53 protein-coding genes (2 of these 53 cut by a window edge) are annotated in these 57,671 nt (G+C 43.6%); 21 read left to right on the forward strand and 32 right to left on the reverse strand.

What is annotated here, in order from left to right; genetic code table 11:
• Positions 1-2,479, forward strand: partial view of an excinuclease ABC subunit UvrA gene (gene uvrA / locus LWP20_RS16035; RefSeq protein WP_242929190.1) — the 3' portion only. The gene continues 56 nt to the left of window position 1, outside the view; only the last 2,479 of its 2,535 coding nucleotides appear in the window; its start codon lies beyond the left edge, outside the window; the stop codon is at positions 2,477-2,479.
• Between the two features lie 51 nt (positions 2,480-2,530).
• Here the strand turns inward: uvrA and LWP20_RS16040 are convergent, their stop codons facing one another.
• From LWP20_RS16040 to LWP20_RS16080, 9 genes are all read right to left on the reverse strand, one after another.
• Positions 2,531-3,307 carry a hypothetical protein gene (locus LWP20_RS16040; RefSeq protein WP_242929191.1) on the reverse strand — a complete coding sequence of 259 codons (777 nt, stop codon included), beginning with the start codon at positions 3,305-3,307 and terminating at the stop codon, positions 2,531-2,533.
• 178 nt (positions 3,308-3,485) lie between these two features.
• Positions 3,486-3,980, reverse strand: a complete 495-nt coding sequence (locus tag LWP20_RS16045) for a hypothetical protein (protein ID WP_242929192.1) — start codon at positions 3,978-3,980, stop codon at positions 3,486-3,488.
• A gap of 11 nt (positions 3,981-3,991) precedes the next feature.
• Positions 3,992-5,146, reverse strand: coding sequence for a zinc-dependent alcohol dehydrogenase (locus LWP20_RS16050; RefSeq protein ID WP_242929193.1), 1,155 nt, complete (start codon positions 5,144-5,146; stop codon positions 3,992-3,994).
• Between the two features lie 317 nt (positions 5,147-5,463).
• Complete coding sequence (locus tag LWP20_RS16055) at positions 5,464-6,333, reverse strand: aldo/keto reductase (RefSeq protein ID WP_242929194.1); 870 nt, start codon at positions 6,331-6,333, stop codon at positions 5,464-5,466.
• Positions 6,334-6,565: 232 nt separating this feature from the next.
• The gene (locus LWP20_RS16060) at positions 6,566-6,976 is read right to left on the reverse strand and encodes a DoxX family protein (protein WP_242929195.1); all 411 of its coding nucleotides are present in this window, start codon (positions 6,974-6,976) and stop codon (positions 6,566-6,568) included.
• A 402-nt stretch (positions 6,977-7,378) separates the two neighbouring features.
• A complete protein-coding gene (locus tag LWP20_RS16065; RefSeq protein ID WP_242929196.1) occupies positions 7,379-8,266 on the reverse strand; it encodes a hypothetical protein in 888 nt (295 codons plus the stop codon).
• A 142-nt stretch (positions 8,267-8,408) separates the two neighbouring features.
• Complete coding sequence (locus tag LWP20_RS16070) at positions 8,409-9,944, reverse strand: porin family protein (protein ID WP_242929197.1); 1,536 nt, start codon at positions 9,942-9,944, stop codon at positions 8,409-8,411.
• Complete coding sequence (locus LWP20_RS16075) at positions 9,934-10,479, reverse strand: RNA polymerase sigma factor (protein WP_242929388.1); 546 nt, start codon at positions 10,477-10,479, stop codon at positions 9,934-9,936. The genes LWP20_RS16070 and LWP20_RS16075 overlap by 11 nt, the downstream gene beginning before the upstream one ends.
• Before the next feature lie 125 nt (positions 10,480-10,604).
• The gene (locus LWP20_RS16080; RefSeq protein WP_242929198.1) at positions 10,605-11,297 is read right to left on the reverse strand and encodes an Ig-like domain-containing protein; all 693 of its coding nucleotides are present in this window, start codon (positions 11,295-11,297) and stop codon (positions 10,605-10,607) included.
• A 346-nt stretch (positions 11,298-11,643) separates the two neighbouring features.
• Here LWP20_RS16080 and LWP20_RS16085 point away from each other — a divergent pair, with 346 nt between their 5' ends.
• Positions 11,644-11,961, forward strand: a complete 318-nt coding sequence (locus tag LWP20_RS16085; protein ID WP_242929199.1) for a hypothetical protein — start codon at positions 11,644-11,646, stop codon at positions 11,959-11,961.
• Between the two features lie 148 nt (positions 11,962-12,109).
• Here the strand turns inward: LWP20_RS16085 and LWP20_RS16090 are convergent, their stop codons facing one another.
• From LWP20_RS16090 to tcmP, 3 genes are all read right to left on the reverse strand, one after another.
• Complete coding sequence (locus LWP20_RS16090) at positions 12,110-12,784, reverse strand: hypothetical protein (RefSeq protein ID WP_242929200.1); 675 nt, start codon at positions 12,782-12,784, stop codon at positions 12,110-12,112.
• A gap of 332 nt (positions 12,785-13,116) precedes the next feature.
• Entirely contained in the window at positions 13,117-13,683 is a 567-nt protein-coding gene (locus LWP20_RS16095; protein WP_242929201.1) for a DUF1543 domain-containing protein, read from the reverse strand.
• 17 nt (positions 13,684-13,700) lie between these two features.
• Positions 13,701-14,825 (reverse strand): three-Cys-motif partner protein TcmP, encoded by a 1,125-nt coding sequence (tcmP, locus tag LWP20_RS16100; RefSeq protein ID WP_242929202.1) that lies wholly within the window; start codon positions 14,823-14,825, stop codon positions 13,701-13,703.
• A gap of 217 nt (positions 14,826-15,042) precedes the next feature.
• Here tcmP and LWP20_RS16105 point away from each other — a divergent pair, with 217 nt between their 5' ends.
• Complete coding sequence (locus tag LWP20_RS16105) at positions 15,043-15,465, forward strand: hypothetical protein (protein WP_242929203.1); 423 nt, start codon at positions 15,043-15,045, stop codon at positions 15,463-15,465.
• A 10-nt stretch (positions 15,466-15,475) separates the two neighbouring features.
• Here the strand turns inward: LWP20_RS16105 and LWP20_RS16110 are convergent, their stop codons facing one another.
• The 3 genes from LWP20_RS16110 to LWP20_RS16120 form a co-directional block, all read right to left on the reverse strand.
• A complete protein-coding gene (locus LWP20_RS16110) occupies positions 15,476-15,889 on the reverse strand; it encodes a VOC family protein (RefSeq protein WP_242929204.1) in 414 nt (137 codons plus the stop codon).
• 1 nt (position 15,890) lies between these two features.
• Positions 15,891-16,820, reverse strand: coding sequence for a 2-hydroxyacid dehydrogenase (locus LWP20_RS16115; protein ID WP_242929205.1), 930 nt, complete (start codon positions 16,818-16,820; stop codon positions 15,891-15,893).
• Positions 16,821-17,055: 235 nt separating this feature from the next.
• A complete protein-coding gene (locus LWP20_RS16120; protein WP_242929206.1) occupies positions 17,056-17,256 on the reverse strand; it encodes a hypothetical protein in 201 nt (66 codons plus the stop codon).
• Between the two features lie 324 nt (positions 17,257-17,580).
• On the opposite strand from LWP20_RS16120, the gene LWP20_RS16125 reads away from it, so the two are divergent.
• The 3 genes from LWP20_RS16125 to LWP20_RS16135 all read left to right on the forward strand — a co-directional run bounded on the left by LWP20_RS16125 (position 17,581) and on the right by LWP20_RS16135 (position 20,271).
• On the forward strand, positions 17,581-19,137 hold the full coding sequence (locus tag LWP20_RS16125; protein WP_242929207.1) for a protein adenylyltransferase SelO: 1,557 nt from the start codon (positions 17,581-17,583) through the stop codon (positions 19,135-19,137).
• 112 nt (positions 19,138-19,249) lie between these two features.
• Positions 19,250-19,855, forward strand: a complete 606-nt coding sequence (locus LWP20_RS16130; protein WP_242929208.1) for a pseudouridine synthase — start codon at positions 19,250-19,252, stop codon at positions 19,853-19,855.
• A 134-nt stretch (positions 19,856-19,989) separates the two neighbouring features.
• Entirely contained in the window at positions 19,990-20,271 is a 282-nt protein-coding gene (locus LWP20_RS16135) for a hypothetical protein (RefSeq protein WP_242929209.1), read from the forward strand.
• A 162-nt stretch (positions 20,272-20,433) separates the two neighbouring features.
• Here LWP20_RS16135 and LWP20_RS16140 read toward each other — a convergent pair whose 3' ends face one another.
• The 4 genes from LWP20_RS16140 to LWP20_RS16155 all read right to left on the reverse strand — a co-directional run bounded on the left by LWP20_RS16140 (position 20,434) and on the right by LWP20_RS16155 (position 27,627).
• Positions 20,434-20,889 (reverse strand): YybH family protein, encoded by a 456-nt coding sequence (locus LWP20_RS16140; protein WP_242929210.1) that lies wholly within the window; start codon positions 20,887-20,889, stop codon positions 20,434-20,436.
• A 133-nt stretch (positions 20,890-21,022) separates the two neighbouring features.
• Positions 21,023-21,562 (reverse strand): YMGG-like glycine zipper-containing protein, encoded by a 540-nt coding sequence (locus LWP20_RS16145; RefSeq protein WP_242929211.1) that lies wholly within the window; start codon positions 21,560-21,562, stop codon positions 21,023-21,025.
• 375 nt (positions 21,563-21,937) lie between these two features.
• On the reverse strand, positions 21,938-26,047 hold the full coding sequence (locus tag LWP20_RS16150) for a chemotaxis protein CheB (protein ID WP_242929212.1): 4,110 nt from the start codon (positions 26,045-26,047) through the stop codon (positions 21,938-21,940).
• Between the two features lie 35 nt (positions 26,048-26,082).
• Positions 26,083-27,627 carry a GAF domain-containing protein gene (locus tag LWP20_RS16155; RefSeq protein WP_242929213.1) on the reverse strand — a complete coding sequence of 515 codons (1,545 nt, stop codon included), beginning with the start codon at positions 27,625-27,627 and terminating at the stop codon, positions 26,083-26,085.
• Positions 27,628-28,337: 710 nt separating this feature from the next.
• On the opposite strand from LWP20_RS16155, the gene LWP20_RS16160 reads away from it, so the two are divergent.
• Positions 28,338-28,634, forward strand: a complete 297-nt coding sequence (locus LWP20_RS16160) for an antibiotic biosynthesis monooxygenase family protein (RefSeq protein WP_242929214.1) — start codon at positions 28,338-28,340, stop codon at positions 28,632-28,634.
• A gap of 107 nt (positions 28,635-28,741) precedes the next feature.
• Here the strand turns inward: LWP20_RS16160 and hemA are convergent, their stop codons facing one another.
• The 5 genes from hemA to LWP20_RS16185 all read right to left on the reverse strand — a co-directional run bounded on the left by hemA (position 28,742) and on the right by LWP20_RS16185 (position 34,515).
• A complete protein-coding gene (gene hemA / locus LWP20_RS16165) occupies positions 28,742-30,013 on the reverse strand; it encodes a glutamyl-tRNA reductase (RefSeq protein WP_242929215.1) in 1,272 nt (423 codons plus the stop codon).
• Between the two features lie 200 nt (positions 30,014-30,213).
• Positions 30,214-31,275: a response regulator gene (locus LWP20_RS16170; RefSeq protein ID WP_242929216.1), complete on the reverse strand. Its 1,062-nt coding sequence runs from the start codon at positions 31,273-31,275 to the stop codon at positions 30,214-30,216.
• Positions 31,272-32,504 carry a hybrid sensor histidine kinase/response regulator gene (locus tag LWP20_RS16175; RefSeq protein ID WP_242929217.1) on the reverse strand — a complete coding sequence of 411 codons (1,233 nt, stop codon included), beginning with the start codon at positions 32,502-32,504 and terminating at the stop codon, positions 31,272-31,274. Before LWP20_RS16175 ends, LWP20_RS16170 begins: the two co-directional genes overlap by 4 nt.
• Positions 32,505-32,530: 26 nt before the next feature.
• A complete protein-coding gene (locus LWP20_RS16180; RefSeq protein WP_242929218.1) occupies positions 32,531-32,977 on the reverse strand; it encodes a response regulator in 447 nt (148 codons plus the stop codon).
• 11 nt (positions 32,978-32,988) lie between these two features.
• A complete protein-coding gene (locus tag LWP20_RS16185; RefSeq protein WP_242929219.1) occupies positions 32,989-34,515 on the reverse strand; it encodes a sensor histidine kinase in 1,527 nt (508 codons plus the stop codon).
• Between the two features lie 248 nt (positions 34,516-34,763).
• Here LWP20_RS16185 and LWP20_RS16190 point away from each other — a divergent pair, with 248 nt between their 5' ends.
• Entirely contained in the window at positions 34,764-35,528 is a 765-nt protein-coding gene (locus LWP20_RS16190) for a universal stress protein (RefSeq protein ID WP_242929220.1), read from the forward strand.
• A 98-nt stretch (positions 35,529-35,626) separates the two neighbouring features.
• Here LWP20_RS16190 and LWP20_RS16195 read toward each other — a convergent pair whose 3' ends face one another.
• Positions 35,627-36,265, reverse strand: coding sequence for a thioredoxin family protein (locus LWP20_RS16195; RefSeq protein WP_242929221.1), 639 nt, complete (start codon positions 36,263-36,265; stop codon positions 35,627-35,629).
• A 137-nt stretch (positions 36,266-36,402) separates the two neighbouring features.
• Here LWP20_RS16195 and LWP20_RS16200 point away from each other — a divergent pair, with 137 nt between their 5' ends.
• The 4 genes from LWP20_RS16200 (at position 36,403) to LWP20_RS16215 (ending at position 39,867) form a co-directional block, all read left to right on the forward strand.
• Positions 36,403-36,858 carry a c-type cytochrome gene (locus tag LWP20_RS16200; RefSeq protein ID WP_242929222.1) on the forward strand — a complete coding sequence of 152 codons (456 nt, stop codon included), beginning with the start codon at positions 36,403-36,405 and terminating at the stop codon, positions 36,856-36,858.
• Positions 36,855-38,216, forward strand: coding sequence for a cbb3-type cytochrome c oxidase subunit I (locus LWP20_RS16205; RefSeq protein WP_242929223.1), 1,362 nt, complete (start codon positions 36,855-36,857; stop codon positions 38,214-38,216). The genes LWP20_RS16200 and LWP20_RS16205 overlap by 4 nt, the downstream gene beginning before the upstream one ends.
• 2 nt (positions 38,217-38,218) lie before the next feature.
• Positions 38,219-39,415, forward strand: coding sequence for a proline dehydrogenase family protein (locus LWP20_RS16210; RefSeq protein ID WP_242929224.1), 1,197 nt, complete (start codon positions 38,219-38,221; stop codon positions 39,413-39,415).
• Positions 39,416-39,600: 185 nt separating this feature from the next.
• On the forward strand, positions 39,601-39,867 hold the full coding sequence (locus LWP20_RS16215) for a hypothetical protein (RefSeq protein WP_242929225.1): 267 nt from the start codon (positions 39,601-39,603) through the stop codon (positions 39,865-39,867).
• Between the two features lie 108 nt (positions 39,868-39,975).
• Here LWP20_RS16215 and LWP20_RS16220 read toward each other — a convergent pair whose 3' ends face one another.
• Complete coding sequence (locus tag LWP20_RS16220) at positions 39,976-40,257, reverse strand: hypothetical protein (RefSeq protein WP_242929226.1); 282 nt, start codon at positions 40,255-40,257, stop codon at positions 39,976-39,978.
• 152 nt (positions 40,258-40,409) lie between these two features.
• Between LWP20_RS16220 and LWP20_RS16225 the strand changes: the two genes are divergently transcribed.
• Complete coding sequence (locus tag LWP20_RS16225) at positions 40,410-40,889, forward strand: hypothetical protein (RefSeq protein WP_242929227.1); 480 nt, start codon at positions 40,410-40,412, stop codon at positions 40,887-40,889.
• A 57-nt stretch (positions 40,890-40,946) separates the two neighbouring features.
• Here the strand turns inward: LWP20_RS16225 and LWP20_RS16230 are convergent, their stop codons facing one another.
• The 4 genes from LWP20_RS16230 to LWP20_RS16245 form a co-directional block, all read right to left on the reverse strand.
• Entirely contained in the window at positions 40,947-42,155 is a 1,209-nt protein-coding gene (locus LWP20_RS16230; RefSeq protein ID WP_242929228.1) for a DUF3570 domain-containing protein, read from the reverse strand.
• Positions 42,146-42,355 (reverse strand): DUF4266 domain-containing protein, encoded by a 210-nt coding sequence (locus LWP20_RS16235; protein ID WP_302467601.1) that lies wholly within the window; start codon positions 42,353-42,355, stop codon positions 42,146-42,148. Before LWP20_RS16235 ends, LWP20_RS16230 begins: the two co-directional genes overlap by 10 nt.
• Before the next feature lie 30 nt (positions 42,356-42,385).
• Positions 42,386-43,438, reverse strand: a complete 1,053-nt coding sequence (locus tag LWP20_RS16240) for an FAD:protein FMN transferase (RefSeq protein ID WP_242929230.1) — start codon at positions 43,436-43,438, stop codon at positions 42,386-42,388.
• A 75-nt stretch (positions 43,439-43,513) separates the two neighbouring features.
• Positions 43,514-43,987: a thioredoxin family protein gene (locus LWP20_RS16245; RefSeq protein WP_242929231.1), complete on the reverse strand. Its 474-nt coding sequence runs from the start codon at positions 43,985-43,987 to the stop codon at positions 43,514-43,516.
• Between the two features lie 275 nt (positions 43,988-44,262).
• Here LWP20_RS16245 and LWP20_RS16250 point away from each other — a divergent pair, with 275 nt between their 5' ends.
• Both LWP20_RS16250 and LWP20_RS16255 read left to right on the forward strand, forming a co-directional pair.
• Positions 44,263-45,381, forward strand: a complete 1,119-nt coding sequence (locus tag LWP20_RS16250; protein WP_242929232.1) for a hypothetical protein — start codon at positions 44,263-44,265, stop codon at positions 45,379-45,381.
• A gap of 178 nt (positions 45,382-45,559) precedes the next feature.
• On the forward strand, positions 45,560-47,494 hold the full coding sequence (locus tag LWP20_RS16255; RefSeq protein ID WP_242929389.1) for a KUP/HAK/KT family potassium transporter: 1,935 nt from the start codon (positions 45,560-45,562) through the stop codon (positions 47,492-47,494).
• 84 nt (positions 47,495-47,578) lie between these two features.
• Here LWP20_RS16255 and LWP20_RS16260 read toward each other — a convergent pair whose 3' ends face one another.
• Positions 47,579-48,466 carry a hypothetical protein gene (locus LWP20_RS16260; RefSeq protein WP_242929233.1) on the reverse strand — a complete coding sequence of 296 codons (888 nt, stop codon included), beginning with the start codon at positions 48,464-48,466 and terminating at the stop codon, positions 47,579-47,581.
• 177 nt (positions 48,467-48,643) lie between these two features.
• Between LWP20_RS16260 and LWP20_RS16265 the strand changes: the two genes are divergently transcribed.
• The 5 genes from LWP20_RS16265 to LWP20_RS16285 all read left to right on the forward strand — a co-directional run bounded on the left by LWP20_RS16265 (position 48,644) and on the right by LWP20_RS16285 (position 55,382).
• On the forward strand, positions 48,644-49,105 hold the full coding sequence (locus LWP20_RS16265) for a GbsR/MarR family transcriptional regulator (protein ID WP_242929234.1): 462 nt from the start codon (positions 48,644-48,646) through the stop codon (positions 49,103-49,105).
• 69 nt (positions 49,106-49,174) lie between these two features.
• Positions 49,175-50,533: a TolC family protein gene (locus tag LWP20_RS16270; protein ID WP_242929235.1), complete on the forward strand. Its 1,359-nt coding sequence runs from the start codon at positions 49,175-49,177 to the stop codon at positions 50,531-50,533.
• Between the two features lie 20 nt (positions 50,534-50,553).
• Positions 50,554-51,606: an efflux RND transporter periplasmic adaptor subunit gene (locus tag LWP20_RS16275; RefSeq protein ID WP_242929236.1), complete on the forward strand. Its 1,053-nt coding sequence runs from the start codon at positions 50,554-50,556 to the stop codon at positions 51,604-51,606.
• Positions 51,607-51,817: 211 nt separating this feature from the next.
• Positions 51,818-54,997 carry an efflux RND transporter permease subunit gene (locus LWP20_RS16280; RefSeq protein ID WP_242929237.1) on the forward strand — a complete coding sequence of 1,060 codons (3,180 nt, stop codon included), beginning with the start codon at positions 51,818-51,820 and terminating at the stop codon, positions 54,995-54,997.
• A 67-nt stretch (positions 54,998-55,064) separates the two neighbouring features.
• On the forward strand, positions 55,065-55,382 hold the full coding sequence (locus LWP20_RS16285) for an acyl carrier protein (protein ID WP_242929238.1): 318 nt from the start codon (positions 55,065-55,067) through the stop codon (positions 55,380-55,382).
• 155 nt (positions 55,383-55,537) lie between these two features.
• Here the strand turns inward: LWP20_RS16285 and LWP20_RS16290 are convergent, their stop codons facing one another.
• On the reverse strand, positions 55,538-55,999 hold the full coding sequence (locus LWP20_RS16290; RefSeq protein WP_242929239.1) for a DUF4268 domain-containing protein: 462 nt from the start codon (positions 55,997-55,999) through the stop codon (positions 55,538-55,540).
• A gap of 281 nt (positions 56,000-56,280) precedes the next feature.
• Here LWP20_RS16290 and LWP20_RS16295 point away from each other — a divergent pair, with 281 nt between their 5' ends.
• A protein-coding gene (locus tag LWP20_RS16295) for a serine/threonine protein kinase (protein WP_242929240.1) crosses the window boundary here: on the forward strand, positions 56,281-57,671 show its 5' portion. 178 nt of this gene lie beyond the right edge of the window; the window shows 1,391 of its 1,569 coding nt (coding positions 1-1,391); its start codon is at positions 56,281-56,283; the stop codon falls past the right edge of the window.

The raw sequence follows: 57,671 nt of genomic DNA on the forward strand, positions 1-57,671 counted from the left end.
GCGTGGCGCGCGCGAAAACAACCTGAAAAACGTAAACCTGACCATTCCGCGCGATGCGCTTGTGGTTTTTACAGGCGTTTCGGGATCGGGTAAATCTTCGCTGGCTTTTGGTACGCTTTATGCCGAGGCCCAACGCCGTTACCTCGAGTCTGTGTCGCCTTACGCAAGAAGGTTATTTCACCAGATGGCTGTTCCGGAAGTAGATACGATTGAAGGTTTGCCGCCGGCTGTAGCCTTGCAGCAGCAACGCGGTACGCCAACTACGCGCTCATCGGTGGGCAGTGTAACCACGCTCTCCAACCTGCTGCGCATGTTATACTCCCGAGCCGGCGATTACCCGCGCGGGCAAAGTATAATTTATGCCGAGGCTTTCTCGCCAAACACAGCAGAGGGGGCCTGCCCTACCTGCCATGGCCTGGGCCGGATCTATGAAGTAACGGAAAAATCGATGGTGCCCGACGACTCGCTGACGATACGGGAAAGAGCTATTGCAGCCTGGCCAACAGCCTGGGGCGGACAGAACCAGCGCGATATACTGGTTACCCTTGGTTACGACGTAGACCGGCCATGGCGCGAATTGCCCCAGAAAGACCGCGACTGGATCCTGTTCACCGATGAGCAACCTGTTGTACCAGTTTACCCCGGCTATACCCCCGAACAAACCCAACGCGCTTTAAAACGCAAGGAAGAACCGAACTATATGGGTACGTTTACCAGTGCCCGCCGCCACGTGTTTCATACGTTTGCCAATACCAACAGCCCGCTCATGAAAAAGCGGGTAATGCAGTACATGCTGAGCACCGATTGCCCCATGTGCCAGGGCAAACGCCTGCGTCCTGAATCATTATCTGTTAAGTTTGCCGGATACGATATTACAGAACTATCCAGGCTGCCACTAAAACGGATAGAAAGTATACTTCGCCCTTTTGCCGAAGGAAAAGCCAGAGGCCATAAAAAGCAGGAAGCCGAGCACCCGGAACAAACTATTGTGGCCCAACGCATAGCAGAAGATCTTTGTGCCCGCGTTAAAGTGTTACTTGATCTTGGTTTAGGATACCTTTCTTTAGAGCGGAGCACGCCTACTTTATCGCCTGGCGAACTGCAAAGATTAAGATTAGCTACCCAATTATACTCTCATTTATTTGGGGTAGTGTATGTGCTTGATGAGCCCTCAGCCGGCTTGCATCCTGCGGATACTGTTTCTTTACTAAAAGCACTTGACGGACTGAAGAAAGCCGGGAATTCGTTGTTTGTGGTGGAGCATGAAACTGAAGTGATAAGGTATGCTGACTGGATAGTAGATGTGGGGCCGGCTGCCGGAGAAAAAGGAGGAGAAATTTTATACAGCGGTCCGCCAGAAGGGTTAAAACAGATAAAACAATCTAAAACAAGCGCTTACCTATTTGGCAGCTCGGAAGGGCTAAACAGAGAGCCGCGCAAACCTACAGGCTGGCTTCGGCTGAGTGGCGTAACGCGTAACAACCTGCACAACCTGGATGCTGCATTCCCGCTGGGTGTGTTTACAGCAGTTACCGGCGTTTCAGGTTCAGGAAAATCGAGTTTGGTAAGCCAGGTGTTAGTAGAGTTGGTAGCTCAATATTTGGGCCATGAACTTCCTGCGGAAGAAGAGGAAGGAGATGAACTGGAACGCGCTGCACCACTGCAAACTGGTGGACGGATAACTGAAGGTTTAGAAAGTATAAAACGATTGGTGCGCGTAGATCAGAAGCCAATCGGCCGAACTCCACGCTCAAATATGGCCACTTATACCGGCCTTTTCGACCATGTTCGTAAATTGTTCGCAGCTACGCCAATGGCAAAAAAACGCAGGTATGATGCCGGACGGTTCTCATTTAACGTAGCCAAAGGGCGCTGCGAAAACTGCCAGGGCGAAGGTTTTGTGATGGTAGAATTACTCTTTTTACCAAGTGTATATGCCCCCTGCCCTGTTTGCCACAGCACGCGCTATAACGCTAAAACTCTTGAAGTAACTTACCGCGACAAAAATATAGCCGAAGTGCTAAGTATGACAGTAGACGCTGCCTGGGAGTTTTTTGATGAAGAACCGGCTGTATATCGTGCTCTCACGGTGCTTCGGGAAGTAGGTTTGGGTTATTTAAGGCTGGGCCAGCCGGCTACCGAGCTTTCAGGGGGTGAGGCGCAGCGCATTAAACTGGCAACAGAACTGCAACGGGCGCAGCGCGGCAACACACTTTATATACTCGATGAGCCAACCACCGGCCTGCACCCATCTGATACAGACAAACTAATGACACAGCTGGATAGCCTGGTAGAAGCCGGTAATACGGTTATAGTTGTTGAACACGACATGCGCGTTATAGCAGCCAGCGACTGGGTGATAGACATAGGCCCGGGAGCCGGTGAAGATGGTGGAAAAGTGGTGGTTGCCGGAACGCCCCAGCAAGTTGCCCGATCAAAACAAAGCAAAACAGCACCGTTTTTAAAGCAGCTTATCTGATTCAGGTAGGTATGCTTTAAAAACAGTGCTGGCTTATACTTGTAAAATAATTTATAGGTTAATCAGCAGGTTGGCCTGAAGTATAGATTCATCCAGGCCCTCTATCCCTACCACATTTTTCCAGTAGCGCCACTCAGAACCTAAGTATACTTTACCGGGTTTCTCCCAAAGATTACCCATATCCAGTAAAAGCTGAGGCTGGGTAAGGTATTGCGTAGTGCCTGGTCCGCGGTCGCCGATAAAGTCCATGAAACCACGGAACCGAAGATTCACTTTATTTGATACCGGTAACGGGATATCCCAGCTTGGAGTAATCTGGTAAGTGCCATCATACTCTTCACCATGCTGTTTGTAGTAAGAGGTTTCGAGCTGCATCAGGCCTGAACCCGGTATCCTGAATTTAAAAGCCGGCCCTGCCAGGTATACAAAGAAATCCTCAGTACCACCAAATAACACGTTAATACCACCACCTACTAATACATCGCTTAATGGACCACGTTCTAAGGCCAAACCTGTAGCTCTTGTCAAGCTAAGCTTAGGATACCACTCCGTGTATAAATTAGGAGCAGCCAAGCTTGCATCGTTAAACAAATCAGCAAATCCAAAGTGTTCGAATTTTCCCACAGACCCAAAATGCTCCAGTGTTATGGTAGCCAACTGACCCGACTGCTTTAGGTTACGGCCATAAAGAAACTGCACATTAGAACCTCCCTGGTAAAGAATCTGGGCATCAGCCTCTTTATGCTGAATAAAAAGGCAAGCAAACAGCAGCAGCAACCACGTTTTACCGCCTTTCAAAAAACCTGTACTTTTAAAGTGTAGGCTCATGGATTATAGAGTTGTATAAAATGAAAGAATGAATCGTAAAGTTATATGTTTTGCTGTGATTGAAACACGTTCAGCAGGTATAAAACAGCAGCATGAGCAATTTTTAATATACTAGGTAGCCTGTATAAAAAGAAAGGCAGCCTTGTGTAAAGCTGCCTTTCTTTTTAAGTAATTGGCTTTAATCGTCATCTTCATTTTTACGAGCAAGAAGCATAACACCGGCAGCCGTAATAGCGGCAACCACAGCCATTTTTGTTAACAGGCTGGTTCGGTTATACTTCCATTCGGCTACATAGCCTTTTTCCTCAAAAATGTTAGGCACCTTGCCATGCGCGAAGTCTTCTACTATGCCTTCCACCACATTTACACGATCAGCCAGCAGCAACGGAAGCCAGTGCAGGTAACTGTTCTCACTGTGTTTGAAAGCAAATCTCCTGATCATGCCGCTAAGCCCTGACGGCGGAACAGATTCCCCGAAAACTGCCGTTACATTTGGTCTTTCATTTGAGTGCAGCACCTCTATATCGATAGGTTGCTGGGTTGGCCGTTGCCACGAATAGCCTTTGTGCTCCTCGTTGGTGCGGCGCTTCATTGGGTAGGTCGGGTCATTCTTCGGATCCGCGTCTATTCCCCACCCTTTTATATGCTTAAATTTTTCTGGTGTATTTTCCATGGTTTTATACTTTACATTCTGGCTGATGGTGGAATAAGAACGGTCTTGATACAGTTATCCAGTTTACCTGAGAACATACGGTAACCATCTGCTACTTCTTCTAAAGGTATACGGTGCGTGATCAGGCCTTTCGGGTTAAGTACACCGTTCTGCACATGTTCTATTAAGCGTGGGAGCAAACGTTTTACCGATGCCTGGTTTGCCCGTATCGTTAGCCCTTTGTTCAGCACATTACCAATTGGTACCAGGTTATCCGTAGGGCCATATACCCCCACAATAGAAATAATACCACCTTTTTTAACCGAGTTTATAGCCCAATGTAATGCAGTAGCCGAGCCAGCCTGCAACAACAGCTTACGGCCGGTTATCGTCTGCATTACGTTACCAGCGGCTTCTGCTCCTACGGCATCTATACAAACATCGGCACCCATCCAGTCCGTCTGCTTTTTAGCCCATAAAACCGGGTCATCCATCTCCTCAAAATTGTAGGCTTCGCAATCGGCATAATTGCGGGCAAATTCCAGTCTGTACTCTTCTTTGTCTAATACAATAACACGACCGGCCCCAAAAAGCCACGAACATTTCGCGGCCATAATACCTATAGGTCCGGCGCCAAAAATCAGAACGGTGTCGCCTTTTTGAATGCCTGCCATCTCAGCGGCCTGGTAGCCGGTCGGCACCACGTCTGTCAGCAAAACGGCATCGTCCGGATCCATACCTTCTGGTATTACAGTTGGCCCTACATTGGCATACGGTACACGCACATATTCAGCCTGCCCACCATTGTAACCACCCGCCGTATGCGAGTAACCATAAATCGCTCCCACAGCAGTTGCTTCCGGGTTCGATTCATGGCAGTTACCATAAAGTTCCTGTTTACAGAAAGCGCATTGTCCGCAGGAGATGTTGAAAGGAACGAGCACATGGTCGCCGACTTTAAGCTTTGTAACTTCAGAGCCAATTTCCTCCACTATACCCGTAAATTCGTGGCCAAAAGTTGAGCCTACGCGTGTATCAGGTACGTTGCCGTTGTACAAATGGAGGTCGGACCCGCAGATACAGGAGCGTGTAACACGCACAATCGCATCCTGGGGGTGTTTTATTTCTGGCATCGGCTTTTCATCGATGCGGACCCGCTTAGGCCCCCGGTAGTTCATTGCCAGCATAAGTTTGTTTTCAGTTAATGTTAGACATATAGTATTGTATAATTTCTATGTTGCCCAGTAAATTCTTCAAAGGGCTAAATCCCTGAAATACATAAAAATTACGTCTCAATTAATACTAATCTATTACATCAAAGTTGCTTAAATTGTATTTTTAAGGTATAACTCTATATTCAGATGAAGTTATCTTAATTTACTTTTAGCGCTGATCAGCAATACAGGAAGCGTTAAAGTTGCCCCCATTACGGAAGTATAAATACAGAAAAGCCCCTGCAGTAATTTACCACAGAGGCCTTCAATTTATACTTAAGCGTTACCCGCTATTTCTCGGACTGTTTTATACTATTCAGTTCGTTCATGTCTTCTTCCGAAAGGGCAATAGTAGCAGCTCTGTAGTTTTCTTCGAGGTGCTTAACTTTTGATGTGCCCGGTATAAGCAGGATATTTGGTGAATGATGTAACAGCCAGCTTAGTGCTATTTGATGCGCGCTGGCATCATACTTATCCCCGATTTGCTGCAGCTTATTTATTGCGCCCACATTGCCAGCGTTTATCGGGTTCCAGGGTATAAATGCCATGTTCTGTTTTTCACAGAATTTCAGTTCTTCTTCCCATTTCGTTCTGAAGTCTACGCTATACTTGTTCTGTACCGAAACTACTTCAAAGTACTCCTGCGCTTTTTGTATCTGATCGATCGAAACTTCAGAAAGGCCGATATGTTTTACCAAACCTTCTTCCTGTGCACGTTGCAGAAACTCAAGGGTTTTCTCGTAAGACACATTAGGATCTACACGGTGCAATTGATACAAGTCAATGCTGTCCTGCTTCAATCGTTTCAGACTTCCTTCCAAAGCACGTTCGAGGTAAGCAGGATCTGCGTTAATAGGCCATACATTCGGTCCGGTTCGTGTAAGTCCGCCTTTAGTAGCAATCACTAAATCTTTAGGGTATGGATATAAGGCCTCTGCAATAAGTTCTTCCGAAATATTGGGGCCGTAACTATCTGCCGTATCAATGAAGTTTATACCTAATTCTATTGTTTTTTCCAGTACGCGAATGGCTTCGTCCCTATCTTTCGGTGGCCCCCAAATGCCTTCTCCTGTAATACGCATGGCACCAAATCCCATCCTGTTCACGGTAAGGTCGCCCCCAATTGCAAATGTCTTGTTAAATGAAGTTGTCTCAGCCATCTTTCAAGTATAAAATGAATAAATCAGGTTTGAGTGTACGGTGTAATAAAAGGCTTGTTAAAAAAGAACCAGGTATAACAGGGCAGTTTAACAAGTTAACGGATGCCCGAAATTTATAGGAAGTATAAGCAGTTATGCGGAGCATTATTTCCAGGCTGGTAAAAAGAATAATATAGCAGGTGCTAAAAACCAGCTACTTTAATAAGTATAAATCTTTGTCGGTATTCAAATTTCAGGAGTAATTATCCGACCTAATTCCTCTTCTTGAGGCAGCATCAATACTCCAGATTCCGGAGCCTCTGGAAGCAATGTATAGAAACAGAAAACAGTATAAAACCGCTACTTCGCCTTTATTAATCAGCGGGTTCCACCCTTGCGGAAAATGAGCTATAAAGAAAGCGAAAGCCATCTCGCCGCTGGCTATAAATGCCGCCCAACTGGCCAGAAAACCGAAGGCGATCATCAGCCCGCCTACTAACTCAATAAACCCAGCCAAGCCCATCAGCGATGCTATCTCTACAGGTTCGCCGCCACCGGGCCAGCCAAAAAATTTCATAGCACCGTGCATGGCAAACATTAGCCCAGCAACAATACGAAGTATCGCATAAAACTGTGGGCTGTAACTACCTAAAATTCTATCCATGATTTGTAAAAGCTTCTGTAATGGGATACTTGATAAATATGTATAATATACTCATCTCCTAGCGTTTAAATACACCTATAAACGAAAGCGCACTAGCTAAAGTTAAAACTACTGGAAGGGAATATCCTGCTAATCTTTATAACGCTATCCATGTTTTCAAAACCAGGGAGGTATAAGCTTGTCATGTAAACATCCTCTTACCCCTTTACCTTTATTCCGCCAACAGGGCTGTTATAAGCATTAACATGCTTGATAAGTTTTAGGGCAGTAGTAACGACCTGTTCAAACAATTAAAGCAAAGACAATAGCGTTGAGGAAGTTGCTGTAGCCGCACCTTCAAAAAAGCAAAAACCCGCCTTTTGCTCAAGAAAGTGCGGGCTTTTGCTTGCACTACCAGCCTGGTTATTTGTACAAATATTGCTCCCTTACAGCTTGAGCATTTGGATAAAGCTCTAAGGTAATGGTGCGCTGCGCAGGCATTCCGGATTCGTGGTAAGTATGACTATATCGCTCCTTGCCGTAACCCGGATCGCGGTAACCCGGGTTGTTTTCAAATAACTTTACGCCGGGCAGGTAAAAATCTGAATAAGCAAAAGGCAATGGGTTAGGCTTGTTATCGTAGTTGCCCCAGTAAATGTAAGAAGGAGCGCTTAGTTCTTCCGCGCGGTTATTAGGCGACCATTGCACTGCCGACTCAACCAGGTTGCCGTTTGCATCATACTTATAGTTGGTAACACCTAACTGCCCCTCATTGGAGCGGGTGTAGCTCATACTTGATTGTTTCATCAGCTTATCGCCTTCATAATCAAAAGTATAAATGTAGTTTACCTTGTTTTCGCCATAGTACCTTTTGGCCTCAACTACCTTGTCACCGCTGTAAGTATAGATCAGCCAGTTACCGGTGTTATAGTTTATCCGTGAAGGTCGGTTGCCTTCATACACAATTGTATAGCCGAGCCAGCTCTGGTCAGTATAACCAACTTCTATTAGTCTGCCCTGCACATCATATTTAAATTGCCGCGTACCTACCTGTGTTAGCAGGCTGCTCTGGGTAACCGGGGCAGGTGGTGGCGGTGTGGGGGCAGGTTGCGTAACAGGTGGTGGTGAAGGAGCAGGCTGTGTTACAGGCGGCGTGTTAGCAGGTGGCGGTGTAGTTGGGTTTGGCTGCGTAACAGGCGGAGGCGTTGTACCTGGCCTTTCTATTACAGGATCAAAATCCTCTTTGTCGCAAGAGGTTAAGGTGGCTGATAGACTGATACCAGCCAGAAGCAGGAGTTGGTGTAATTTCATAGTTTTATTTGGTTAGCATTTACAGGTAAGACAAGACAGCTGAAAGGACCGTTGCCTGCGTTGTAAAATATTTTTACAAATGCTGTAAAACAAAAGAGCCTCGGTAAAACCAAGGCTCTGTAATACATAATGATAGGACAGGTTATTTTATAAAACGTCGCTTAACCTGAATGTTCAACCCCAGTGTGTAAGGCTTTAACCCAAACGGTTCGCGCTTGCTAAAAGTAGACCCCAGGAAGTAGTTCAGGCTTGGCATCAGCATCAATTCGTAGTTGCCACCAAGGCTTGTATTATATCCGGCTCCCAGCAACAGGTTATAGTTTGTCTGCTCAAACAGGTCTTTCTCCGAAGGGAAATCTATAGTTTCTTTAAGCTCGCCATTGATATATTCTTTCGTGCGACCCTTCAATAACAAGTTAGCTCCCCCGGCAAAGGTTAAGTTCAGGCGGCTGCGAGTAGATTGCAGAAAGTAGTAGTTTACTCCCACTCTTATACCTCCGTAAGTAAACGTGCTTTCGAGTTGGCGTTCACCTTTCACATAAACCGGTATAACTCTTATGCTACCATCATCGCCTCTGCTCTTTAGTAACGTATCAACTTTACCAGTCGTGAAAGCATAAGAAACGTTCTCCTGCAACTGCATCACATTCAGGCTGCTTTCCAGGTATAGTTGCTTACTTAGTTGTTTACCTGCACTCAGGCCAAACTCATAGCCCATTCGTTTCGGGTCCAGTTTTTCGTAGTTGTTCAGATTTGTAATGTAGATGTCGTCTGTTGCAGCAGGCGTAAACGAGCGGAAAGTATAGCGTGGTGCAAACGTTACTCCCACATACCATTCCCTACTTTTCGCTACTGAATCAACTGTCGGAATGCTGACAACTTTAACTGCACTATCGGGAACCAAGGCTATACTTACAGAGTCAGGTACACTTAATTTGTGGAGGCTATCAAGTTGCGTCACCCGTCCTTTCAGTAATTCAAATGAGTTGGTATTGTCAGTTTCAGCATTTTCTGCCTTAGTACCTTTGTTTTTATCAGGCTGGCTGGCTATAGTTGGTTCAGTACTTTCTCTCTTCTCTGTTTTAGCTATCTTATTGGTTATTTCAATCTCCTTCGTTGTTACTCCTGTTTCAGATTTATACCTGTTGCGAGGCTTCTTGCCTTCTGCTATAAGTGGTAGTGGTAATTTTACTGGTTCTTCAGCATTTGGTAGTGTAGCCACAGGTATTCGCCCTGTAACAGGTTGCTTCTCTGGATTCTTTGGCTGTGCTTCCTGAGATTCTTCTGATGCTTTATCTGTACCTACTTCTGGATCTTTTCCAGCTACTTCACTAAAATTGGAGCCAGACTTCTTTAGTTGTTGTATAGACTGATCAGATCTTTCAACTTTACCTGTTTTCTGCGTTGCTGCTGTCTCTCCACTTTTGCTTTCTGAGTTCGGTTCAGAACTGTTAACTGTGGTTGCTATTACCGGAGTTTGTGGTTTTTTCACGAAGTATAGCACCCCAACTGACCCAACCAGTAACAGTAAGGCTGCAATCAGTACCCACCACAACCGGTATGGCCTGCGCGGTGGTTGTATCTCAGCTGCAATTTTATTCCAGCCATTGGCAGGCGGCTCTTCCTCGAGCCCCAGCAACTTGCGCCGTATTTCTTCTTGTTCTTTGTCAGTCAGCATTTTCTGAGATTGAATATTTCTGGAGCAATTTCTTTAACTGCGCTTTTGCTTTAGCCAGCTGCGATTTAGAAGTTCCTTCTGCTATACTTAGCATCTCTCCTATTTCGCGGTGGTTATAGCCTTCTACCACATACAGGTTAAAAACCAGCCGATACCCTTCCGGCAACTGGTTTACAAGCTCCATCAGCTCCTGCCCCGATATGGTACTGATAATGTCTTCATCTGTAGGAGTCACTTCTTCTATTGTACTATAATCCAGCTGTTCCTGAAGTCTGCGGTTTTTGTGGTAATGGTTAATGGCAGTGTTTACAAAGATCCGTCTTACCCATCCTTCAAAAGAGCCACCGCTGTATGTATCTATGTTTTTGAAAACTTTCACAAATGCTTCATGAAAGATGTCTTCCGCCTCAAACCTTGACTGCGTATAGCGTACACACACTGCCATCATCCGCCTCGAGTAAAGCTGATACAACTTCTCCTGGAAAGAAGCTTTCCCCTGCCGGCAACCTGCTATTATCTCCTCCTCTGCGTACACGTCCTCCAAATAACTATATAGCCTTGTTTACAACAGGTTGATCTTGTAGCAGAAACAGGAAAAGCCCCAGGTTAAAACCTGCGGCTCTTGTAACACTTCGTGGTGTTTTTTGACTGCTATACATGTTACCTTACAGTTACAGGAACCACAATCTCTTGGTAAGTGGTGTAGTCGCGGGTAGTATACACACGGTATCTGAAGGAGTCTTCGCCTACAAAGTCTTTGGGCGGAATGTATACATAGATGGTATTCTTATAGCTGCCGGCATATTGTATCTCCTCAAATGTTCCTTTCTCAGGCTTATAAACCGCTATGCCACCAATTGTACTGTAGCAAATTACATCGTTCAGGAATATCCTTAGCTGCTTGGATGTATTCTTTGTGGTTTCCAGTGTCTCACCATTAAGCTGCGTCTGGCAGGTAGCTGGGTCGTAAGGTTGTTCTACTATCAGTTTGATCTTTTCCGTCTGGCAGTCGTTGTTCAGGCAAACTGTATATTCCAGGCTATCTGCCCCGTAAAAGTTCTGGTTTGGTTTATAGCCCATAGTGCCAGGCCCATCGAATTCAGGGAGTAGCCGCCCGTGTAGTGGCTGGCTATAGGTAACGTTTACTTCCGCTTTTATACTGTCATTTACCAATGGGTCGAGCCGTAGTATGTAGTCATTGTTGCTGTTAAAAGTATAGATCTCGTCTGCGTATAGTTTAAACTCCCGAAAGAAACTCGGCAATACATCGCTTGTAGCAGTATCGCAGCCCCAGAGCAGTAACAGGCCAACGAAAACCTGCAGCATTCGCAACCTGGATAAATGACTTCTCATAGTTGTTAATTGTGGTTTCTGCTGGTAAGACAAGGCCCGGCTGCAAACCGTTGCCCATGAAATTAAAATATTTTTAGTTTGATATCTGCCCGGCATCAGCCCATACTTAAAGCAGGTATTCCGGAAGCAATGGTACTATACAAAAATAATCTAAATATAGCTTTTTACTAATAGGTGATGCAAGTATAAAATAGCTCCTAGGGCTTCGATCATAAAACTATAAAAACATACTATACAAGCACTTACATTACATACTTAATCTAAGTACATCATTTGCCCGTAAAACAACTATCTCAAGTATAGCCTTGAGAAAAACAGATCATTTTTAACCTAAAGAAAACAAACGATGAGTAGTAATAACAGAAATATTCCGGAAGATAATAACTCAAGAAAAGGCCAGGGTGTAAGCGGACAAGGACAGGGAACGCAAAGCGGACCAGTTGCCGGTGGTGCCGATAATACGCGTGGCGAAAACAAAACAAGCAGGGAAGGTAGCAGCGGTGGTGCAAAAGCTGGCAAAAACACCCCGAACCAGAATAGCCCGCAGGGTTCTAAATCAAATTGGTCGGATGCACGCGGAGCAGACAGTTCTGATAAGGAGTTCCGCAATAACCAGCCCAATGCCAGTACTAATTTAGAAGACAGGAACAACGAAAATAAATAAGGTTTAACCTTAGCAAGGTATACTTGTTACAAAATAAAAGCCCCAGGAAAACCGGGGCTTTTATTTTGTAATATCCTGATAAACACTTGCTGTTTGGTTATTATACAAATAGCCGCTCCTATAAATTTAGTAAGAGGCAACGTTATCTCTACATTTCCCTATCACGATCCGGACGATTTCTATCAATGCGTTTGCTATAGTTGCTGTTTGCTTCATTGCGTTGGCTATACGCGCTTCGCTCACGGTCCAGGTCGCGGTTATCGTAGCCGGTTGAGCCATAACCAGTATGGCCATAGTTGCCGAAACCCCGATCATAGCCAGTGCTCTCAAGGCCTGTTGGCCCATAATCAGGATTAAACCGTGTGTCGTAGCCTGCACCACGGTAGTGCAAATCCCTTCGGTCGCTCATGTAGCCATGGTAATCGCTGCCACCTCTTGGGTTATAGCTGCGGCTCTCGAAATCGCTGTAGTGGCCATAACCGTGCTGTACATCTTCTGAGCGGTTTCTATCAAAATCTCTGCTCTGCGGCCCTCGGCTGCCAGACGAGCCATAGTCTGAATTTCCGTAAGCAGAGCCGCTACCAAAAGTACTGCCTCCTTCCCCGTAACGTGAGCCCTGGCTAAAATCGCCATAAGCAGGTGCATCGTTCGTTAACCGGCCACGTTCCGGCTCCTGATAGTTTCTATAATCGGCTCTGTTTCTGTCCTCAGGTTGGTAACGGGAAATGCTGTTTGGGTTGCCAGTTCTGGCATTGCCGTGCTCATCAAAATCGGCGTAATGGTTTCTGCGCGGGCGGTCATTATTTTCGAAATCTCTGTTCATAGCTCTCCAGTTTAGTTTACAATATCACACTCTCTACTAACGCAGTAAATGAAGGCGTGTTTAGTATGCTTCCACAACTTTATACTTTCACCAGAAATTGTACCTCAGGAAAACAGAGAACTAAGTATGAACTAATGAGATTGGAAAATTAGCAAGGAATGAGAGCCTTGAGTCATTAAGTTATCCTCTGCTATCATCCTGAAAAGATCTTGATACAAGAGAGTATAGACTTAAACTACTTTCTACCAGGTTTCTTTACGGCAAGACAGAGCCTTTAAACTGATTTACTCTAGAACTTAAGGGCCATGCGGAAAGCCATACTATGGATTTGCTTATAGTTTATGCAGCTGGAAATAACCCAGGTGCATTTCATCCTCGGTTACAGCATTATTGGGCGTTATTCGCAGGCTATACTTTTGTTTTATATTTTCAGGAAGAATCTCTTTTACCTCATGGAATTCGTCCACATCTACACCAAACTTATCATCGATGTGTGAGGTGGCGCCTTTGAAACCGGTGTGCTTGTAAAAAGCCGTTAGTTTAGCCTGTTTTATAGCTCCCGCCTGATCAGCCGAAACTGCCAGCATTTTATAATGAAATTCATCAAACTCGCCTATTTTATATCCGCCCAGGTTCAGGAAAAACAGTTTGTTTGCATTTTCATCGTTGGTTATACTTTCCTCTTTCGACACAACTTCCACACTAAAACCATCAACCTGAGTTACTTCCCGCCAGGCATCTACGTGTATATTACCTTTTGCTTCCGGCCAGAAAGCGTTAATTGCAGGCACCAGGTCTTTTATAGTTTCTCCAATACCAAACATAATATCGTGTTGCTCTGTGTTACGGCCCGCAGGTCTGCAGCCTACCATCAGCATAAAAAGTTTAAGACTTTGCATATTATACTTTGTACAAGTTATTTATAAGCGATAATAGAGGTGAAAGAGACTTTACGCATGGGCTGCCTTGTAACCGGGTTTACAGATTCTACCACACCTTCTTTCTTAAGCTGGTCAAAGGCTTCCTGGTAATTGCTCCGGATATAGTTTGTGCTGATGTTATGGTGCTTGTAAATACTTTCCAGCGTCAGGTTATGGTAATAGCTGGCTTTTTCCGCCAAATCTGCAATCAAATTTTTAACAGAATACCGGTATTGTTCCTGGAAAAGCGAAAGCTGGTGTTTAATATTGGCTCCGAAAAGCGGTACGCCATCTTCCTGGTAATCGCTATACATGAGCATAAGCTCTTTCATTTTCATGTAAGCAGTGTCGGTTTTAGAAGCAAAGAACAGGTAATGGCTGGTCTGGTTTTTCTTGGGTAGGCTTATTTTAAACCGAAATGTTTTATAATCTTTCTCCCTGAAAATATCTTCGAAGCTATCTACTATAAAGTCTTCCCGCTGCGATGCATCCTGGTAGCGGTCGCAGAACTCTTTGATCTTACTCAGGCGCTCCTTGCCAAATATTTCTACCATCAACTCATCATCGGCAGCTCCCTGAACAGCGGCACGCATTTTAGCCGGTGTAAACAGCATAAACACATCAAGCCCCCACCTTTTTATAGATTGTTGCAGCAATTGCTGCGAGAAAGGATAGCCAAACGGATCGAGGTACAATAGCGTTGGCGTAGCATTGCCAAGCAGCTTTGCAAGCAAGCTGAAGTTTAGCTCCTCGTGCAGCATAACCGGTTTATGCACCAGGTCTTCAAAGTATGGCAGGCTTTCCAGGTTCTGTTTTAGCTTTGCTGCAACGGCCTGTTTTTCATCGTTAAAAAAGGTTCTGACAATCTTATTAAGGTTATACTTATCTGTAGCACCAAAAATACTGTTCAGGATCTTAACCGGTGTTGCGGGCTTCCCATTCTCGGCCTTTCCTTCTCCGGCATATAAATCAATAAAAGCTAAGGCCGGGTTTGATTTATAATGCTGCCCTTGTAAAATAGAACTGCACCAGGCTTTAAAATAGTCGGTCAGTAACTCTGTTTTAATTTCCGAGGTGCTTCGCTGTTCTTTAAAAAAATCGTTTGTATCAACAGTAGACATGCGCAATGTAGAATTTGATCAATCAGGAGTGCTCTTTATACTTTCTATGTCTGCCACAGCCGTTTAAACAAAGTATAAAGCCTCCTCCTGCTAAGACAAAGTTACAATCGAATTTTAAAGGAAACGCAATTAAAATTTAAGCGTAATTTTGCAGCGCTTAAAAACCAAAGCATTATCAGCCAAAAGAGGTAGCTGGCTTAAATAGGAGAAAAAAGAAATGAAGTTAACAGGCAATATACTGGATATCAAAAGTAAGAGAGAGGATAAAAATGCTGGTATTACCATAGAAACAGACAGGATCGAATACATTACCTACAAAAAGGATGGTAAGTATTTTCAGCCTTTCAATTTTATTGATACCCTAAACGAGCCCGTAATTATTACCGGCGATTGCCTTGCCCGCTCCACAACCAAACACCTACAGGAAGGAGAATACGACTTTCAGGTTTACGACAAAATTGGCGATGATTATGTCCTGAATGAGAATAAATTCCTGTCTGTATTAATGGTGTATGACGAAGAGGAGCAACAGTCTTTCTTATCTTCGGTGGAGTATACTGTTACTGTGTCTAACGAGGAATTTAAACAGTTAAAAACGGAGCGCAGCAAAAATAACAAAAATAAAAAAGGCAAGAAGTAAGCTACCTACATCAGGTAGCAAATACTTCTTCAGGGTTTTTAAAGGCTTTAAACTCCAGTGGGTTGCCGCTCAGATCGAGGGTAAACATGGTACGCTGCTCTCCTACCTGCCCTTCGTAGCGGGTATGTGGCTTTACCACAAATTTCAGCTCGTGCTGTAACAGTTTATCCTGTATCTGTTCGAACTGCTCAAAGGTAAGTATACATCCGAAATGGGGCACCGGCACGCTTACACCGTCTACTTTACCGCAATAATCCAGCTCCGGAATATTTTCGCTTACATGCGCTGAGAGCTGGTGGCCAAAGAAATCGAAATCGATCCAATGTTCTGTGCTTCTGCCCTCTTTACAACCTAAAATATCTACATAAAACTTTCGGGTAGTCTCGATGTCCTTTACTTTAAATGCGTAGTGAAATGCGTTCATATTAATAACCTTTGGTTTGTGATACCACATTTAGTAGTGGCTGATTATTCTGTAGTCTGTCGTAGTTTTCCAGGATCTGAGTTACAGCAGTTTCCGGGTTGGTGATGCTGGCAATATGCGGGGTAATGTTAATTTTGGGATGCGCCCAGAACGGGTGGCTCTCGGGCAACGGTTCCTGACGAAAAACATCCAGGCTTGCTCCGGCCAAATGCCCCAAATCAATCATCTCGATCAGGTCATTATCGACCAGGTGTTCGCCTCTTGCTACATTAATTACAAAAGCGTTTTTGGGTAATTTACTAAAAGTACTTTTATTCAGAATGTTGGCGGTTTCTTTGGTTAAGGGCAGCAGACAAATCAAAATATCAGCTGTAGCCAGGAAGTCGTCTAAAGCAGCATTGCCGGCAAATACATTTATACTTTGCAACTGCTTTTCTGTACGTGCCCAGCCATTTACCTTAAACCCAATGCTGCTAAGCTGCCCGGCTACGCTTGCTCCTAACTCCCCTATTCCCATTACTCCTATTGTTACATCTTTAGCAGTAAGATAACGTTTCGGCTTCCATTCTTTAATGTTTTCTGCCGCTTTATACTGGTACAAACCACGCATGTAATTCAGGACAAGAGCTGTTGTAAACATCGTCATATCCCGGGTCAGGTTTTCATCCACTATTCGGGTAATCTGTACTTGCTCGGGCAACTCCGGATCTTTTAAAATATGATCCACACCAGCGCCGGTAGAAGCAATGCATTTCAGGTTCGGGAATTGTTTGAACACGCCCATCGGGTGGTTCCAGGATAACACAAATTCAACTTCTTCGGGTGAGCCGGCATCCGGATAAACGCGCACATCCAAACCGGGTCTTTTCTCTTTCAGGGCATTTACCCAGTGGCTGATATACCGGCCCTGGTTAACAATTGTAATAGACATAAGGTAGTAATGGTAACAGCAACAATTTATACTTTAATTTCGGGATAAAGAATCTTACATGAATTTTCGAAGCAATTTATTCATACCTAAACCCTTGTGGAATCAAGTATAGAAACAGCAAACAAAGTATAAAATCAGAACAGCTGGTGCATAAAAAAGCCTGCCCTAAGTATAACTTATAGCAGGCTTTTACAACTTAAAAAATGAAATGATTAACCTAACGGTAAGGTTCTGTTTATCCTTCTTTCCTACCAAGGTAAATAGCATAGGCAATTAAACCGGCAGCACCTGCAAAAAGGATATACTGCTTTTCTTTTACAGAAAGGCCGTTGTAAAAATCAAGTCCATTTTTTGCAGGATCTTTAATAATATCTGCCAATTGAGAAGGATTATGAACCAGGCTCATCAGCGTTGTATTTTCAAGGGGATTTTCCATAGTAACGTAGCTTGTTAGTTTTTCATCCTAGATACGTCAGGGGCCGCATATTGGATATGAAACTTCTAATACTATTGATACCAAATTTATACCTGCAGATAATTTACAGTGGTTATGAAAGTATAATCTACTAACGCCCAATTGCATACGCAACTATAATTCTGCAGCTTACACTTAGTATTAAATAGGCTGCCGGATGCAGGCTTTAAACAATTCGCCAAAATTTAACTAATCTTGTAAAAATCTTGTTGAGGAGAAACACTGGCAAAATGTGCAGCAACTTAAGTAAGCTGCAAAGTATAATTATTCTATAAACTGCGACCGATGGAGAGCCTGCGCTCAAAAAAATATAAAAAAGACTTTGTTAACACCTTTGATGGCGATGAAACCGGCGACCTGAAACCGCGCCAGACACCGGGTGTTTTATACAGTAAAGCTATCCCGACCCCGGTAGAAAGACCGGAACTTCTGGCTTGGTCTGAAGAACTGGCTAATGAGCTGGGAATTGCAAAACCAACCGATCAGCAAGACATCGAAATCCTGGGTGGTAACTTTATAACCGATACTATGTACCCGTATGCAGCCTGCTATGCCGGGCACCAATTCGGGAACTGGGCCGGGCAATTGGGCGATGGCCGTGCTATTACATTAGGCGAATGGGAATTAGCAAATGGTAAAACCTGGGAATTGCAGCTGAAAGGTGCCGGCCCTACGCCCTACTCGCGCAGAGCAGATGGCAGAGCAGTATTGCGTTCATCAGTGCGCGAATACCTGATGAGCGAAGCCATGCATTACCTGGGCGTACCTACCACAAGGGCACTTAGCCTGGTTGCTACAGGCGAGCCCGTTTTGCGTGACATGTTTTATAACGGCAACGCGGCCTACGAGCCGGGCGCTATAGTTATGCGTACTGCGCCCAGTTTTCTGCGCTTCGGAAATTTTGAAATGCTAAATGCCCGCAAAGAAACTGACAACCTGCTTAAACTGGTAAACTGGACCATCGATCGACACTACCCGCATTTAACAGGCGAAGACAAGGTACTTTTATGGTTTAATGAATTAGTAGAACGGACTGCCTCCATGGTGGTAGAGTGGCAGCGTGTGGGCTTTGTGCATGGGGTAATGAATACCGATAACATGTCTGTGCTGGGCCTGACTATAGATTATGGTCCTTTCTCCTTTCTTGATAATTACGATCCGGAATTTACCCCGAACACTACTGACTTGCCGGGCCGCCGCTATGCCTTCGGAAAGCAACCATCCATTGCTTACTGGAACTTAGGTTGCCTGGCCGGTGCTCTTTTACCGCTAATTACAAAAGATCAACTGCTGCCCGCCCTGGAAACTTTTAAAGAAATTTACTGGAAGAAGTTCTATGCCATGATGGGCAATAAACTGGGCCTTGATCAGGTAAAAGCTACCGATATCGAGCTTATTAAACAGTTCGAGGAAACGCTTTCTGCCATTCAACCCGACATAACAATCTTTTACCAACTGCTTATAGAGTTACCGCTATTCATGCGAAGCGAGGAAGAAGTAGAAGAACATTTCCGAGATAGTTTTTATAGTGATTTGAAACCGGAGGAAAAAGGAGCACTTTATACTTTAATTTCCAATTACCTGGAGCGCCTCAATACCAACACGATCAAACGGCAGGATTCTCAGCAGCGCATGCGGGATGCGAATCCGAGGTTTATACTTCGTAATTACCTGCTGCACCAGGCAATAGAAGAACTAGAAAAGGGCCAGAATACGCTATTCCAGGAATTACAGGAAGCGATCAAGCATCCTTACACAGCTAAGTATGATCAATTTTTCGCTAAAAGACCTGATTGGGCAGGCCAGAAAGCCGGGTGTTCTATGCTATCCTGCAGTTCATAAAAAAGCTCAACAGTTAATATAATTAGCTCTTAAAACACGTGCGGTCTTAAGCCCGGCCATCCTGATATTTCATACTTATACTTCATTTTTCAATCAATTTATACTTTACCTGATGCGTCACCGGCACTTTATTATTCATAAGCCCTATGGCTACCTCAGCCAGTTTGTTTGCGATAAAAAGAAGAAAAAAATGCTGGGCGAACTGCATGATTTCCCTGAAGGGACTATGGCTATCGGGAGGCTAGATGAAGACAGCGAAGGCTTGCTCCTGCTTACAACTGATGGTAAAATGAGCGAACAGGTGCGTAGCAAAAAAGTAGAAAAAGAATACCTGGCGCAGCTTGATGGCGATATTACAGCCGAAGCAATTAAGAAACTGCAACTAGGAGTGGAAATTGGTTTAGGCAGAGGCGTTAGGTATACAACTTTGCCTTGTACTGTAAATAAGCTGGAGAATGATCCCGGATTTGCTGAGAGAAGCCGCCGTATTAGAGACGACCGCCACGGCCCCACCAGTTGGGTATCTATCACCTTAAAAGAGGGCAAAAACCGGCAGGTAAGAAAAATGACTGCTGCTGCCGGCTATCCGACGCTTCGCCTGATAAGAGTTCGCATCGGCGATATTCACCTGCAGAATATGGTTTCTGGTGCTGTGCAGGAAGTAGAAGAATTTACGATCAGTACATCTGTTCCGGAGCTTGTTGCAGCAGAACTATAAAGCTAGTTTTATACTTATTAGAATTTGTATATAGCTGATTTGAAGCTACAATTTAAAAATTTGTACAGCATTTTTAAACAATAGCGGTACTTATGCGTTTTCATAGGACTAACGCACATAAAATTTATATGACTATGGAAACGACAGATTTGAAAGATTTAAAAGCAAAAGCAGATAGAGTAAACCCACAACATAAAGAAGGACCAGTAGCTGCAGCTATTGAGAACTATACTTCAAAATTACCTTCTGATCTATTTTTATGGGCCGCACTGGGCTCTATGGCTGTTTCAGCAACATTAAAGATCATGAGAAAAGATGAAGAAGCGCTGTTTGTAGGACAGTGGGCACCTTCTTTCTTATTGCTGGGTAACTACAATAAAATGATCAAATTAGCTGGCTACGAAAAAGATAAGTAGAAGCAGCTTTAACTGATATATCTAAAAGAGGAAGCACAAGTGCTTCCTCTTTTATTTTACAGCAACATTAAAACTATTAAGGCACAAAAAAAGGGATCAACTTTATCATCAGATAAAATCGATCCCCTTTTTGTTTACTATACTTTAGCTCAGAAAAAAACCTTAGCGCATTTTCACCTTTACCGGTAAATCTTCTAACTGGGCATAGCTTAATTTCCAGTTGCCTTCTTTGTCTTTTTTCCAGAGCAACATAAAGTTACCTTCGCCTTCACCATAAGGTTGGTCTGGGCCTGCTGGTAATACATCTACAGAGAAAGTACCTGCTTCGTAAGCCATTTCATTATCAGCGCCGGTACTTATGGTGTTAAGGTCAAGATTGTCTATGGTGCCTAATGTTTCGCGCACCCATTTATCGGATACTTCGCTTTTGCCGCTGTAGTGTACCTCACCCTGCACAAAATCTACATCTTCTGCCAGCATATCGGTAAGCTTATCAGAGCTGCGGTCATTCCAGGCATTAACAAATTCCTTGTTTAAAGCTTGTACGTCTACTTTCTCTGTTTTAGTGCAAGACGACAAGACCGCAGTAAAGGCTATAATATAAATTAACTTTTTCATACAAGTTGCTTTAAGTGGTTAGTGAAGCACAGACTTATACTTAATATCATTAAATATGTTGTGCTCCAAAATGGGGTTATTGAAAAAACCCAGGCGAAAGGCCTGGGTTTTCATTACATAGGGTATAATTAGATTACCAGCTCTTTCTTCTGTATTCTGATGTTGAATATGGTTGAGAAGGATCACCGTAAGAAAGGTTAGGCAAATAAGCAATCGTAGTCATGTAAGGAACCTGGCTACCATTACCATACACCATCTGGTTGTTTGCCGCCAAACCATTAGCTAAAGCAGGCTCTGCTGCTTTTTGAGTAGCTACAGTATTCTTTGAAGAAGTAGATCTTCTTGCAACTGCCGATCTGTTAGCAGCAGCTCTGTTTGCAGCAGCTATTCTGTTAGCTTCAGCAATTCTTTCCGCTTCTTCTCTTTTACGTTTGTTATCTACTGCTTTACCAATACCGTAACCGGCAGCACCACCAACTACACCACCAACTACACCACCTACAACGCGGTTACGCTTATGTATGATGGCACCTGCGGCTGCACCAGCAGTAGTACCAATAACGGCGCCTTTAGCCTGTGGGCTCCAACGCTTTCTTTCCTGTGCCTGGGTAGAACTAGAGAATACAATAGTTACAAGTAAAATCAGGCTTAAGATATAACTTACCTTTTTCATATCAATCTCTTTTTTAGTGTTAAAAAAACTTATACGCAAGTACTGTCTGTAGTTACAATTTACATGCCATAAATTTTCAGTAGCGCTAAAAAAAAGCTATAAAAAATAGTGCTGAAGCAAAAGAAGACAACAAAAAAGCACAGTTAACAAACTGTGCTTCAATAAATTAAATACAATTAATTTTTTTTGTAAAAAAGTATAAGCAGGCTTTCTCAAATAGCTGATTACTCTCCCCTTTTAAGTGTATGAGCACTGATATCTATTTACTAATCAGAGCTGCCTGCTGGTGAAATTGCGCAACATACCAGGCGGTAATTACTCATCCGGAGGAGTTAGCAAGTATAAATCAGTAGTTCCGGGTTGATTTATACTTGATTATAGTACCTCATCTTTAAAGTATAGCTTGAAAGTAGTTCCTTTTCCTTCTTCGCTTTCCACTTCGATTTTGCCTTTGGCATTATCCATCATACGTTTTACAATGTATAAGCCCATGCCAGTACCATCTACGTGCGAGTGGAATCGTTTGAAAAGTGTAAATAACTTCGAAAGGTTATCTTCACTCATGCCCAGACCGTTATCGTGTACTGTAAGCATAATATAACCATCCAGCTTCTCTGTCTTAATCGAAATCTCAGGGCAACAATCCTCTCTTTTATACTTAATGGAGTTGCTTAACAGGTTATATAAAATGCTGTAGATGTTTTTGCGGGAGAAGTATAACCTGGAGGCTTCGCTGAAATCGACCTTGATTTTGGCTTTTTCGGTATGCAGAAGCTTTTGCATGTTTGCCTGCACATTGCTAAACACTTCAGAAAGATCTACTGACTCTGCTTCGCTATCAACGTCACGTTGTATCTTGGCCACATCTGTAAGTTCCTTTATAACGTTTTTGAAGCGCATAATGGAGTCCTTCACCATATCAAATAGTGGCTTGGTAGGTTCGCCCGGTATTTTGCCTGCAGCTTCTATCTGCTCTTCCAGCAGTAATACTAACCCTTCAATATTGGCCATCGGAGATTTCAGGTCATGCGAGGCCGTGTATACAAACGTATCAAGGTCTTCGATTACACGGAGCAGGTGTTCGTTAGTATGCTGCAGTTTTTCCTGAGTTGATTTCAGATCGGTTAGATCAATGAAAGAGCCTAACACACGATATGGGATCTGGTACTCATTATGCATAATGTATGCCCTGTTAGACACATATGCATACGTACCATCAGCTTTTAATACACGGTATTCGCTAAACCATTGGTCATTGCCATAGTTAATGGCCTTGTTTATACTTTTAACAACTTCATCGCGATCTTCCGGGTGTATTTTTTCGAACCAGCCATTTGAACCTGGGCTCATCACATCGGCACTATAACCCAGCATGTGTTGCAGCCCTTCGCTCCACCAGATCTCGTTTGTTACAAGGTTCCAATCCCATACCACATCGTTTGTAGCCATAGAAACCAGGCGGAAACGTTCTTCACTGGCTGATAATTCCTGTGTACGTTCAGTTACTCGTTTTTCCAGCTCATTATTAAGCTTTATCAGGTCTTCTTCGGCTTTTTTCAGTTCCTCGTATGCCTGCAGTACTTTTTCATCGCTGAGCTTTTCTTCTGTTACGTCAGCCATAGTTACGGTCAGGCCATCGCCCATTTTTACAGCAACTATTTTATACCATGCTTTTTGGCCATTTATTTCAAGGTTAAGCTCCGTGTGCAGCGGCTGGCCGGTTTCTACAACCTGTACAAATTTCTTGAACAGGCCATTATTTTTAAGAAAAGGTAAAGTAAGCTGTACGCTTGTATTTAAAAGCTCTGCATGAGCTGCGCCTACTAATTCTTCCGTTTTTATATTGAGCAAACTCCATGTAAAGTCTTTTATTTCGTTTTTTGTACCACGCACTGCCTGGAAAGCCATAATGCTGCTTAGCGAGCTATTAAGCACTCCCTGTACTACATTTGTGAGTTCTTTAAGTGTGGTAACGTCAACAAAACTGATAACTACGCCATCCTTATTGCCATCAAACTTAAGGTAAGGAATGATGCGCATCAGGTAGAATTTACCATCTGTAGTTTGTATTTCCTGCTCTACTTCTTCAGAGGTATTGTTCACCTTTTTGATGTCTTCGAGCAGGCGCGCGTATTTCAAATTATGCGATAAATGGTGAATAGGCCGGCCTATGTCGCCGCTCATAATATTGATCAGGCCTTCTATATGCTTGGTATACTTCCGGATAACAAGGTTATGATCAATAAAAAGCTGCCCGATATTAGAACTTCGAATGTAGTTATCCAGATCTTCGTTGAGCTCCTGCAGTTCTTTAATTTTTAACTGATGCTCTGAGTTTACTGTATGCAGCTCTTCGTTAAGCGACTGCATCTCTTCGTTTGAGCTCTGCAATTCTTCGTTGGAAGACATCAGTTCCTCATTAGTAGACTGTAGCTCTTCGTTAGAGGTTGTAAGGTCCTGAACAGTTAAATTAAGGCTTTCACGCGCTTCCTTGAGTTCCGATTCCAGTGAAGTAAGTTGTTGCAGATAATCAGCATCCGAAACAAATGACAGGTCAGATATCTTAGGTATCGGGTGTACCTCTCCCATCTCCTGTAGTAGTACCAATATTACTTTAGATTCATCCTTTTCCTGGCTTACAGGTCTGATAGATACATGAATCAGTTGTTCTTTTTTGCCGATCTTAACAGTAACCTGGCGGGCCACGATTTTACGGTTTTGCTTTATGGCTTTGCGTATGCCCACGCTAAGCGTTACCGCCAGTTCTTCGGGCACCATTTTAATCAAGTTAAAGTGCAGGCGCTTATCCGGGAATTTAAGAAACCGGTTAATGTCCCCTATACCGTGCAGCAGCTGGTAATGCTCATCAACATACAGGCCCGTAACTTTAAAATCTTCCGCTACAGCATCCATAAAGCCATCGTTGTAACGTGCCAGCTCGTTTAGCTTATAGTTACCGGCTTTGCTTACGGGAGCCAATGCCGACGGGTAACTGGTAATGCCATAGGAAGCTTTTGTTCCTTTGCTCTCTTTTATTTTCCTGAATAATTTCCACTTCCGGTTTTCCTCAGAAAAGAAGGGTTTCATTTCGCCGATGTGCTCGCTTGGACCTAGCAGGAGATAACCTCCCAGATTAAGAGCATATGGAAACAATGAAAGTACCTTGTTCTGCAACCCGGGGTTCAGGTAAATGAGCATGTTACGGCATGTAATCAGGTCGATATGGCTGAATGGCGGATCTTTCTGAAGGTCGTGCTGTGCAAATACTACAAGTTTTCTGATCTCCTCGTTAATGATAAACCGGTTACCCTTCTGGTGAAAGTAACGTTGCAACCTTTCGGGAGATATATCTTTTGAAATGGCGAGCGGGTAGCTGCCTTTAGATGCCTGCCCGATGGCTCGCTGATCTATATCGGTAGCAAACAATTTTACTTTAGGCTCTCGCCCCAACTTCTCATAAGCTTCCTGGAAAAGCATAGCCAAGGAGTATACCTCCTCACCTGAACTACAAGCCGCAGACCATACTTTTACATATTCATCTTCTGGCTTTTCCTGAATAAGTTTAGGAATAACCTCATGCTCGAGCAGTGCAAATGCCTCTGTATCTCTGAAAAATTTAGTAACATTGATAAAAAACTCCTGACAAAGCTGCTTGATTTCAGCCGGGTTTTCGTGGAGGTAATTCAGGTATTCCTTCAGCCCAACTACCCTTAACTGATCCATACGCTTCTGGATTCTGCGGTTAAGGGTTGCGTGCTTGTAATCAGTAAAATCGGTTTGTGTATGTGTGCAGATAAGGTCTAAGATCTCCTGCAGTAAAAGGTCATCTTCGCTTTGTTCAGTTTGTTCAATCAATGTTTCCACCAGCGGAATTTTACGGGTGTATTCTATTATTTCTTCCGGCATCAGCTCCGGCGAAAGCACATAATCTACAAAGCCCTTGTCGATTGCGCTACGTGGCATGCCATCAAATTTAGCTGTATTCGGGTCTTGCACTACCACCATGCCTCCTGCTTCCTTAATTGCTTTTGCCCCTTTGGTTCCATCGGTGCCGGTGCCCGAAAGTACTATGCCAATAGCATATTTCCCACGGTTTTTGGCCATGGATTCAAAGAATAGGTCAATAGCAAAATTAGGCTCGCGGCTACGGGCTTTGTCGGCTAAGCGAAGGCGCCCATGCTCTAATGTGAGTTGCTTGCCGCTGGGCAGTACATAAACGCAGTTTGGGCGCGTAAACATATTATCTTCCGCTTCCTGCACCTGCATGCGGGTGTGCTTCGATAATAGTTCCGCCATCAGGCTTTTATGGTCTGGCGAGAGGTGCTGGATAATTACAAAAGAGAAACTGGAGTTGTTAGGGAAATGATCAAAAAGCTTATGGATAGCCTCAAGACCACCTGCCGAGGCGCCAATGCCTACCAGGTAGTGATCCGCTGGTTTAGGCAGACCTTTAAAGTTTAAGGCTTGTATTTTTGATTTTGTCATTCCTGTTAACCTAAATTGAGCAGTTCGCTTCCCGCTTATTTTTCTCTGATAATTTTTTCCAGCACTGCACTGCGTAGTATTTCTGCAGCTTCCAGCTCAACTTCATGCCATGGCAAAGAAGTGTTTTTCACAGTCTCCTTATAAATGGCAAAAGAATTACGTGGGTGATATGTTTTACCGTCTGCCTCTATCTGGATAGCGCTATTTGGATCGCCTCCCCAGTTAACATTCTGCAACACTTCTTCCCGGAAGCCAAGTATAAATTCTCCTTGCTCAGCATTTATTGGCAACACAATCAGGCCGCTGGCAATATCCTTAAAATCTAAGCTGTAAACATATTCTTTAGGCAAAGAATCAGTAGCATAAGTTTGGGATGCCTTGTTGCGTCGTAGCCAGGATACAAGTTCTTTCAGCTCCTGTTTATCGGGTGTATTGCCAGTTGTCCAGGTGGAACCTTCGTAAAAAATGGCAGCTCCCGAAAGCGAAAGCAATTGAAGTATAGTTGCCTTACCAGTTAAAAGGCCATCTGCAATATTGAGGCTATCATATAACTGAACCAGTATCTGAGTATGTATGGCTCTTAGATTTGAGCGTAACTGAAAGGCAGATTCTTTAGCACGGCTTTCCAATTGTGCAGATAATATACCTGACAGCAGTTCCATCCCTGAACGGATCTCGTAGCTGGGATTTTTTGCAGTTTTATGATGGCACGAAATAAGCCCCCACAACTTATCATTTATAATAATAGGCAACGACATGGATGCCTCAATATTCATATTGCGCAAATACTCCAGGTGCACTGTGGCTACACTGCGCAGGTTGCATTCCGAAAGGTCAGTAAAGCGTTGATTTATCGGGTTGATAACAGGTATCAGGCGAACCGGTTTATAATCGTGGGTAGGTATAAGCCTGTATGGGTTTTTGAAGTATAATTCACGGGCCTGGCGTGGCACGTCAGAAGCCGGAAAACGAAGATCAAGGTAATCGCTCATGCTCTCTTCTTTTGCCTGGGCTATCACGATCCCGTTCCAGTTCGGATCGAACTGGTATACCAGCACGCGGTCAAAACCAGATATCTTTTTAATTTCCCTGGCGGCCAGCTGGGCTGTTTCCTCAATGGTGGGCGCCTGTTTAAGCAAAGAGGTAATGTATTTAATTTGCTGATAAAGCCCTATAAACGAGCTACCTGCGTCTTCTCTGCCTTCCTCCAGTTCAATTAAAATGTACTCTTCTTTTGCGTGAACAAGCGCAGTAAAAACAACATCTCTGCCTCCTACCGAAAATGAAAGTACAAAAGGGATTTTCTCCTGGTTGCTGTTTATTTTTTCCTGTATTTCTGCATACTGGTTAGCAGGAATAAGATCAGAAAGGGCTTTATCCAGCAGATCATCAACCGAATATTCTAACTGCTGCTCTACGTTCTCGCTTGCCTGCACAATGCGCAGCTGCACTTTATCCAGCACCAAAAGTACTCCGTGCGGTTGTATCAGATTAACTAAATGAAGCGGTATACTTCCACAAAAATCGGAATCATAGTTTTTATCAGGGGTAATGGATACAGGTGCTGTTTTGTCTTTCATGCTTTTGTTGGTTGGTAATGCCTGCTTAAACAATGCATAACTGGGTGCAATTGGTAAACAAGAAGTGTATCAACAGGTTTAAAAATACACCCTGCTGTCAATCCTATCATTGAAAAATCAGGCTTACATAAAATGCCTGTCCGACATTTTAAAGCTTTTAAAACTATTGCACTTTCTAACAGAAAAAAGGCGGAAAGTACACTGGCTTGATGCAATTTAATGTTTTTCAATCATATAATTCAGTAATTGGTTAGAATTCATTCAAAATTGCTAGTGTTACGTTTCATAACCTGAACCGTTAAAATCATACTTCCATCAAATCTGAAGCCATAGAATTGATACTTCACAAGAATAGCTTTACTGGGATTTTATGATAAAAAAGATACAATTTTTGCAAGCAGTTAATTTGTTGATTCTAAGGTATAATGCTAACCATTTAAAGGGCATAATTTACAGGCAAACTGCAGACGATGTGCAACATCCAAAAAACTAAACATGGGCATGAAATTGGTAGAGATCTGAGGCAGTAAGTATAGTTTAAACTAGGGTTTAAGTATAAATCGGTAACCAAAATTTCTATCTTACAGTAAGCAAGCCTTATCAATTTATCTTATCATTGTAAAACAAATTGGTTTTATTACCAATAATATCGTTAATGCAGCCTTTTGGCACACTAAGCCATCCGAAAGACCTGCCTCTAAAAATCAAATATGTTTGTAGCTGTAAGTATTTTTGAAATTGCCAACGACATGGCAGAAGAAGTAAGACAGGCTTTTATACAAAGGCCGCACCTGGTAGATGAAGCAAGTGGTTTTTTAGGTATGCAGGTGCTATCGCCACAAGAAAATGCAAATGAGTTTTGGGTAATGACCTCCTGGACAAATGAGGATAGTTACAAAGTATGGTATAAGGAGCACATGAAAGAATCGCACCAGGGAGTGCCAAAAGGATTGAAATTAAAGCGGGAAAGTACCAAAGTACGTTACTTTGATAAAATTACGAAGTAAAGGATAGGACTGTAACCAACGTATAAAAGTATAAGGCCTGCAAAATAATTCATACTTTGCAGGCCTTATACTTTTATACTTCCTTTCGGAATGTACTTTAGCTTAAATTAAGCGGTAGTTTCCTGTTTTTCCAGATTGAACAAAGTGCTTAACCCTTCCAGCAGGCTTTCAGATTCACCGCGAAGGCAGGCTGCTTTTAGCTCCAGTACCGGCATTTTGATAATTTTGTTCATCATGTTAAGTGTTACTGCCTCAATAACTGCCCGCTCTGCTTCGCCAAGGTTTTTAAGATAGCGCGCGATTTCCTGCTTACGAATCTCCTCGAGTTTGCTCTTAAATTGCTGAATGGCTGGCGACATAGCCATTTCGCGGGTCCAGTTGCCGAACTCTTCCATCGCTTCTTCAATTATCTGCTCAACATCAGGTATGGCAGCCAAGCGTTGTGCCAGTGCCTCTGTTGCACGGTTTTTTATACTATCAATGTTGTAAACCAAAACGCCCGGTAATGCCTCCAGCTCGCTATCTATACTTCGGGGCATCGAAAGGTCGATAAATACTTTTGAAGACAGGATTTCCTGTTTTGCCACCTGTTGCTTGGTTATAAAAAAGCAATCGCCCGGAACAGAAGATATCACCACATCGGCCTGATAGATCTGCTCCCAGACATTCTCCCAGGCTACAGCGGTAGCATTGCATTTCTGAGCCAGATCCACCGCTTTCTGGTAAGTCCGGTTCACGATTACCACATTACCGCCCATGTGCGACTTCTGGAAATTATCACATACATTGGCGCCAATCTCCCCTACTCCTATCATCAGAATACGCGGGTTTGGTATTGTTTCTGCAAGCTCCTCTACTAACTCCACTGTGGCATACGATACAGAGGCTGCACCATCGTGAAAAGCCGTTTCGTTAACTACACGTTTGTTCGTGTAAAAGATAGTATGCATTAACCGGTGCAGAAACGGGCCGGCCATCTCTGCATCAGCAGACCACTGGTAGGCCTTTTTTACCTGGTTCATGATCTGCATATCGCCAACCACCTGAGACTCCAGGCCTAATGCAACATTGAATAAATGCTTAACCGCTTCCTTATGCCCGGTTATACTTACAAAGTATGGCGCTATACCTTTTGTTGCGATAAAGCCACACTCCATTGCGATCAGTTTTATAATCTCTTTCGAAAGGTCAGCTTCTGCGCTATAGTATACTTCGGTGCGGTTGCAGGTAGAGAGCACCAATACCTCTTTGGCTGTAGTAAATGCCTTTATTTTCTCCAGCAGATTTCTACAAGCTGACTCATTCAGGGCTACGGCTTCGCGAATAGCTATCGGGGCAATCTTATAAGATAAAGTAAGTGCTTTGAACAGGTTCTGCATTTTCTTGTGTCAGGGTATGATGCAAAATTCGGAAGAAAGCTTAACCGCAAATATGATAATTGTCAGTTTCTAACAGGATAGTTGTCATTATAAGCTTCGAAATACGATCCAGAGAATCAAGTCAAAGTATAAAAAACAAAAGAGCTGCAAATCTATTTGCAGCTCTTTAAAAAACATAAGTATAGTAAACTTGCTGATTCTTAATTCCTCATTTTACGAAGCTTGTCGCCGTTAAGTATAGTAATCTTACTACCCTGGCTATCAATCAGTTTCTCATCCTTAAAATCAGCCAGCGTTCGTATCACAGCTTCTTTAGATGCTCCAACTATACTTGCCAGATCTTCGCGCGAAATAGCTACCTGGAAGTTCTTATCATCGTCTTTATTATACTGTTTTTCTACTAAAACAAGGGCCTCCGCTACACGCTTTCGCACCGAGTTGTAGGCAAGTTTCAGCAGGCGGTCTTCGCGGTCGGCCAGGTTATCAGAGAGTATTTTAATAAACTTATTTGCTACGTCGCGGTTGTTGTGCAGGAGCGAGAAAAAATCATCGCGCGGAATAATGTATACTTCCGAATCTTCCAGTGCCACAGCCGATTCCCGGTATGGGTTTTCTTCCAACAGATCTACATAACCAATAAAGTCGCCGCTTTTATACAGGTCGGTGATCAGTTCGCGCCCTTCTTCATTTGCTTTAAAGGTTTTAACACGGCCCTTATTCAGAAAGAATACTGCATTAGGCCTGTTACCTTCCGAGAAAAGCTGCTGCTTCTTTTTTAATATAGTTACTTTCTGGTCGTTTGATATAAGTTTGTTCAGGTCTTCCAGTCCTTTAGCTTCCTGTATAAAATCTGTTATACCTTCTATACTTCGCTGAAAATCGGCACGCAGAATTTCGTTCTTTTTAAGGCGCATTTCCACGGCATCCAGCAACTCCAGGTCATCAAAAGGCTTTATCAGGTAATCATCGGCACCCAGGTTCATCCCTTTCCTAAAATCTTCTTTTTCTGATTTTGCAGTCAGGAAGATAAACGGAATACCGGATGTAGCCGGGTTATTGCTGAGCATGTGCAACACGCCATAACCATCCAATTGCGGCATCATGATATCGCAGATGATCAGGTCCGGCAGTTCTTTTTTTGCCAGCTCTACCCCTTTTCGGCCATTATCGGCTTCCACAATTTCATAGTTGGCAAGCGACAGGATTTCGGCAATATTTTCCCTGATTTCCTGATTATCCTCGATTAGTAATATCTTTTTCATACTTGTGCGGTTTGTGGAAATATAATGGTGAAGGTAGTGCCATTGCCAAGGTCGCTCTGGTAATCTAGCGTTCCATCCATAATGTCTACATATCTTTTTACGATGTTCAGACCAAGCCCTGTTCCCTGTATATTGGTAACGTTCTGGGCCCTGAAAAACGGTGAAAACAAGTGTGTTTTATCTCCATCCGGAATACCTATACCCTCATCGCGCACTGTAATCCTGATCTTGCCATCAGCAATCAGGGTAGTAACGTAAATGCTTTGCCCCTCGCCGGAATACTTACTGGCATTTGATAGCAGGTTGAAGAAGATGTTTTTGAGCAGTTGCTTATCCAGGTTTACAGTATCTTCCTCACCAACGTGGGTATAATGTATCTGCTGCCCCAGTTTAACCTGTCCCTGCATTTCGTCAACAATTTCGGCGGCAAAAGGCTCCAGGTCAAATGTTGATGGCAGGTTATATATCTTGCCTTCCTCAATTCTGCTGATTGAAAGGAAATCGTTAAGTATGGCTGTTAAATTATTTACAGCCGATTTAATGCGCTCAACATGTTTGGTACGCTTGTCGTCGTCTTCGGTGGTTTTATACTTGCCAATTAAGGAAGCTGAAGACAGCACCGTACTGAGTGGCGTGCGAAATTCGTGAGAAGCAATGGTTACAAACCTTGACTTGAGCTCGTGAAGTTCTTTTTCTTTCTGCAGCGCTTTCCTTATTTCCTTCTGTGCTTCGTGCAGGCTGCGGTTAGTATGTTCCAGTTTCCGGATGGCATCGCCAAGTTCCAGGGTGCGCTCTTCCACACGCTTTTCCAGGTCAGCATTTAGCTTTTGAATCTCAGCCAGGCTCTTTGCATGCTCAATACTATACCGGATAGAACGCTCCAGGTCGAAAGGGCTGATGGTTCCTTTTACAAGGTAATCCAGTGCGCCCGCATGCATGGCTTTTTCATCGGTTTCGCGGTCGCTTTGGCCGGTAAGAAGTATAAAAGGCTTTGAACTGCCCTCAGTAACTGCTCTGCTGATGAGCTCCAAACCATCGTGTGCACCAAGCCGGTAGTCAACCAGGTATACATCGTGCCGGTCCTCTTTTATAAGCTTCAGGGCTTCCGTAAAATTGCTTGTCCATTCCAGAATGTAATTCCGGCCCGGAATATCTTCAATAATCTCCCGCGTCAGGATATAATCATCCTCGTCGTCGTCAACCAGTAGTATGCGAATTTTATCAAGCATGCTTGGGTTCCCTTTTCAGGCTATACTTATAGCTTTGGTAACTCTACAATTTCGAACCAGTATTTGCTTAAGGTCTTCATCACATCAACCAGCGATGCAAACGTTACTGGTTTGGTAATAAAAGAGCTAACACCCAGATCATATGTTCTCAGAATATCTTCTTCAGCTTTGGAAGTAGTTAACACCACTACCGGAATCAACTTCAGATGGTCATCCGATTTTATTTCCTTCAGGGCCTCACGTCCGTCTTTTTTAGGCATGTTAAGGTCCAGCAGGATCAGGCCAGGAGTCGGGTATTTATCTTTGTCAGTGAATTTGCCACGGTGGTATAGATAGTCCATCAGCTCCTCGCCATTTTCAACGAAATGGATGTTATTTTTAAGCCGGCTTTCTTCCAGCGCATCCTTTACCAGCATGCGGTCTTCGGCGTCATCGTCGGCAATAAGTATAATAATGGTTCTTTTATTTGACATGCTTATATACTTTAATCTTCGGGGTGTTTGATTGCTAAGGTAATAATAAAACGGGTACCAACCCCAGGCTGACTGCTGGCTGTAATATCGCCGCCATGCCTGATGGCTATTTTACGGCAAACGGCCAGGCCAATTCCCGAGCCTTCATATTTCTGCCCTTCCAACCGCTGAAAAATATTAAAAATACGGTCAAGGTACTTTTCATCGAAACCTATGCCATTATCCTCAATATAAATTTCGGTTAGTTCATCGCCTGGCGTAGCAGTTAAATGTGCTTGGCGCTGCAAGCTTTTCGCATAAATATTAATGATCGGGCTTTCGTTCTCTTTCCGGAACTTAATCGCATTGCTCAGCAAATTCTGGAAAAGCTGGCGCATCTGGGTTGGCTCTGCTTCTATTTCCGGCAACGGCGACCGAATAATCTCGGCACCAGTCTGTTCTATACTTACCTCCATATCAGAGATCACCTCCGAAAGTATAGTATCGAGGTTTACTTTTACAAAAGGCTTGGACTTTGTAGTTACCCGCGAAAAATTAAGCAGGTCGTTTATCAGGTTCTGCATACGCGAGGCGGCGTTCAGCATGCGGTCTACATAATCTTTTCCCTGCTCGCTCAGGTTATCGTATTCCTTTGTCATCAGCCTGTCGCCGAAGGCCTGTATTTTGCGCAACGGCTCCTGCAAATCGTGCGAAGATACATAGGCAAAGTCCTGTAGCTCGTGGTTGCTGCGCTCCAATTCAGCGGCGTAACGGCGCAGGCGTTCCTCAATCATTTTCTGCTTTGTAATATCATGCACAAAGCCTGTATAAACTTTTCTGTCACCTAATTCTACTTCGCTTATACTTAGGTAGAAAGGAAAAATAGTGCCATCACTGCGCAAGCCGGTAACCTCCCGGCCAATTCCGATAATCTTCTTTTTACCGGTAACATGGTAATTGTGCATATAGCCATCGTGCCGGCTACGGTCAGGTTCAGGCATTAGCATGTTTATACTTTTACCAAGCAGGTCTTCAGCATTGTAGCCAAATAACCTTGCAGCCGATGGGTTCACCATTTCTATGATACCACGGGTATCGATAGTGATAATGCCATCTACCGCAGCCTGAATGATCGAATTGATCTTATTTTCGCTTTCGCGTAGGGCAGCCTCCGCCTTTTTAAGTTCTGTTATGTCGTGTACAATTCCTGTAAAAATGAGCTTATCCTGTAGCCTAACCTCGCTTATACTTAACAGGAACGGGAAAACCGAACCGTCTTTTTTACGGCCCAACACTTCGCGCCCTTTACCTATAATCTGGGCTTTGCCGGTACGCATGTAATTATCAATATACTGGTCGTGCTGGCTGTGGTCGGGCTCCGGCATCAGCATACTTACATTACGGCCAATTATTTCTTCCGGGTCGTAATCAAAAATACGCGCCGCAGCCGGGTTTACCGACTCCACTATACCACGCGTATCGATGGTAATAATGCCATCAATAGCGGTATCGATAATTGCTTTTAGTCTTGTACTGTTTTCGGTATCAGGATTAGACATATGTGAGAATTCTTCCAAATGCGTGCCGGTGAATATTTAAATAAGTACTAATAAACAAATATACTCAGAATACACTACATGATAATTATCATTTCTTAAGCTGCTGCTTATCATTCTTCTACTCTTTTGGCTTCTCTAATTTTACATTCTGAAAATACGCGGAGAGTTAAAATTATCAGTTTTTACTTTCCTGGCTTAATTAGGTTCGAGTGCTGAAGGTACAATTAGAGAATAGAATTTAAAGTAAGATGAAGAATATCCTGGTACCAATTGATTTTTCTGAAAACACCCGTAATGCCGCTCAGTTTGCTGCCAGCCTTGCAGAAATAACAGGTGCCCGAATAATTCTGTTCCATGTATTTAATCCGGTACTGGTGCAACAACAAGTTACAACTACAAAAGACAATACAATTTTTGAAACTGTAGCCCAGGAGCTGTTAGACAATCTGGCTCATGAGCTGCACCAGGAATATGGCGTATCTGTTACCCGATTGATAAAACCCGGCTTTGCAGAAGATGAGGTGCCCGCTCTTGCAAAACGCATTCATGCAGACCTAGTGGTGGTAGCATTAAACAACAGGATTGAGGAAACGGAACCCATGCCTGGAGTTTTAGAAACAGCGTTGCTTACAAATGCAAATCTTGCCGTGTTGGGTGTTCCTATACAAGTAAAATTCCGGGCAGATGATTTAATTACGGTTTGGCAGGCTGCAGCACCCACAAGCGATAATTATATATCTTTAAATTTTGTTGGGCAATTAACACCGGAGGAAGCGCTAAAAGAACTTGAAACAAGGAAAGTACAAAAAGAGGATTTGTTACCGGATGAGCCTATCAGAAATCTAAGCCCTGTTACAGAAAGTACGTTTCCTGTATTGGAAGAAACTTATTCAATCCCACAATTTCCGGAAACAGAAACGACACCCATCGACATACCTGAAGCAGCAACTATACTCAACCAAAATGTTTGGAAACAGAATCCAGATGTAGGTATACTTTTTCTGCCAGTATAAATCAGCTTTTAAAACTTTACTAAGTATTACACAAATTGCTACAAATGCAGCCATAGCTTAAATCAAAAGCATTGTTTAAGCAAAAACCTCTGTCTATTTTAAACAGAAGCTTCAATTCTTCTCTCCATTATTTCCTTTTTGAATACCATTACGAGATCCTGCTGAAGCGACTGGCTGCGGTCTTTAGCATACCACATGTGCAATTGCGCAGATAATTCATCATGGCCGGCATGCGGGTTAGCTGCTTTAAACATGATAACCTGCTGTTGTATACTAGCCGGCCTTGGCCCCCAGGTAAAAATGCGTTCTCCGGTTACAGCATCCACGCAAAGCAGTTTTGGAATAGAGCGGCTTCCGTTAGTCAGGCAGGTATCCATCAACTCCGGATTTTCATCGCGAAGCACTATTTGCAACTCAATGAATGGCGCTGCATCGGCAATGGCGGAAATGGCAGGTATAAGCTGGGCACCGTCGCCACACCAGGCTTCAGAAAGAACAAGCCATTTCCAGGCGGTTTGCTGAGTTTGCAGAATCTCGCTCAATTCAGGCAACAGCGTAAATTGTTTTTCCACGCGCTTCATGCGTTGCTGGTTCAGTTTTGTAAACCCGATTTTTTCTTCGGTCTGTTCCGGCCCGGTGGTCTTCTGGGTAGCTACCAGGTCATCAACAAGTAATTTATAGTCAGTGTATGAAAGCGGGTTTACCAGCTCAGAAAATACAATAGAAGCAGTCTCCATGGTCGTTTTATTTTCAGCAAGTTTACCCCGATACTTCAAAGTATAAAATGACAGAAGTCACCGACAAAGCTGACTCAACTCATTTAGCACTTTTGTAGCTACGCCTACCTTGTGCCGGTATAAAGCCCGACCTGCTTATGTTAAACCACGTCTTCGGAAATACTACCGGCATTAAAATAACTTACTTCAGCCTTTTTAGCTGCTTCCTGCTTTTTACCGGCTTTATCTATACTTCGGAAGTACCACAAACTATACTTAAAAATGAACAACACGAACTGGCTGTAAAGGGAAAACAACTATGGCAAAAGCACAATTGCGTGGCTTGCCACCAATTTTATGGCTTGGGTGGCTACATTGGCCCCGATGTAACCAACGTGTTATCAGCTACCGGAAAAGGAGAACCGTACGTGCGCGCCATACTTCAGAACGGAACCGCCACTATGCCTGATTTTAAACTGCAGCAACACGAAATTGATGCACTGGTAGGTTTCCTGAAAGAGGCAGATGCAACAGGCAAATCAGGTCGCGAACATTTCAGCATCGATGCCACCGGGCAAATCCAGAATACGCCACAAACAAACATAAAACCATGAACCGACATATAGGATTTTTATTCATGGCAACCGGCCTTCTTTTTTTGTTGGCAGGCATCATGTTTGGCATTTTGGGAGGTGTATTTTATTTGTTCCCGCAGGAGCTGCGAGATGCATTGCCATTTACTAAAATACGCCCGCTGCATGTATCGGCCATTGTGTTCTGGATATTGTTTGCAGCCATTGGCGGGTTGTATCTATACTTACCAAAGTATAAAAAGAAGCACTCTGCAAGGCTTGGCATCTGGCATTACCTGCTGCTTTTAATTGCGGCCACGGCTATACTTGGTTGTTACTTCACAGGCATTTTCGGGGGCAGAGAGTATTGGGAATTTCCACCAATACTGGCATTACCCATTGCGGCAAGTTTTATACTGCTTGGCATAAATTTCTATAAAAGTATGCGGAAAAATAAAGAACCCTGGCCGGCTTACCGCTGGATGTGGCTCACAGGCATTATATTCTTCCTGCTGTCTTTTACAGAATCATATTTGTGGCTTATACCTTATTTCAGAGATAGCCTGGTGCGTGATATGGCAGTGCAATGGAAATCGTATGGCTCGCTGGTTGGCTCCTGGAACATGCTGATAAATGGAAGTGCACTTTTCATTATGGAAAAATTGAGCGGCGATAGAACCATGGCACGCAAGCCACTCACCTTTAGCATGTTTTTCTTAGGCTTATTTAACCTCATGTTTAACTGGGGCCACCATATTTATAGTTTACCAGTCAATGATTTTATCAGGTACACAGCGTACATCGTGAGCATGACCGAGTTACTTATACTTGGTAAGATTATCTTAAACTGGCGCAGCACTTTATCAGAAGCAAAAAGAAATAAACACCTGCTGCCCTTCCGGTTTATGACAGCTGCCGATATCTGGATTTTTCTAAACCTTTTCACGGCCATACTTATGTCTGTGCCTGCCCTGAACTTATATACACACGGAACGCATGTAACCGTAGCACATGCTATGGGAACAACCATTGGCATAAACACTATGCTGCTGCTGGCAAGTATATGTTATGCCTGCACTCGTTTCCTGGGCAAATTAAGTAGTAAAAGTATACGCTGGGTTAACAAGGGTTTATACTTCGGCAACATATCCTTACTAGTTTTCTGGCTGGCACTACTTGGCGCTGGCATAAGTAAAGCCATGCTTCAGACACAAAACCCAAGTATAGCGCATGGCCTGCTCATGCAACAATTAAAACCATGGTTTATAGGCTTTACCTTATCAGGAGCCGGCATAGTGGCGGGCTTAGTAATGGTAATAGTGCCTTTATTACACTTTATGATAACTAAAAAAATTAAGCTGAATACTCAAACAGCACATAAACTCTTACAGCACTCCTAGACATGAATAAACATATAGCAACCGACCAGACAGGTAACTTAAATACGAGCAACCTGCAGGTCGCCTTCTGTACCAAAACTAACTCCGATCTGAAACTGGCACACTGGCTTTTTAGCCTCATGGGCAAACCTGCACTGGTTAAAGCGGGCGGCGTGGCTACAGTTTGGGCATTAAAGTTGGGCTTGCCCATAAAAGGGCTCATACGCAATACCATTTACCGGCATTTCTGCGGGGGCGAAACGGCGCAACAGGCACTGAGGGTTGTAGCTAAACTGGCAGCTGCCCATGTGCACACCGTTTTGGATTATGCTGCCGAAGCACAAGTGACGGAGGAAGGTTTTAACGCTGTACGTAACGAAATTCTGCAGAACATTGCGCTGGCAAAGGAAACCAATTCGTTTTCATACATCAGCATTAAACTTACCGGCATAGGCCATAAAGCGATATTCGAAAAACTGAACGGAAATATCGTACTTATACCTGAAGAAAATGCTGCATTTGAAAGAACCGAAAATCGCCTGGATGAAGTATGCGCAAAGGCTGCTGAAGCCGGCCTGATTGTGTACATTGATGCAGAGGAAAGCTGGATGCAAAACCCGATGGATATGCTGGCAGAAGAAATGATGCGACGCTACAACAGAGGCCGTGCCGTAGTGTTTAATACTTTGCAGATGTACCGGACCGACCGCATACAATATTTGCAGGATTGCCTGAGGCGTTTCGAGAATGAAGACATTATACTAGGCATAAAGATAGTACGCGGTGCATACCTCGAAAAAGAACAGGAAAGAGCTGCCAGGTATAACTATCCTTGCCCCGTTTTTACCCGAAAAGAAGATACAGACCAAAGCTTTAACCAAGCCATAGATATTGCGCTGGAAAACCTGAACAGGCTGGAGCTTTGTGCCGCTACCCATAACGAATACAGCACCACCTACCTCACCAAAAGAATTAAGCTGGAAAAGATAGGCGAACACCGTAAGCGCATACATTTTTCGCAGCTTTACGGCATGAGCGATAACCTTACTTTTAACCTGGCCGATGCCGGCTATAATGCCTCTAAATACCTGCCTTACGGCGATGTGGCCACTGCTGTGCCATACCTGATCAGGCGTGCAGAAGAAAACACTTCCATTGCCGGGCAAATGGGCCGTGAGCTCTCGTTGCTAGAAGCGGAAATGCGCAGGCGTAAATTATAAAAGCAAAGTATAGGAACTGAAAACTAAAAAAATATAATTTGTACATTTTTAATTTATCATATTCTAATTAAATTATTCACTACAAACCTTTTACAAGTCTGAATGCGTAAAAATGGTTGATAAAGTCAAAGCGTTTCCGGATTAACAGGATTGCACTGACTGACGTTAAACTAAAAATTCAGAACATGAAAAAGATAATGTATGCAGGAGTTATTATGCTAGGTTCGCTTAGCCTTTTTGCCTGCGATAGAACAGATAAAACAACAGACTCTGAGGCTGATGCCGATGATAAAAGCGTGGTAGTAGACCGCGACTCAGTGGCAACTGAATATGAGGTTACAGAAACAGTAGTTGAGTACGACACCACTAAGAAAACCAAAACAGTTGATGCCGACGACGTAAAAGATAAAGACAAGGACCACGACGCAAAAGTGGAACGTGATAATGATTAAACTCAGATCCGAAATCTGACCAAAGTATGATCCGATAAAAAAGCCTCATGTAAATTTACATGCGGCTTTTTTATGTATTGTATAACCATAGCACTAGCTTAAATAAGCTTACTGGTTTTTGGCTTTATCCTGCAGTTGCATGGCTTTCAATTCATGTTCGGCTGCTTTTAACCTGCTTTTAGCCGCTTTCTCAAATTGGTCTGCTTCTTTAGAGCGCCTTTCAGCTTCATTTAATTCTGCCTTTAACATATCAACACGTTGTTGTTGCTCATCTATTGCCGGATTTCCTGAAGACTTGCTCCCGCCACCCGTCATAGAACAACCCAGCATTAAAGGAAATATTAATAACAGCAGGCCAGACGCGAACGAATTATTAGTAAAAATTTTCATAGTTGTAATATTTGGTCTATCCTGCATTACGCTTTTACCTGAAAGCTAGTTAAAATTTATACTTTAAAACAGGGTCAAAAAAGAGCTATTATTTTATAAAATCAGTATATTTATTTCACACTATAAATATTCTTCACTAAAAGGCTAAAACTATGAATGGAGCACATATCCACTTGCTCATCAATCATTTACCCATAGCTGGCACCATCATCGGACTGCTTGTGCTTTTGGCTGGTTACTTGCTTAAATCCTTTACTGTAAGGCGAACGGCTTTGGGTATATTCCTGTTTGCTGCGCTCCTTACTGTACCCAGCTACCTGAGTGGCGAAGGTGCGGAAGAAGTAGTGGAAGAAATGGCTGGCGTGAGCCACGATCTGATTGAAGAACACGAAGATCTGGGCAAAATTTTCCTGATCCTGATGGGCGTATTGGGGCTTGCGTCTGCAGTTACTCTTTTTGCTGATCTGAGAAAAACAGGCCCTAAAAATAATCTATACTTCCTGGTGCTTGTAATTTCAGTGGTATGTATTGTAATGGCTGCGCAGGTTGGATTATCGGGCGGTAGCATCATGCACTCCGAGATCAGAAACAACGCAGCACAACCAACCGAAAATCCGGAACCTGGCAGGTAGTTTAATTATAAATACTACATAAAAAAAGCCGCTGCTCTACAAGAACAGCGGCTTTTTTTATTTGGCTGACGGAATGGTAAATCCAAGATCCGTGCTGATGATGTATGCTTTCAGGCCATCGCCCCGCCAGTATTGTGCTGCACGCAGGTCTATACTTTTAAACATGCTGTTATTGCTTGTAAAAGGTAACTCAAAAGTAGAGATGCCAAAGAGAGGCGAATAGCGAACTCCCAACCCAACTTTGTGGCTTGTAAAGGCTGAAAGGTCATAATCGGAAGTATAAAATTCCTGCAACAGGTTATGCTCTTTATACGGCGCAAAATAATCGGCGGCAGTTTGCTGGTAATAACGATAGAACGGATAAACCGAGAAGAATGGGCCGATTTTGACAGGCGTTTCCAACTCTATTGTGTTGGCTATTACACCCCAGTTGTCAGCGTAAAACCGGTAGAAAAACCGGGTTGTAACATAATCGCTGAGGTAATAATTTATACGCACTCCAATCGGGTATTTCAGGCGGCTATCCGGCAGTTGCTCTACACGGGCCTCTTCCTGCTCCCTGAAATACACGCGGTGGAACGGGGTAGAAAGCAAACCAGTCTGGTACACAAGATCCGAGGAAATAGAAGCCTGAAGCTTGCGGTTTATTACCTGGATAACGGTTGCCGATAAATTATAGGATTGTCGTTTATCGGTGCTTACCAGGTCGCCGCGGCCACGGAGCTCCTGCGGGTAAATAATATGCCAGGTATCAAAAAAAGCCTGCCCGTTAATGCTCACTTCCCTGTTCCCATCCTGCGATTCTTTAGCCCAGCCCAAACCTGCCGAAAAGGAAGTATAATCATACTCTGTAGAGAAACCGGCATTTATACTTTTAGTAACACGGCTAATGCTGTTACGCCGGCTAAGACCCACGTTTATATGCGTGCGGGTATCAGAACTGGAAGCCGAAGAAACATTAAAATCTATTTTATCGGTAGAGGCTGAAGAATAATAATCCATCCCAAAATTTACATTCAGGTTGGTTACCGTATCCAGCGGAACATTTACAATTATAGTTGGAGTTACATCAGTCAGTTCTTCCGTGCCTATACCACCCGTAACGGGTGAATGTTTTCCGTCCTGGCTATAATAACTGGCCAGTATATTTACATCGGCAGGTGGCAATTGCTTCACCCGTTTTGGTTGCTGTGCAGTTGTTTCCTGGGCTATGGAAGTTGTGGCTAAACTTAAAGCCAGCAGCAGTAGTGTATACTTTAGTTGCATCCGCAGCCTCCTCCTACTTTACCGCCATTTGCACCACTTCCGCCCTCCCGGTAAGATTGAAAGTTAATCTCAAACGATTCAATCTTCCGCATGCTCAGCTGCATTTCCTCCTCGTTTAAGTATGCCTTCTGGTAAGGCTTTACAGCTTCGCAGCTGCTCAACAGGCTTATACCTGCGGCAGCTGTAAGTATAAATTTCATAGTTCTTATCTTCATAAGACAGTAAGCTTGTTACTTTTTATTTTGTTTTGAAGTAAGCGGGTTAGGCTTATTCTGGTAGTAATGCAGGTGCAGGTCTTCAGAGGTTATCAGCTCATTATCATCGGTTATCAGCAAACACTCTACTCCTTTTAACTGGTTAATTAAGTATAACCCTTCTTCTTTTCCAAGCACCGTCACGGCAGTAGCCAGGGCATCGGCTAGCTCAGCGTTGGCACATACTATGGTTACGCTTTTTAATCCTGATACGGGGTTGCCAGTGCGTGGGTCTATAATGTGCGAGTATCTTTTGCCTTCTATTTCGGCAAACTTTTCGTAATTACCTGAGGTAACCACCGCCAGGTTATCGGCGGTTAGCCAAGAGAATACTTTTTCTTTTTCTTCGGGATCGCTTATACCCACATACCACGACTGGCCATTAGCTTGTTTGCCCCAGGTTACCAGATCGCCGGCCGCGTTAACTACACCGCCTTGTATACCCATTTCGCGCATTACATCGCGGGCGCGGTTTGCAGCATAGCCTTTTCCGATAGCGCCAAAGCCTATTTTCATGCCACGCTCTTTCAGGAAAACGCTGTGGTCTGAAGGGTTCTGAATTATCTTTTTATAGCCGATTTTAGAAACAGAAGCAGCTACCTGCTGAGGCGAAGGCAGGGATTTCATACTTCCGTCGAAGTGCCATACTTTGTCTATTGCGGCAAAGGAGATATCGAAAGCGCCGCCTGTCATGTCAGAGATGCGGTTGCTGCGGCTGATAAGGTCGTAAAGCTCCTGGTCTACTACTACAGGCTTAATGCCTGCATTGCGATTGATAGCGCTGGTCTGGGAGGATGGTTGCCACTCCGAAATTAATGCTTCTATGCGCTGGATTTCCTTTATACCTGCTCCAATAGCTTCCAGCGCTTTTTGTTCGTCTTTAGAAACGGCTGCCAGCTCGAAGCGGGTGCCCATCAGCAGCAGCACTTTTTTATAAACTTGCGGTTTGGTAGTTGGCTGGCGTTGCGCACTTGCACTGGGAGCAAGTATAAACAGCAGCAGTATACTTAGTAGTAAATGTTTTAGCATGAAACCGGTAGTGTAAAAAGTAAGAAACCCACCCGTGGTATATACAAGGTGGGTTTCTGAGGATTTATACGGCGCTTATTTTAAAAGCGATTGCAATTGCTGAATATAATTTTCGGGGCCGCCGGCTTTGTAACCGGTTTTGCCCAGCACTTTACCATCGGCATCGGTTAAAACCACCAACGGAAACGTACCTTCTTTATCATACTTGCTGGCCAGGGCTTCGTTGTGCTTCATTTGCGGCTCAGGTAGCTGGTTCTTTTTAAATCTAGGAAAATCGAGCTCCAGCAATACTAAATTATCTTTTGCATACTTCTGGAAACTAGGCGTATCCCATACTTCTTTGCGCAGCATAATGCAGGGCTTACACCAATCAGAACCGGCAAACACCATCATAATGGGCTTATGTTCTGCTTTGGCCTGTTTAACGGCTTCGTCATAGTTATGCTGCCATTGGTCGTGATTTGCAGGTACTGCCTGGGCAAAAGCGCTAACAGATAAAAGCATAAGGCAAAGGCCAAGTAGTGCGTGCAAAATTCTGTTCTTCTTCATATCGATTTTATTTCATAGTGATTATCAGGCAAACACCTGACCTGACACTTTAGTGCAAAACACATGCCTATTTACCAGAAAAAATATCCAATTCAAAAATAAAGCATCTTTAAATTTGAGTACAAATTATACTTATACTTACAGGCTAAAGTTTTTGACCTTACATGTACTTACCTGAAGAACTATAGTACACCAAAAGGCGTTAGTGATTTCGCTTCCAGTTTAAAAAGCTTTATACTTTTATAGTAAAACCTGTTTTTAAATCATTCAATTATATGCCTCCTAATTCTCCGCGAGACTTTTTCGGAGTAAAGCGCAATACTGCTGAAATAAAAGCAGAAATTTTGATGCCATTTGTTCGTGCCTGGTGCAGCACAAGTATAAGCAAGCAAAATGCTGCAGATGATAAACCTGTACTTTACATAGACCTGAATGCCCTTGCGAACGGGCCTGATGAAACACTTGCTATTCTGGAAGCGATATACTCAGCAAAGGGCACTAGCGCCAATTTTGCGCAAAAGGTTTGCACCTGGTTTTATACTTCAGGAAATGAGGCTGATGCAAGTATAAATGCCGCTTTAGAGAATCCGGCAATTTCAGAATCGCTTAGCTATCAGCCAATGGTTCTAACAGAAACTCAGGACCCGGAATTGCTACATGATTTACCTGATCAGAACCAGGCATCCTTAATTTACCTGGAGCCTTTCAGTTTTAAGTATACCTCCGTTTTACCTTCAAAATTAATCGCCAATCCGGGCGCAGATCTGTTCATGCTTTTCAGTGATGAAGAACTGAAAGCGGCTTTTTCTAAAAAGAAAGTAAGCCCGGTAGTAGAAGTGCTTTTACAAGAACAATTGCCAGCCATCAGCAGCTATTTTAAAAGCGAACGAAATGCGGTTAAACGATCTGAATTTATACTTGAAAACCTGGAAACCTCGCTTCTCCAAAAAGGCTATTATCCGCTTAAGTTTACGATTGGATCTCCGGATAAAAACGAATTCAGCCACTACCTGGTGGTGGCCTGTAAATTGCCTGCCACCTTTGCAAGCATAAAAGAAATACTGCTGCCTTATAGCGACCACCGTGCAGATGGCGTTCCGCTCTTCACCATAAATCTGAAAAACACAAGCCAGTTATCGCTTTTCCCGGATGATCGTGAACAATCGGTAGCTAACCTGGCGGCTGATCTTTCTAAGAAAGCCAAGCTTTATAACTATAAACTGATCGATAAAATATACGAGCATCACCATACCGGCACCAGGTATATCAAAGACAATTATAAGGATGCTATTGAGAGAATGAGAGATGAGGGGATTATTATGTTGCTCAACTCTAAAACCATGCAACCCATTAAAAAAGCTACCTACACCTCTATGGTAAAGTATAAAGTATAACGTTCAGCCTTGCCGCATACTTATTATTCCGGAAGTATAGTACTGTTGCTGGAAATTTGCCAACCTGTAATTAATATTGCGGCGGCAGAAATGGGCAGGCTGCCTTAAAGAAGTAGCCTGGTTATAGCAAGCCAATTTGTACGCAAAAACGTATGCTATACTTTACCTGAAAACTGATATGAGCAGCACAACAAACTCCAGAGCACTTTCCGGTGCGGGTCTTTTGATTGCACTGGGCATTATTTACGGAGATATTGGCACCTCGCCGCTTTATGTAATGAAAGCCATTATCGGGGAAAGGCTTATAAGTCAGACGCTTGTGTATGGTGGTATTTCCTGTGTTTTCTGGACACTAACGCTGCAAACTACTCTAAAGTATGTTGTACTTACCTTACAGGCCGATAACAACGGTGAAGGGGGAATTTTCTCACTTTATACTTTAATACGCCGGCGTGCCAAATGGCTTGTTATTCCGGCCATGTTAGGTGGCAGCGCCCTGCTTGCCGATGGCATTATCACCCCTCCTATTTCTGTTTCCTCGGCTATTGAAGGCCTGCGCATACTTTACCCATCAATAGCCACAATACCTATTGTAATAGCCATCATCACCGCCCTTTTCCTGATGCAGAGCTTTGGTACCGAAATAGTAGGTAAAGTTTTCGGGCCTATTATGTTATTGTGGTTTACGATGCTTGGCGCGTTGGGGCTTTTATCGCTGGTATATCACCCCGAAATTTTATATGCCCTTAACCCACGCTATGCCTGGGAAATGCTGGTAAATTACCCGAATGGTTTCTGGCTGCTGGGTGCGGTTTTCCTGTGTACTACGGGTGCCGAGGCCTTGTATTCTGATTTGGGCCATTGCGGAAAACCTAATATCAGGATAAGCTGGATATTTGTAAAAACCTGCCTGGTGCTTAATTACCTGGGGCAGGGCGCCTGGCTAATGACAAATTCAGGTCAATTGCTGGCTAAGAACCCATTTTATGCGCTTATGCCAAACTGGTTTTTGCTTACCGGTATCAGCATTGCAACCATCGCTGCTATTATTGCCAGCCAGGCGTTAATCAGTGGTTCTTTCACACTTATCAGCGAAGCTATCCGCCTGAATTTATGGCCGAAAGTACGTGTGGTATATCCTACCCTGCAAAAAGGGCAATTGTTTGTGCCAAGTATAAATATGCTGCTGTGGGCTGGTTGCGTTGGAGTAGTTTTATACTTTCACGAATCGTCGCGGATGGAGGCCGCTTATGGTTTGGCTATTACCATTGCCATGCTATCTACCACCATCCTGATGAGTTATTACCTGTATGTAAAGTATAAATCGAGGTTTATAGTTGGCAGTTTCCTGGCTGTTTATATAGTGATAGAGGGGTCTTTTCTGGTAGCTAACCTCGATAAGTTTCCGCATGGTGGCTGGGTGACGCTACTAATCGGGAGTATGCTGCTAACTGTGATGTATATCTGGATCAAGGCTTTTATTATTAAACGGCGCCTTACCGAATATGTACGCGTAAAGGATTACCTGCCTGCTCTTCGCGAGCTAAGTATGGATGAAACCATACCCAAATACTCTACACACCTGGTTTTTATGACCAGCGCCCCGCATCCCAAAGAAATTGAATCCAAGATCATATACTCCATCTTCCAGAAACGCCCTAAAAGAGCTGATATTTACTGGTTTGTGCATGTTGAAACTACAGACCAACCTTATACTATGGAGTATAAAGTAAAGATTGTGGAGCCGGAAGATGTGATCCGGGTTGACTTCAGGCTTGGTTTCCGGGTAGAGCAGCGCATTAACCTTTTCTTCCGGCATGTGGTGGAAGAACTAGTAGAGAAAGGCGATGTAGATATAACCAGCCGCTATGCTTCTCTGAGCAAACAGCACCGCATCGGCGATTTCCGGTTTGTTGTGCTCGAAAAATTCCTGTCTTACGAAAACGACCTGCCTTTTAAAGAACAGAAGATCATGGAGTGGTATTTCTTTATTAAGCAATTCACGAGCGGAGAAGATAAATGGTTTGGCCTGGATACCAGCTCTATAAAGGTTGAGAAAGTGCCGCTCGTCATCAGGCCGGTGCAGGCGCCTGAGTTAAAACGAATTTCTTAAGCTGGTAAGGAAGTATAATGGTAATTTAAGTTTCTATTTGTCTGTGACTCTAAATACCGTCTAACCTATAATTTCAGAAATTACTTATTTTCCACAGTCATAAGTATAAACTGTAGTTTCCTTATCTCCATTTAAGTAAGTCTTGATAGCTTCAGTCGGATAACCATGTTCGTTATAAGTATAGGTTGCTGTATAAGACTCATGTTTATATATATTACTACCATCAGGTGAAGTAAGTATATAGGAAGTTACGTTTTGCCTAAACAAAGCAAATACAGGATTCACTGCACCTCTTGTAAACCTATAGTTTATTAAAGGCAAATCTGGCATTGGAGAGAACTTACCGTCAAAGCTAAAATGTAATTTAAAAGTTTCATTACCCTCAAAATATTCTATAATCTGAGAAATCTGCCCGTTTGTATAAGAGTATTTATATGTATAAAATGGAGTTTGTCGATCAGGTACATAATGTTGAGCTTCAGTTCGCTTTTTAGCTGCATTATATTTATAACTATAGTACCCTAGGTAAGAAGGTTCAAAATCGTAGAAATTAACTTTACGTTCTTGTTTTTCAACTTGGTTAAGGCCTTTATAACTAGTAATCCACTTGTCTTTCTGAACTAAACCATTATTAGGGTCTGTAAATATAATTAGCTGCTCTACAAGTCTATTTTGTGCATCATAGGTCAACGCGGTGATTTCGCGTAGGTCAGGAGTCGCTATTTTAATTAGCTTTCCTTGCTCATCATAAGTATAATTGAGCTGCACAACAAAAGGCTCCCATCGAACTATATCCTTTGTAAGGGTGCTACTTAACAGCCTACATTTTGGCTTAAATTCGGGCGCAACTTCTTGCTTCTTATCACAGCCTAATATTGTTGTAAGCAGTAAGAAAGATAACAGTAAGTGTAAATTTATTTTCATATTTAAATAAGGTCTGTTATATAATTGATCTGCTAAGCCAATAAACATACACAAATTTTAATATTTAATCAGCAGAATATTTAATTAAGAAGAAAATTACTCTTGATTTACTTATAAAGGATACCCTTCATTAAAACATTTTAAAAATTTGGTTCTGTAAATTATGAACTAAGGGAACGAGTATATACCTTTGCACTGTTAAAAGGTATGATTGACTCAAAACCAATGCTTCTAAACGATAAACAAAAAGCCCTGATAGAAAAGATCGGGATTTACCATGAGAACAACGGCATGCAGCCTGCTGTAGCCCGCATCATGGGTTTGCTCTTTGTGTCTGATCAGCCGGAAATGACTTTTGATGAGATCAGTGAGACACTAAACCTGAGCAAAAGTGCTACAAGTAATGCCCTGAACCTGTTATTACAAACCGGTCAGATCGAATACACTACCTTCTCGGGCGAACGCAAACGCTATTTTAGACTAAAACTTAGCAACTGGCGCGATGGATTTACTAAGAAGATAAGCCAGATGATCAGCTTCCGTGAGTCTTTGCAGGAAGCAATGGCGCTTAAGGCCGACAAAGATTGCCAGGCCAGCCAAAATATCAACGAACTGATTGAATTCCTTGATTTTCTGAGCCAGGAAATGCCTACCCTGCTGGAGAAGTGGGAAAACAGAAAGCACTAATTTTTTTATTCACTTAGTTCAGTAATTTATGAACTAAGTAATACAATATAAACTATAAAACTTTACAACGTGATCAAAAAATATTTAGCGCTGGGAGTACTGATGGCCTTTATGCAGACCGGGTTTGCGCAGGCACAGCAAGAAACAAAGGAGCTGAACTTACAACAAGCCGTTTCTTATGCCCTGGAGAATAACGAATCCATTAAGAAGGCAAGTAACGATGAACTGAGCTCAAAGTACATGATAAACGAGGCCCGCAGCAACGGCTTGCCGCAGGTAGATATTAAAGGTACTGCAGTCAGAACGCTCGAAAAGCAAATGATAGCACTACCTGCCGATTTTAACCCGGAGAAAAATGGTAAGCCGCTTATTAAACCAATGGGTACCGATAACACGGTGCAGGCAGGTATCTCGGTATCGCAACTCCTGTTTAGCAAATCATACTTTGTAGGCCTAAAAGCTGCCCGTACTGCCGAAGACGTTTACCGCATCCGAAAGGAAATGGCTAATGAAGACGTGATCTTTAATGTGGGGACCGCCTACTTTATGGTGTTGCAAACAAAAGAGCAATTCAACAGCATCGATGCCAACCTCCGGAAGCTGGAACAACTGGAAAAGATCCTGACGCTGCAGTATAAAAACGACCTGGTTAAGAAGGTAGATGTAAACCGCATCAAGGTGAGTAAGATAAACCTCGAAAACCAGAAAAAGAACCTGCAATCGGGTTACGAACAGCAACTCAACCTGCTTAAATTTTTTATGGGTATGCCGCTGGAGCAACCTATTACTTTAGCTGGCTCAGCTGACAATTCTATACTTACAGTACAGCCAACCCTGGCCGAAGCAGAACAGCCTGTTGCAGAACGCTCAGGATACCAGGCCCTGAAAAAACAGAAAGAATTGATAGGCCTGCAGATTGAAGGTGTGCAAGCAGGTTATTACCCATCGCTGGCTGCTTTTGGTAACTATAACTACCAGTCGCAATACAATGGCCGCATGATCAGTAACCAGGAAGCCATGTGGTTCCCGAACTCACAGGTTGGGCTTCAGGTTAACATCCCTGTTTTTGACGGCTTACGCAAAAAATCGCAGGTACAGCAGCGCCAGATGGAATTGAAAAACCTGGACCTTGACCTGCAGCAATACAACAAAAGCACACAGGTAGAGCTTAGTAATGCCATTAACCAGTTAAACAACACCAGAGGCAACATAGATGCTCAGGATGAAAATGTTAAGCTGGCGCAGGAAGTATATGATACCACCAACAAGCTCTACAAAGAAGGTCTGGCCCCATTAAGCGACCTGTTAAATGCAGAAACATCGCTACGCGAAGCACAAACAAACTTTAACAACGAAAGGCTGAAATACCAGATAGCGCAACTGAACTACCTGAAGGCCAAAGGAGAATTAGAAACATTAACAAAATAAGACATACACCACCCACTAAAATGAAGAAGTTAATTTATATAGTAGTTGTTATTGTAGTTCTGGTAGCTGTTGGCTTTAAGCTGATGAGCAATAAAGAGAAAATGGCATCGAACGCGGCAGTTGCCCAGATTAAGAGCGATGCTATACCTGTAAAAGTAACAGAAGTAAAGACAGAGAAACTGGATAAGTCTTTTACAGCGCAAGGTAACTTCGCTCCTATCCAGAGCCTGACACTTATGTCGGAAACTACCGGCCAGGTACAACGCGTGTTAAAGCGCAAAGGCGATAAAGTAAGAGCCGGCGAATTGTTGTTACAGGTTGAAAGCAACACCATGGCTGCTGACCTGGCTACTGCCCAGACAAACGCCGAGAAAGCAAAGCGCGACCTTGCCCGTTTCGAGAACCTGGCCGCCGGCGACGCCATTACGCAGCGCCAGCTGGAAGATGCCCGTTTAGCTGCAAAATCTACACAGGCACAACTGGTAGCTGCACGTCAGCGCTTAACTAAAACCCGCATTACGGCCCCTATCAGCGGCGAAATAAACGAGATATATGTAGAGGTTGGTTCATACTTAGGTATGGCTACCAAGCTGTATGATATCGTGAACGTGGACAAACTGAAGCTGGAAGTAAAAGTGAACGAAGGCGAAGTATTGCTGATCAACAAAGGCCAGAAAGTAAAAGTGAAAGCTGATGCCGGTGCAGGCCAGGAGTACGAAGGTATAGTTACAGCTATTGCCGCACAAGCCGATCCAACCCTGAAGTTTGATGTGGAAATTGAAGTGAAGAACGCTGCTAACAACAACTTGAGAGCTGGTATGTATGGCACCGCCTTCTTCGAAGTAGCAGATCAGCGCGAAGCAACACTTTTACCACGCGAAGCTATAGTTGGTAGCATCCAGAACCCAAGTGTGTATGTAGTAAACAATGGCGTTGCCAACATGCGCAAAGTTAAAGTGGGTGTGGTTACACAAGATAAAGTAGAGATACTGGATGGCGTGAAACCAGGCGATAAAGTAGTACAAAGCGGCCAGATCAACCTGCGCGAAGGCATTAAAGTGTCTGTGCTCTAGTTGATAAACTAGAGCACATGCCGCAAGTTTAGCGGTAGCGCAACTTGTGGCTGAGCATGGGGCCAGTTTGTAACTGGCGCAACTATAGATTACACGCCAGTTACAAACTGGCTGCCAAACTAAACCACCAGTTACCGCTTAGCTCAAACTGGCGGTATGCTTAAGGCTGGCAAAAACAATAACTTCTTTCTTTTCTTAAGAACATTTAGAAATGAACATAACCAAATTATCGATACAGCGATCAACCCTGGTAGTGGTGGTGTTTACCGTCCTTACACTACTTGGTGTTGTCAGCTACAAATCGCTTAACTACGAGCTGTTACCTAAATTCAGCCCGCCGGTACTTACTATCAGTACTATTTATCCGGGTGCTTCGCCTAACGAAGTAGAGAACTCGGTAACAAAGGAAATAGAAGACGCCCTATCGTCGCTGGAGAACGTGAAGGAGATGAAAAGTACCTCCCTGGAGAGCTTTTCCATCATTACGATACAGCTGAACCAGGGCACGGATGTGGACCTGAGTTTACAGGATGCGCAGCGTAAGATCAATACCATTCTGGCCAAACTGCCGGAAGATGCCGATGCGCCAACCCTGAACAAATTTGACTTCGACGACCTGCCTATTATTAAAATGGGTGCCACGGCGAACATGTCTGCTACAGAGTTCTATGACCTGATCGATAAAAAGATAAAACCGGAGCTTTCGCGCATACAAGGTATGGCTGCTATTAAAGTATTGGGTGGCCAGGAACGCGAGATCAAAGTAAATATTGATGCCAACAAACTGGAAGCCTATAACCTGTCTATACTTCAGGTACAACAGAAGATCCGTAACTCTAACCTCGATTTTCCTACGGGTAAAATAAAGCAGGAAAGCGGACAGACTCAGATCCGACTGGCCGGTAAGTATAGCTCCCTGGCCCAGCTGAGTAACCTGATCATCCGTGAAGACCAGAACGGTATTGTACGCTTATCTGATGTAGCCGAAGTACAGGACACCCAGAAAGACGTGGAAGTATTGACCCGTAACAACGGTAAAGCTTCGGTGGGTATAACTATCCAGAAACAGTCTGATGCTAACGCCGTGGAAGTAAGCCGACTAACGAAAGAGGCGCTTGCCAAACTGGAAACCACCTATGCGTCCCAAGGCCTGAAATTTAACATTGCCAGCGACTCTTCTGACTTTACCCTGGAAGCAGCCGATTCGGTAATGCACGATCTGGTTATAGCGATTATATTGGTGGCTGTGGTGATGTTGCTGTTCCTGCACTCGCTGCGCAATGCCATTATTGTAATGATCTCTATTCCGGCATCGTTGGTGGCTACTTTTATTGCCATGTACCTGCTGGGCTACTCGCTTAACCTGATGTCGTTGCTGGCGCTTTCGCTGGTGGTAGGTATACTTGTGGATGATGCCATTGTGGTGATCGAGAATATTCACCGCCACATGGAAATGGGTAAAAAACCTGCACAGGCTGCCTACGATGGTATCCGTGAGATCATGGCTACAGTTACTTCCATTACTTTGGTAATTGTGGTTGTGTTTATCCCGATCGCCCTTTCAAGTGGTCTGGTATCTGATATTCTTCGCCAGTTTGCCGTGGTGGTAGCTATCTCTACGATGATCTCGCTTTTCGTAGCATTTACGCTAATTCCGCTACTTGCCAGCCGTTTCTCTCGCCTAGAGCATATCTCGGATAAGAATATTTTCGGACGGTTTATACTTGCTTTCGAGCGTGGACTGGACAGAATAATTGATGGCTTTACGGCTACATTAAAGTGGGCGTTCAACCATAAGTTTATTACGCTGGGTGTAACGATACTGATGTTGTTTGCTTCGTTTATGCTGCCTAAGTATGGTTTTATAGGTTCTGAATTTATACCTGCCGGCGACCGTGGTGAAGTAAGCTTACAGCTTGAATTGCCTAAGAATGCCACTGTAGAGCAAACCAACTTTGCTACTCGCCAGGTGGAGCAATACTTAGAAGCTATACCAGAAGTGAAGAAAGTATTTACGACGGTAGGCACAACGTCTTCGGCACAGGCTGGCCAGAACACAGCTTACAAAGCAGATGTGGCGGTTTCGCTGATAGATGTGAAAGAGCGTACTTTCAGTACAGAGCAGTTCAGCCGCCAGGTTAAAGCCGACATCGAAAGTAAACTGCCTAACGTGCAGGTAACTCCTGTGCCGGTAGGTTTGGTTGGTACTGCACAGGCTCCTATTCAGATCATTATCTCCGGCTCAAACCTGGATTCTGTGATGGCTTTCTCTCAGAAAGTGATGCAGATCACGGAGAGTGTGCAGGGTACGGCCGACGTGGAAACATCTGTAGAAGGTGGTAACCCGGAAATTGAAGTGGTAGTAGACCGCGACAAGATGGCAAATGTAGGCCTTTCGCTGGAGAGCGTTGGAGCAAGTATGCAGCTGGCTTTCAGCGGTAACTCCGATGTTACGTTCCGTTCGGGCACTGAAGATTACGACATCAACATTAGATTAGATGAGTTTGACCGCCGCAGTGTGAACGATATCGGTAACCTGTCTTTCGTGAATAACAAAGGGCAGATAGTGCGCCTGGCACAGTTCGCTGATATCAAGCAGTCTACGGGTCCGTCGCAGCTGGAGCGTTATAATCGTGTAACTTCTGTAAACGTGAACTCACAGGTAATCGGCCGTCCGTCTGGTTCAGTAGGTGCCGACATTCAGGCGAAGATGGCTGAAATTAAAATGCCGGCTGGCGTAAACGTGGAGTTTGGTGGTAACCTTAAAAATCAGAGCGAAGGTTTCGGTACGCTTGGTATTGCCTTGCTGGCCTCTATTATTTTCGTGTACCTGATCATGGTGGCGCTGTACGACTCTTACGTGTACCCGCTGGTGGTTCTGTTCTCTATACCTTTGGCGATCATTGGTGCCTTGCTTGCCCTTGCGCTGGCTGCCCAGTCGCTGAGCATTTTTTCTATACTTGGTATCATCATGATGATTGGTCTGGTAGCCAAGAACGCGATTATGGTGGTTGACTTTACAAACAAGCTGAAAGACGAAGGTGTGTTTGTGAAAGATGCCCTGATAGAAGCGGTTCGTATCCGTTTCCGCCCGATCCTGATGACGACGCTAGCCATGGTAATTGGTATGTTGCCGATTGCGTTGGCAGGTGGTTCGGTGGCTGCAACTAAAAACGGTCTGGCCTGGGCTTTGATCGGTGGTCTAAGCTCTTCGATGTTCCTGACGCTTATAGTTGTTCCGATTATCTACTATGGTTTCGACCGTATACTTGCCAAGTTTGGTATGGATAAGAAGACCACAATAGAGCTGGAAGATAAGACACTGGAAGAGCTGGAGCACGAAACCAAGGAACTGGAAGAGAAGAAAATGGCGCACGAGTTCGCGCACTAAAAGCTAACAGTTTTATACTTACATAAATAGTAATATGATTGCGGAGGTTAAGGCCTCCGCAATTTTTATGAATTACAAAACTGCCGAAAACAATCCAGAGGCAACATTTACTTATTTACCCTTACATGCCATGCAAAGTGTAATTCCAAACATACAGGCAATTCAAACAGAAGTGGTGAAGATCATTACTTCGGTTACCAAAATAAACCCCAACCTGCTGCTGAAAGTCCGCGACCTTACCCGGCTCGGGCTCGATATTATTGACGTAGTAGACATCATCCTGAAAGTAGAAAAAACCTATAGCATTGTTATTCCGGATGACGCGCCGGTGTACACCGTAGATGATTTCGTAAACTATGTATATGCGATAAAGCAGGCCAGCTAAGTTTACAGAAGTATAGAAAAAGAGCCGTAACTATAGTTACGGCTCTTTTTTTTATACTAACAAACTCTAACCAATAGTATGAATATGTTATGTAGAGGTATGTATTCTTATACTTTCAATCATTACAAATCATAAAAGTATAAACCCTGTTCAGATCAGCGCAATTCATCAAACGCGTACTGAGCCGTGTTCCAGAATTCATCCAGCGCAATAATACGTGGTTTAAAAAAAGAAATAAGCTGCGGCCAGTCTTCTTTATCAAAAATGTTCACAGGGGCTATTTCTTTATAAATGCGGCTAATAGTTTTGTCATACTCGTCGGTAGTATGCATCTCCCACTTCCACTCTTCACCCAGGCTCTCGTGCAATAATGTACGCAGCTGCAAAAACTGTTCGTAAAAAAGCTCCTGCAATTCGGTGTCTTTATGAGTGATTTCAATGCCGATGGATGCTCGTTTGCTATCAGCCTGCATCTTGAATTCAACGTTCTTGAGACCCGTTTTATAGTTTAGCCAGTTTCTTCGGAGTCCTTCGGCAGAGAGCACCGGCGCCATGTATTGCCCGTAAGTTGTCCAGAATGCCTGGCGTAATTGCGAAGCTTGTTCTCTTGTATACATAAGGTCAAAATTAGGCAAGTAATCTCATAAAATTAAACAATCAGCGCTTCCAGCCACCTGCAGGCAAAGTATACTTACGCAATAATCTCCACCTCAACCAGTTATAAAAGGCATTGGCCGCTTATACTTCTAATGTCTTGTACCGCTTAAATAGTTGATTTTTAAACTATAAGGCTAAATATGGTTACAAAGCTGCAGAAGTGTCGTACTTATACTTGATTAATAAAAGATGAGCGGCAAGAGCGCCATTACCCGAAGCTGTTGTGTTCTTACCATACTCTATGAAAGCGCTTATGTTTGAGATGAATACTGTTTTTGCAGACCGTTACCTGTTAAAGGAATTATTGGGCAGAGGAGGCTCGTCGGAAGTATGGATCGCGGAAGATATCATTTCAGGTAATACACCTGAAGTTGTAAAAATATTTGCACCTGAAACAGGGCTGAGCGAAGCTTCCTTAAAGCTGTTCAGAAAAGATTTTGAGCAGATCGGCTATCTGTCACATCCGGGGTTGTTGCCTGTTACTTTCTTGGATGCCACCCAGCATACCCCTTTTTTGGTTATGCCTTATATGCACGAAGGTTCTGCACAGGCTTTGCTCGATCAGGAAGGGCCGTTCCCGGAGGAGGAAATAGCGCTGATAATGAAACAGATCGGGAGCGCACTGCATTACCTGCATACCCAAAGTCAGCCCGTACTGCACCAGAACCTGGACCCTGAGAAAATACTTCTTACCTCAGATGGCCACTACGTACTCACAGATTATGGTATCAGCAGGGCTACAAGGCAGGCGTTGCATAAAGCTACCGGCAGGGTGTCGGGCTTGGCTTTCGCTGCACCGGAGCGCTTCCTGGATAAACCGGAATATAAAGAGGCGGGCGATATATTTTCGCTGGGAGTTATACTTTACACACTTTGCAGCGGCCATACCCCCTGGGAAGGTACGGGAGGATTAAGTTTACTGCAAGGCGCTGAGGTGCCGGATCTGCCGTCCTCTTACTCCCGCGTCCTGAACCATATCATAAAGTCGTGTCTGTCAGTGGATCAGCAAAAGCGGCCAACGGCAAAACAACTGGAAGTAGAAGGCAAATATTACCTGGCTAACAAAACTTGGCGGCCAACGGCAAACATCTACGACATGATTGAACAGCCTAAAGCACCTGGAACACCATTGTGGTTGAAAGCTGCTACGGCAACAGTAATTATACTTCTGGGGCTATTTCTGCTGCTCGAATTTCCTCCGGATAAAATAAAAGAATACTGGAATAAACAGGCTATTGTCAGCGATCAGCAAGCCGATGATGAACCTGATGCCATAGTACTTCAGGAACGTGTACATGCTGCCGGAACAGCTCCGGAAAAAGTAAATGCAAAGCCAGTTGTTAAAAAACAGCCTGTTCCGAAAAAGGAAATCAGAAAAGAACCTGAAAAACCGGCTGCGCCTGTAGTTACTACAAAACCTGAAACAGCGCAGGCAAAGCCAGCGGTTAAAGAAGCGGTAACTGATCAATCTGAAACTATAAAAGAAGAAGAAGAAGTCGTTAAGTTGGCTGAAAAAGTAACGGAAACTACACCAGCTGCATCTTTACAGGCTTATCTGAATAACCTTGCCAACCCGGATTTATCGATGAATGAACGCGAAAAACTACGGCCCAAGATTCTGAGTTATTTTTC

This window comes from Pontibacter vulgaris (assembly GCF_022758145.1).
In the GTDB taxonomy this organism is placed as follows: Bacteria; Bacteroidota; Bacteroidia; order Cytophagales; family Hymenobacteraceae; genus Pontibacter; species Pontibacter vulgaris.

Bases quoted from the DNA above. Each gene is read 5' to 3' on its own strand.
- LWP20_RS16040 (WP_242929191.1), bottom strand. From the start codon at position 3,307: ATGAGCCTACACTTTAAAAGTACAGGTTTTTTGAAAGGCGGTAAAACG.
- LWP20_RS16045 (WP_242929192.1), bottom strand. From the start codon at position 3,980: ATGGAAAATACACCAGAAAAATTTAAGCATATAAAAGGGTGGGGAATA.
- LWP20_RS16050 (WP_242929193.1), bottom strand. From the start codon at position 5,146: ATGCTGGCAATGAACTACCGGGGGCCTAAGCGGGTCCGCATCGATGAA.
- LWP20_RS16055 (WP_242929194.1), bottom strand. From the start codon at position 6,333: ATGGCTGAGACAACTTCATTTAACAAGACATTTGCAATTGGGGGCGAC.
- LWP20_RS16060 (WP_242929195.1), bottom strand. From the start codon at position 6,976: ATGGATAGAATTTTAGGTAGTTACAGCCCACAGTTTTATGCGATACTT.
- LWP20_RS16065 (WP_242929196.1), bottom strand. From the start codon at position 8,266: ATGAAATTACACCAACTCCTGCTTCTGGCTGGTATCAGTCTATCAGCC.
- LWP20_RS16070 (WP_242929197.1), bottom strand. From the start codon at position 9,944: ATGCTGACTGACAAAGAACAAGAAGAAATACGGCGCAAGTTGCTGGGG.
- LWP20_RS16080 (WP_242929198.1), bottom strand. From the start codon at position 11,297: ATGAGAAGTCATTTATCCAGGTTGCGAATGCTGCAGGTTTTCGTTGGC.
- LWP20_RS16085 (WP_242929199.1), top strand. From the start codon at position 11,644: ATGAGTAGTAATAACAGAAATATTCCGGAAGATAATAACTCAAGAAAA.
- LWP20_RS16090 (WP_242929200.1), bottom strand. From the start codon at position 12,784: ATGAACAGAGATTTCGAAAATAATGACCGCCCGCGCAGAAACCATTAC.
- LWP20_RS16095 (WP_242929201.1), bottom strand. From the start codon at position 13,683: ATGCAAAGTCTTAAACTTTTTATGCTGATGGTAGGCTGCAGACCTGCG.
- tcmP (WP_242929202.1), bottom strand. From the start codon at position 14,825: ATGTCTACTGTTGATACAAACGATTTTTTTAAAGAACAGCGAAGCACC.
- LWP20_RS16105 (WP_242929203.1), top strand. From the start codon at position 15,043: ATGAAGTTAACAGGCAATATACTGGATATCAAAAGTAAGAGAGAGGAT.
- LWP20_RS16110 (WP_242929204.1), bottom strand. From the start codon at position 15,889: ATGAACGCATTTCACTACGCATTTAAAGTAAAGGACATCGAGACTACC.
- LWP20_RS16115 (WP_242929205.1), bottom strand. From the start codon at position 16,820: ATGTCTATTACAATTGTTAACCAGGGCCGGTATATCAGCCACTGGGTA.
- LWP20_RS16120 (WP_242929206.1), bottom strand. From the start codon at position 17,256: ATGGAAAATCCCCTTGAAAATACAACGCTGATGAGCCTGGTTCATAAT.
- LWP20_RS16125 (WP_242929207.1), top strand. From the start codon at position 17,581: ATGGAGAGCCTGCGCTCAAAAAAATATAAAAAAGACTTTGTTAACACC.
- LWP20_RS16130 (WP_242929208.1), top strand. From the start codon at position 19,250: ATGCGTCACCGGCACTTTATTATTCATAAGCCCTATGGCTACCTCAGC.
- LWP20_RS16135 (WP_242929209.1), top strand. From the start codon at position 19,990: ATGGAAACGACAGATTTGAAAGATTTAAAAGCAAAAGCAGATAGAGTA.
- LWP20_RS16140 (WP_242929210.1), bottom strand. From the start codon at position 20,889: ATGAAAAAGTTAATTTATATTATAGCCTTTACTGCGGTCTTGTCGTCT.
- LWP20_RS16145 (WP_242929211.1), bottom strand. From the start codon at position 21,562: ATGAAAAAGGTAAGTTATATCTTAAGCCTGATTTTACTTGTAACTATT.
- LWP20_RS16150 (WP_242929212.1), bottom strand. From the start codon at position 26,047: ATGACAAAATCAAAAATACAAGCCTTAAACTTTAAAGGTCTGCCTAAA.
- LWP20_RS16155 (WP_242929213.1), bottom strand. From the start codon at position 27,627: ATGAAAGACAAAACAGCACCTGTATCCATTACCCCTGATAAAAACTAT.
- LWP20_RS16160 (WP_242929214.1), top strand. From the start codon at position 28,338: ATGTTTGTAGCTGTAAGTATTTTTGAAATTGCCAACGACATGGCAGAA.
- hemA (WP_242929215.1), bottom strand. From the start codon at position 30,013: ATGCAGAACCTGTTCAAAGCACTTACTTTATCTTATAAGATTGCCCCG.
- LWP20_RS16170 (WP_242929216.1), bottom strand. From the start codon at position 31,275: ATGAAAAAGATATTACTAATCGAGGATAATCAGGAAATCAGGGAAAAT.
- LWP20_RS16175 (WP_242929217.1), bottom strand. From the start codon at position 32,504: ATGCTTGATAAAATTCGCATACTACTGGTTGACGACGACGAGGATGAT.
- LWP20_RS16180 (WP_242929218.1), bottom strand. From the start codon at position 32,977: ATGTCAAATAAAAGAACCATTATTATACTTATTGCCGACGATGACGCC.
- LWP20_RS16185 (WP_242929219.1), bottom strand. From the start codon at position 34,515: ATGTCTAATCCTGATACCGAAAACAGTACAAGACTAAAAGCAATTATC.
- LWP20_RS16190 (WP_242929220.1), top strand. From the start codon at position 34,764: ATGAAGAATATCCTGGTACCAATTGATTTTTCTGAAAACACCCGTAAT.
- LWP20_RS16195 (WP_242929221.1), bottom strand. From the start codon at position 36,265: ATGGAGACTGCTTCTATTGTATTTTCTGAGCTGGTAAACCCGCTTTCA.
- LWP20_RS16200 (WP_242929222.1), top strand. From the start codon at position 36,403: ATGTTAAACCACGTCTTCGGAAATACTACCGGCATTAAAATAACTTAC.
- LWP20_RS16205 (WP_242929223.1), top strand. From the start codon at position 36,855: ATGAACCGACATATAGGATTTTTATTCATGGCAACCGGCCTTCTTTTT.
- LWP20_RS16210 (WP_242929224.1), top strand. From the start codon at position 38,219: ATGAATAAACATATAGCAACCGACCAGACAGGTAACTTAAATACGAGC.
- LWP20_RS16215 (WP_242929225.1), top strand. From the start codon at position 39,601: ATGAAAAAGATAATGTATGCAGGAGTTATTATGCTAGGTTCGCTTAGC.
- LWP20_RS16220 (WP_242929226.1), bottom strand. From the start codon at position 40,257: ATGAAAATTTTTACTAATAATTCGTTCGCGTCTGGCCTGCTGTTATTA.
- LWP20_RS16225 (WP_242929227.1), top strand. From the start codon at position 40,410: ATGAATGGAGCACATATCCACTTGCTCATCAATCATTTACCCATAGCT.
- LWP20_RS16230 (WP_242929228.1), bottom strand. From the start codon at position 42,155: ATGCAACTAAAGTATACACTACTGCTGCTGGCTTTAAGTTTAGCCACA.
- LWP20_RS16235 (WP_302467601.1), bottom strand. From the start codon at position 42,355: ATGAAATTTATACTTACAGCTGCCGCAGGTATAAGCCTGTTGAGCAGC.
- LWP20_RS16240 (WP_242929230.1), bottom strand. From the start codon at position 43,438: ATGCTAAAACATTTACTACTAAGTATACTGCTGCTGTTTATACTTGCT.
- LWP20_RS16245 (WP_242929231.1), bottom strand. From the start codon at position 43,987: ATGAAGAAGAACAGAATTTTGCACGCACTACTTGGCCTTTGCCTTATG.
- LWP20_RS16250 (WP_242929232.1), top strand. From the start codon at position 44,263: ATGCCTCCTAATTCTCCGCGAGACTTTTTCGGAGTAAAGCGCAATACT.
- LWP20_RS16255 (WP_242929389.1), top strand. From the start codon at position 45,560: ATGAGCAGCACAACAAACTCCAGAGCACTTTCCGGTGCGGGTCTTTTG.
- LWP20_RS16260 (WP_242929233.1), bottom strand. From the start codon at position 48,466: ATGTTTATTGGCTTAGCAGATCAATTATATAACAGACCTTATTTAAAT.
- LWP20_RS16265 (WP_242929234.1), top strand. From the start codon at position 48,644: ATGCTTCTAAACGATAAACAAAAAGCCCTGATAGAAAAGATCGGGATT.
- LWP20_RS16275 (WP_242929236.1), top strand. From the start codon at position 50,554: ATGAAGAAGTTAATTTATATAGTAGTTGTTATTGTAGTTCTGGTAGCT.
- LWP20_RS16280 (WP_242929237.1), top strand. From the start codon at position 51,818: ATGAACATAACCAAATTATCGATACAGCGATCAACCCTGGTAGTGGTG.
- LWP20_RS16285 (WP_242929238.1), top strand. From the start codon at position 55,065: ATGAATTACAAAACTGCCGAAAACAATCCAGAGGCAACATTTACTTAT.
- LWP20_RS16290 (WP_242929239.1), bottom strand. From the start codon at position 55,999: ATGTATACAAGAGAACAAGCTTCGCAATTACGCCAGGCATTCTGGACA.